General features: G+C 56.0%; 51 protein-coding genes and 6 pseudogenes (1 of these 57 cut by a window edge). 31 read left to right on the plus strand and 26 right to left on the minus strand.

Translation table 11 applies throughout. The features are described 5' to 3' along the window. The first annotated feature begins 587 nt into the window (after window positions 1-587). Window positions 588-1,561: pseudogene (locus V8J81_RS20510) on the plus strand (IS110 family RNA-guided transposase). Window positions 1,562-1,977: 416 nt separating this feature from the next. Here V8J81_RS20510 and V8J81_RS00015 read toward each other — a convergent pair. After that, entirely contained in the window at window positions 1,978-2,898 is a 921-nt protein-coding gene (locus tag V8J81_RS00015; RefSeq protein ID WP_368473710.1) for a LysR family transcriptional regulator, read from the minus strand. Between the two features lie 105 nt (window positions 2,899-3,003). Here V8J81_RS00015 and V8J81_RS00020 point away from each other — a divergent pair, with 105 nt between their 5' ends. Further along, complete coding sequence (locus tag V8J81_RS00020; RefSeq protein WP_368473711.1) at window positions 3,004-3,246, plus strand: DUF2798 domain-containing protein; 243 nt, start codon at window positions 3,004-3,006, stop codon at window positions 3,244-3,246. Window positions 3,247-3,259: 13 nt separating this feature from the next. Continuing rightward, window positions 3,260-4,042 carry an aldo/keto reductase gene (locus V8J81_RS00025; protein WP_368473712.1) on the plus strand — a complete coding sequence of 261 codons (783 nt, stop codon included), beginning with the start codon at window positions 3,260-3,262 and terminating at the stop codon, window positions 4,040-4,042. A gap of 170 nt (window positions 4,043-4,212) precedes the next feature. Here the strand turns inward: V8J81_RS00025 and V8J81_RS00030 are convergent, their stop codons facing one another. Beyond that, a complete protein-coding gene (locus V8J81_RS00030; RefSeq protein WP_368473713.1) occupies window positions 4,213-4,599 on the minus strand; it encodes a hypothetical protein in 387 nt (128 codons plus the stop codon). A gap of 49 nt (window positions 4,600-4,648) precedes the next feature. Here V8J81_RS00030 and V8J81_RS00035 point away from each other — a divergent pair, with 49 nt between their 5' ends. Beyond that, window positions 4,649-5,104 carry a hypothetical protein gene (locus V8J81_RS00035; RefSeq protein ID WP_368473714.1) on the plus strand — a complete coding sequence of 152 codons (456 nt, stop codon included), beginning with the start codon at window positions 4,649-4,651 and terminating at the stop codon, window positions 5,102-5,104. 189 nt (window positions 5,105-5,293) lie between these two features. Here the strand turns inward: V8J81_RS00035 and V8J81_RS00040 are convergent, their stop codons facing one another. Beyond that, window positions 5,294-5,755, minus strand: a complete 462-nt coding sequence (locus V8J81_RS00040) for an Lrp/AsnC family transcriptional regulator (protein WP_368473715.1) — start codon at window positions 5,753-5,755, stop codon at window positions 5,294-5,296. A gap of 94 nt (window positions 5,756-5,849) precedes the next feature. Between V8J81_RS00040 and V8J81_RS00045 the strand changes: the two genes are divergently transcribed. From V8J81_RS00045 to V8J81_RS00065, 5 genes and pseudogenes are all read left to right on the plus strand, one after another. Next, entirely contained in the window at window positions 5,850-6,188 is a 339-nt protein-coding gene (locus V8J81_RS00045; protein WP_368473716.1) for an NIPSNAP family protein, read from the plus strand. Window positions 6,189-6,191: 3 nt separating this feature from the next. After that, window positions 6,192-7,025, plus strand: coding sequence for a cyclase family protein (locus tag V8J81_RS00050; RefSeq protein WP_368473717.1), 834 nt, complete (start codon window positions 6,192-6,194; stop codon window positions 7,023-7,025). Next, the gene (locus tag V8J81_RS00055; protein WP_368473718.1) at window positions 6,937-8,127 is read left to right on the plus strand and encodes a pyridoxal phosphate-dependent aminotransferase; all 1,191 of its coding nucleotides are present in this window, start codon (window positions 6,937-6,939) and stop codon (window positions 8,125-8,127) included. Before V8J81_RS00050 ends, V8J81_RS00055 begins: the two co-directional genes overlap by 89 nt. A 14-nt stretch (window positions 8,128-8,141) precedes the next feature. Further along, window positions 8,142-8,888, plus strand: a complete 747-nt coding sequence (locus V8J81_RS00060; RefSeq protein ID WP_368473719.1) for an SDR family NAD(P)-dependent oxidoreductase — start codon at window positions 8,142-8,144, stop codon at window positions 8,886-8,888. Between the two features lie 14 nt (window positions 8,889-8,902). Further along, window positions 8,903-9,729: pseudogene (locus tag V8J81_RS00065) on the plus strand (fumarylacetoacetate hydrolase family protein). Window positions 9,730-9,934: 205 nt separating this feature from the next. Here the strand turns inward: V8J81_RS00065 and V8J81_RS00070 are convergent. Next, a complete protein-coding gene (locus tag V8J81_RS00070; RefSeq protein ID WP_368473720.1) occupies window positions 9,935-10,567 on the minus strand; it encodes a tyrosine-type recombinase/integrase in 633 nt (210 codons plus the stop codon). 276 nt (window positions 10,568-10,843) lie between these two features. Between V8J81_RS00070 and V8J81_RS00075 the strand changes: the two genes are divergently transcribed. Next, window positions 10,844-11,896 carry a sensor histidine kinase gene (locus V8J81_RS00075; protein WP_368473721.1) on the plus strand — a complete coding sequence of 351 codons (1,053 nt, stop codon included), beginning with the start codon at window positions 10,844-10,846 and terminating at the stop codon, window positions 11,894-11,896. A gap of 265 nt (window positions 11,897-12,161) precedes the next feature. On the opposite strand, the gene V8J81_RS00080 is transcribed toward V8J81_RS00075, so the two are convergent. The 4 genes and pseudogenes from V8J81_RS00080 to V8J81_RS00095 form a co-directional block, all read right to left on the minus strand. Then, window positions 12,162-13,340 (minus strand): glycine cleavage T C-terminal barrel domain-containing protein, encoded by a 1,179-nt coding sequence (locus V8J81_RS00080; protein WP_368473722.1) that lies wholly within the window; start codon window positions 13,338-13,340, stop codon window positions 12,162-12,164. A 352-nt stretch (window positions 13,341-13,692) separates the two neighbouring features. Continuing rightward, window positions 13,693-14,415, minus strand: a pseudogene (locus V8J81_RS00085) (creatininase family protein); the annotation flags it as partial. Window positions 14,416-14,759: 344 nt separating this feature from the next. Further along, entirely contained in the window at window positions 14,760-15,308 is a 549-nt protein-coding gene (locus V8J81_RS00090; RefSeq protein ID WP_368473723.1) for a GFA family protein, read from the minus strand. Between the two features lie 295 nt (window positions 15,309-15,603). Then, window positions 15,604-16,221: a TetR/AcrR family transcriptional regulator gene (locus V8J81_RS00095; protein WP_368473724.1), complete on the minus strand. Its 618-nt coding sequence runs from the start codon at window positions 16,219-16,221 to the stop codon at window positions 15,604-15,606. Window positions 16,222-16,306: 85 nt separating this feature from the next. Between V8J81_RS00095 and V8J81_RS00100 the strand changes: the two genes are divergently transcribed. Next, on the plus strand, window positions 16,307-17,143 hold the full coding sequence (locus V8J81_RS00100; RefSeq protein ID WP_368473725.1) for an alpha/beta fold hydrolase: 837 nt from the start codon (window positions 16,307-16,309) through the stop codon (window positions 17,141-17,143). Beyond that, window positions 17,140-17,994, plus strand: coding sequence for an NmrA/HSCARG family protein (locus V8J81_RS00105; protein WP_368473726.1), 855 nt, complete (start codon window positions 17,140-17,142; stop codon window positions 17,992-17,994). Before V8J81_RS00100 ends, V8J81_RS00105 begins: the two co-directional genes overlap by 4 nt. 575 nt (window positions 17,995-18,569) lie before the next feature. Here the strand turns inward: V8J81_RS00105 and V8J81_RS00110 are convergent. After that, window positions 18,570-19,627: pseudogene (locus tag V8J81_RS00110) on the minus strand (IS110 family RNA-guided transposase). Window positions 19,628-19,836: 209 nt separating this feature from the next. Here V8J81_RS00110 and V8J81_RS00115 point away from each other — a divergent pair. After that, a complete protein-coding gene (locus V8J81_RS00115) occupies window positions 19,837-20,898 on the plus strand; it encodes an IS110 family RNA-guided transposase (protein WP_368473727.1) in 1,062 nt (353 codons plus the stop codon). Window positions 20,899-21,209: 311 nt separating this feature from the next. Here the strand turns inward: V8J81_RS00115 and V8J81_RS00120 are convergent, their stop codons facing one another. Then, window positions 21,210-21,614 (minus strand): helix-turn-helix domain-containing protein, encoded by a 405-nt coding sequence (locus V8J81_RS00120; protein ID WP_368473728.1) that lies wholly within the window; start codon window positions 21,612-21,614, stop codon window positions 21,210-21,212. A 74-nt stretch (window positions 21,615-21,688) separates the two neighbouring features. Between V8J81_RS00120 and V8J81_RS00125 the strand changes: the two genes are divergently transcribed. The 4 genes from V8J81_RS00125 to V8J81_RS00140 all read left to right on the plus strand — a co-directional run bounded on the left by V8J81_RS00125 (window position 21,689) and on the right by V8J81_RS00140 (window position 26,525). Beyond that, the gene (locus tag V8J81_RS00125) at window positions 21,689-23,095 is read left to right on the plus strand and encodes an MFS transporter (protein ID WP_368473729.1); all 1,407 of its coding nucleotides are present in this window, start codon (window positions 21,689-21,691) and stop codon (window positions 23,093-23,095) included. A gap of 70 nt (window positions 23,096-23,165) precedes the next feature. After that, window positions 23,166-24,146, plus strand: a complete 981-nt coding sequence (gene add / locus V8J81_RS00130; RefSeq protein WP_368473730.1) for an adenosine deaminase — start codon at window positions 23,166-23,168, stop codon at window positions 24,144-24,146. Between the two features lie 1,155 nt (window positions 24,147-25,301). Further along, window positions 25,302-26,132 (plus strand): PRC-barrel domain-containing protein, encoded by an 831-nt coding sequence (locus V8J81_RS00135; RefSeq protein WP_368473731.1) that lies wholly within the window; start codon window positions 25,302-25,304, stop codon window positions 26,130-26,132. 138 nt (window positions 26,133-26,270) lie between these two features. Then, the gene (locus V8J81_RS00140) at window positions 26,271-26,525 is read left to right on the plus strand and encodes a GlsB/YeaQ/YmgE family stress response membrane protein (RefSeq protein ID WP_368473732.1); all 255 of its coding nucleotides are present in this window, start codon (window positions 26,271-26,273) and stop codon (window positions 26,523-26,525) included. A 30-nt stretch (window positions 26,526-26,555) separates the two neighbouring features. Here the strand turns inward: V8J81_RS00140 and V8J81_RS00145 are convergent, their stop codons facing one another. The 5 genes from V8J81_RS00145 to V8J81_RS00165 all read right to left on the minus strand — a co-directional run bounded on the left by V8J81_RS00145 (window position 26,556) and on the right by V8J81_RS00165 (window position 30,842). Next, window positions 26,556-27,707, minus strand: coding sequence for an AI-2E family transporter (locus V8J81_RS00145; protein WP_368473733.1), 1,152 nt, complete (start codon window positions 27,705-27,707; stop codon window positions 26,556-26,558). Window positions 27,708-27,837: 130 nt separating this feature from the next. Next, window positions 27,838-28,788, minus strand: a complete 951-nt coding sequence (locus tag V8J81_RS00150; RefSeq protein ID WP_368477567.1) for a YihY/virulence factor BrkB family protein — start codon at window positions 28,786-28,788, stop codon at window positions 27,838-27,840. A 65-nt stretch (window positions 28,789-28,853) separates the two neighbouring features. Then, on the minus strand, window positions 28,854-29,990 hold the full coding sequence (locus V8J81_RS00155; protein ID WP_368473734.1) for a DUF3618 domain-containing protein: 1,137 nt from the start codon (window positions 29,988-29,990) through the stop codon (window positions 28,854-28,856). After that, on the minus strand, window positions 29,980-30,381 hold the full coding sequence (locus V8J81_RS00160) for a phage holin family protein (protein ID WP_368473735.1): 402 nt from the start codon (window positions 30,379-30,381) through the stop codon (window positions 29,980-29,982). Before V8J81_RS00160 ends, V8J81_RS00155 begins: the two co-directional genes overlap by 11 nt. After that, a complete protein-coding gene (locus V8J81_RS00165; protein WP_368473736.1) occupies window positions 30,381-30,842 on the minus strand; it encodes a hypothetical protein in 462 nt (153 codons plus the stop codon). Before V8J81_RS00165 ends, V8J81_RS00160 begins: the two co-directional genes overlap by 1 nt. Window positions 30,843-31,129: 287 nt before the next feature. Between V8J81_RS00165 and V8J81_RS00170 the strand changes: the two genes are divergently transcribed. Next, window positions 31,130-31,627: a DUF892 family protein gene (locus V8J81_RS00170; RefSeq protein ID WP_368473737.1), complete on the plus strand. Its 498-nt coding sequence runs from the start codon at window positions 31,130-31,132 to the stop codon at window positions 31,625-31,627. Window positions 31,628-31,631: 4 nt separating this feature from the next. On the opposite strand, the gene V8J81_RS00175 is transcribed toward V8J81_RS00170, so the two are convergent. Then, complete coding sequence (locus tag V8J81_RS00175; RefSeq protein ID WP_368473738.1) at window positions 31,632-32,417, minus strand: Crp/Fnr family transcriptional regulator; 786 nt, start codon at window positions 32,415-32,417, stop codon at window positions 31,632-31,634. A gap of 144 nt (window positions 32,418-32,561) precedes the next feature. On the opposite strand from V8J81_RS00175, the gene V8J81_RS00180 reads away from it, so the two are divergent. The 6 genes from V8J81_RS00180 to V8J81_RS00205 all read left to right on the plus strand — a co-directional run bounded on the left by V8J81_RS00180 (window position 32,562) and on the right by V8J81_RS00205 (window position 41,049). Continuing rightward, a complete protein-coding gene (locus V8J81_RS00180) occupies window positions 32,562-33,341 on the plus strand; it encodes a transglutaminase-like domain-containing protein (protein ID WP_368473739.1) in 780 nt (259 codons plus the stop codon). A gap of 276 nt (window positions 33,342-33,617) precedes the next feature. Further along, window positions 33,618-33,815: a CsbD family protein gene (locus V8J81_RS00185; protein ID WP_368473740.1), complete on the plus strand. Its 198-nt coding sequence runs from the start codon at window positions 33,618-33,620 to the stop codon at window positions 33,813-33,815. Window positions 33,816-34,238: 423 nt separating this feature from the next. Next, window positions 34,239-37,271 carry an N-6 DNA methylase gene (locus tag V8J81_RS00190; protein WP_368473741.1) on the plus strand — a complete coding sequence of 1,011 codons (3,033 nt, stop codon included), beginning with the start codon at window positions 34,239-34,241 and terminating at the stop codon, window positions 37,269-37,271. Window positions 37,272-37,410: 139 nt separating this feature from the next. Next, on the plus strand, window positions 37,411-38,187 hold the full coding sequence (locus tag V8J81_RS00195; protein ID WP_368473742.1) for a DUF5131 family protein: 777 nt from the start codon (window positions 37,411-37,413) through the stop codon (window positions 38,185-38,187). Between the two features lie 24 nt (window positions 38,188-38,211). Next, entirely contained in the window at window positions 38,212-39,477 is a 1,266-nt protein-coding gene (locus V8J81_RS00200; protein WP_368473743.1) for a three-Cys-motif partner protein TcmP, read from the plus strand. Window positions 39,478-39,663: 186 nt separating this feature from the next. Further along, the gene (locus V8J81_RS00205; RefSeq protein WP_368473744.1) at window positions 39,664-41,049 is read left to right on the plus strand and encodes an IS1182 family transposase; all 1,386 of its coding nucleotides are present in this window, start codon (window positions 39,664-39,666) and stop codon (window positions 41,047-41,049) included. A gap of 211 nt (window positions 41,050-41,260) precedes the next feature. On the opposite strand, the pseudogene V8J81_RS00210 reads toward V8J81_RS00205, so the two are convergent. The 9 genes and pseudogenes from V8J81_RS00210 to V8J81_RS00250 all read right to left on the minus strand — a co-directional run bounded on the left by V8J81_RS00210 (window position 41,261) and on the right by V8J81_RS00250 (window position 51,300). After that, window positions 41,261-42,631, minus strand: a pseudogene (locus V8J81_RS00210) (IS1182 family transposase). 527 nt (window positions 42,632-43,158) lie between these two features. After that, window positions 43,159-43,797, minus strand: coding sequence for an HAD family hydrolase (locus V8J81_RS00215; RefSeq protein WP_368473745.1), 639 nt, complete (start codon window positions 43,795-43,797; stop codon window positions 43,159-43,161). Beyond that, on the minus strand, window positions 43,797-45,317 hold the full coding sequence (locus V8J81_RS00220) for a xylulokinase (RefSeq protein ID WP_368473746.1): 1,521 nt from the start codon (window positions 45,315-45,317) through the stop codon (window positions 43,797-43,799). Before V8J81_RS00220 ends, V8J81_RS00215 begins: the two co-directional genes overlap by 1 nt. Continuing rightward, complete coding sequence (locus V8J81_RS00225; protein ID WP_368473747.1) at window positions 45,317-45,562, minus strand: hypothetical protein; 246 nt, start codon at window positions 45,560-45,562, stop codon at window positions 45,317-45,319. The genes V8J81_RS00220 and V8J81_RS00225 overlap by 1 nt, the downstream gene beginning before the upstream one ends. Continuing rightward, window positions 45,559-46,680: an ABC transporter ATP-binding protein gene (locus V8J81_RS00230; protein ID WP_368473748.1), complete on the minus strand. Its 1,122-nt coding sequence runs from the start codon at window positions 46,678-46,680 to the stop codon at window positions 45,559-45,561. The genes V8J81_RS00225 and V8J81_RS00230 overlap by 4 nt, the downstream gene beginning before the upstream one ends. Before the next feature lies 1 nt (window position 46,681). Further along, the gene (locus tag V8J81_RS00235; RefSeq protein ID WP_368473749.1) at window positions 46,682-47,536 is read right to left on the minus strand and encodes a carbohydrate ABC transporter permease; all 855 of its coding nucleotides are present in this window, start codon (window positions 47,534-47,536) and stop codon (window positions 46,682-46,684) included. A gap of 10 nt (window positions 47,537-47,546) precedes the next feature. Continuing rightward, a complete protein-coding gene (locus tag V8J81_RS00240) occupies window positions 47,547-48,521 on the minus strand; it encodes a carbohydrate ABC transporter permease (RefSeq protein ID WP_368473750.1) in 975 nt (324 codons plus the stop codon). Window positions 48,522-48,604: 83 nt separating this feature from the next. Further along, window positions 48,605-50,026, minus strand: coding sequence for an ABC transporter substrate-binding protein (locus V8J81_RS00245; RefSeq protein WP_368473751.1), 1,422 nt, complete (start codon window positions 50,024-50,026; stop codon window positions 48,605-48,607). Window positions 50,027-50,076: 50 nt separating this feature from the next. Continuing rightward, on the minus strand, window positions 50,077-51,300 hold the full coding sequence (locus tag V8J81_RS00250) for an ABC transporter ATP-binding protein (protein WP_368473752.1): 1,224 nt from the start codon (window positions 51,298-51,300) through the stop codon (window positions 50,077-50,079). A gap of 55 nt (window positions 51,301-51,355) precedes the next feature. Between V8J81_RS00250 and V8J81_RS00255 the strand changes: the two genes are divergently transcribed. From V8J81_RS00255 to V8J81_RS00270, 4 genes are all read left to right on the plus strand, one after another. Continuing rightward, window positions 51,356-52,150, plus strand: coding sequence for an SDR family NAD(P)-dependent oxidoreductase (locus tag V8J81_RS00255; RefSeq protein ID WP_368473753.1), 795 nt, complete (start codon window positions 51,356-51,358; stop codon window positions 52,148-52,150). A gap of 84 nt (window positions 52,151-52,234) precedes the next feature. Continuing rightward, window positions 52,235-52,876: a bifunctional 4-hydroxy-2-oxoglutarate aldolase/2-dehydro-3-deoxy-phosphogluconate aldolase gene (locus V8J81_RS00260; RefSeq protein ID WP_368473754.1), complete on the plus strand. Its 642-nt coding sequence runs from the start codon at window positions 52,235-52,237 to the stop codon at window positions 52,874-52,876. Window positions 52,877-52,907: 31 nt separating this feature from the next. Next, complete coding sequence (locus V8J81_RS00265) at window positions 52,908-53,744, plus strand: SDR family oxidoreductase (RefSeq protein WP_368473755.1); 837 nt, start codon at window positions 52,908-52,910, stop codon at window positions 53,742-53,744. A 4-nt stretch (window positions 53,745-53,748) separates the two neighbouring features. Next, window positions 53,749-54,807 carry a zinc-dependent dehydrogenase gene (locus V8J81_RS00270; RefSeq protein WP_368473756.1) on the plus strand — a complete coding sequence of 353 codons (1,059 nt, stop codon included), beginning with the start codon at window positions 53,749-53,751 and terminating at the stop codon, window positions 54,805-54,807. 11 nt (window positions 54,808-54,818) lie between these two features. Here the strand turns inward: V8J81_RS00270 and V8J81_RS00275 are convergent, their stop codons facing one another. Continuing rightward, window positions 54,819-55,022: a hypothetical protein gene (locus V8J81_RS00275; RefSeq protein ID WP_368477694.1), complete on the minus strand. Its 204-nt coding sequence runs from the start codon at window positions 55,020-55,022 to the stop codon at window positions 54,819-54,821. Here V8J81_RS00275 and V8J81_RS00280 point away from each other — a divergent pair. The 3 genes and pseudogenes from V8J81_RS00280 to glpK form a co-directional block, all read left to right on the plus strand. Beyond that, window positions 54,936-55,142 (plus strand): annotated as a pseudogene (locus V8J81_RS00280) (alcohol dehydrogenase catalytic domain-containing protein); the annotation flags it as partial. The gene V8J81_RS00275 and the pseudogene V8J81_RS00280 overlap by 87 nt on opposite strands. A gap of 51 nt (window positions 55,143-55,193) precedes the next feature. Further along, on the plus strand, window positions 55,194-55,856 hold the full coding sequence (locus tag V8J81_RS00285) for a zinc-binding dehydrogenase (RefSeq protein WP_368477568.1): 663 nt from the start codon (window positions 55,194-55,196) through the stop codon (window positions 55,854-55,856). A gap of 22 nt (window positions 55,857-55,878) precedes the next feature. Beyond that, window positions 55,879-57,040, plus strand: partial view of a glycerol kinase GlpK gene (glpK, locus tag V8J81_RS00290; protein WP_368473757.1) — the 5' portion only. The gene runs 344 nt beyond the window's last position; the window shows 1,162 of its 1,506 coding nt (coding positions 1-1,162); its start codon is at window positions 55,879-55,881; its stop codon lies beyond the right edge, outside the window.

Genomic DNA, 57,040 nt, shown 5'->3' on the forward strand with positions numbered 1-57,040 from the left:
GCACCGGCGTTGGAAACACGTTGGCGTGTATCGCCAGTGTTAGACCCAATACGTCAGCGCTTCATTTGCAGTCGCCGATTGGTCCGTAAACAAACATCCATAGTGTGAAGATGGTAGCGGAGGGGCGCTACCGTCAATCCCCCCGAGGCAGTGAGCAGACATTTTGTCTTGCGTTGCGCAGTGGCTCAACCTAATCAGAGCGGGTCACCTTTTCGGACAAAATAGCATCTCGTGAGCGCTAGTTTCGTGTATTATCCAAAGGTGTTGTCCTGGATGAAGTGCGTGGCACACCAAGGTTGAGACGCATACAGCTCATGCAAAAAAGATCACCACAGTTCCGTTAGACGTTACGCCTTAGTCGGAGAGGTGGAGCGAAACTGACGGTATTGCGTCGACCCTTTTGATCTGAAATTCGGTATGACATGATTTGCAGCGGGTAGCTCCCACGACACCAGCGTGTTAGATCAGAGCCGAGGCCTACGCTGTTTCTTTCGGCCCTAAGCGGATGAGGTGGATGGCTCCTGCTACATCGGCATCGAACGTACCAATGCGCAGTTGTTATCGACTGTTAGGAATGGAGCCACCCAATGACAGTAAAGACTGTGGGCCTGGATTTAGCCAAAGACGTTTTTCAACTTCACTACGTTTCTGCCACGGGACGCAAGATCATCAGCAAGAAGTTAAAGCGCGCAAAGCTGATCTCCTTCTTCGAAACTTTCCGCGTTGTATGGTCGGGATGGAGGCTTGTGGATCGTCGCATCATTGGGGCCGTAGATTGCGTGAACTCGGGCATGACCTCCGACGCATGCCATTAGCCTATGTCAAACCATATGTGACGCGCGGCAACACGGATGCTGCTGATACGGAGGCGATCTGCGAAACGGTGCGCCGAACGACCATGCACTTCGTTGAGATCAAATCCGAAGACCAGCAAGCCGTACTTGCTATACACTGAGCCCGGGATCTGGTCGTCCGACAACGTACCCAGATCGTGAACATGATCCGAAGCGTCCTGCGAGAGTTCGGGCACATTCTGCCAACCGGCATTGAGGCGGTGTCCAGGTTCGCTCGAGAGTACGGCACTGTAGAGCAATCGGAAATGCCTGAGATTGCAGACGGCGTTCTCGGTGTGATGTGCCATCAGCCCAACGGCCTCAATGCTCGGATCGATGGACTGACGAAGCTGATCGAGCAGCACGCTTGGCTGGATGTCGATGCGAGGAGATTGTTACCCATGCATGGTGTCGGTCCGATCATTGCTTTGGCGATTCTCGCCGCCAATGGCGATGCGAAACAGTTCGAGACCGGGCGCGACCTGGGAGTTTGGCTGGGTCTCACTCCACTCGACAAATCCAGTGGCGGAAAGGAACGGCTGGGCCGGATCACAAAGAAGGGTGACCGCTACATGCGAAAACTGCTGATTGTCGGAAAGACGTCTTGCGCGCTCATGGCCAAGAACAGCTCAGAGAAAGCAGACACCTGGACTGCCAAGCTTTTAGACGAGAAGCCCTTCCGGCTGGCGACAGTCGCCATGGCCAACAAATCAGCCCGGATCATCTGAGCGCTACTGACGAAACAGGAAGAATACCGGCAGCCGATCGCCTGATCCTGCCATGACATGCAAGACGCTTGATGTGATGATGCGAAACGAAGTCAACCAAGGGTAAGGACACCCCGACGAATGTCGCGGCCCTAAGACGTCGTTTAGCCGAAAGGAACCTTGTGTGTGGAACTGATCAGGGCCAGTGGCAACCGCCACGTAACCAGGCCGGACACACGACTGTACTGACAGACCATCGTTATCGCAAAAGTCGCTTGCAAAACAGTAGCCATCTACACACACCTCTCATCATATTAGGTCCCCCCGCAGTGCGGCTTCACCGAACCAGCCATTCGCCGCATCCGCGAGATCTATGCGTTGCCCGAGATTCGCTTTGCGGACTTTCTTGCCTTACGGCATGTGGACTTGAAGGTCAGCTATTGGCTGAAAACCAAGTCAGACCGGTTCGCCAACCTCTCTGCGAGGTGTTCAATGAAACTTGTAAGTTTGATCGGGGCAAACCGTTTCGTCGGATAGACCGCATAGATACCGCGAGACTGCACTGTGCTTTCGGGGAACAAGTGAACGGCCTTCTTTTCACGGATCAGAGGGAGAGCCAGATTGCTTCCGAGTTGCGCGATACCTGCGCCATGAGCCACCGATAGGGCGAGAGCTTCGGGGTCGTTCACGATGACGCATGGCAGGATCTCGTGCCGGATAGGATCACGGCCTGTCTCGGGTTCGAATTCCCAGGCAAAGACCCGCTGCGACGGATTTGACCTCATCCCGATCAATCGGTGCTGTGACAATTCGTCCAGTATTTCTGGCTGGCCTGCGGTCTTCAGATAGTCAGGAGATGCACAGACCATTGGCGTTACAGGCAGAAGCAACCGCGCAATATAGTCGCTGTCGGGGAGGACACCAGCGCGGATTGCTAGATCGAACTCCTCTGCCACCAGGTCAACGAAACCATCGAAGAGGGAAAGCTCGACAATGAGATCCCGATGCATCGCCTGGAACTCGGTCAAAGCAGGCAAGACATGAGTGCGTCCAAATGAGGTGGTCGAGGTCACACGCAGTGTGCCCCGAAAGGCGGCATGATCTTCCTGAAGTGCCGTTGCCGCATCGCTGAGTGCCTCGACCGCAGGGGCGCAGCGCATAAGGAAACGCTGTCCCTCCGGCGTCAGCTTCACCTGTCGCGTGGTGCGCGCAAACAGCCGTGTCGAAAGTCGATCTTCCAGAGCCTTGATATTCTGGCTGACAGCACCCGGCGACACACCAAGCACCTTCGCCGCACCGCTAAAATTTTCACGGCGTGCCGCTTGGATAAAGGTCTCAATGAGCCGCAGGTCAATCATGATTGATTATTTAGCGTGACTAATAAGTAATATCAATCTGCGACATATTCTAAATTTTTCGGGCGCAGTCCATATCCAGTTCATCAAAACGAAAGGACTGAGCCCATGACAGTACTGACCCATCACAAACTGCCCAAGTCGGCATCGCCAGTGGTCTTCGCGTTCATCATGTCCGCCAGCCTTGGTGGCGTGATGTCCGCCATGATCACCGCAATCAACACCGGCCTCACACCGGGGTTTCTGGACCGTTGGTTGCAAGCTTACGCGTTGGCCTTCGCCCTCGCATTCCCGTCGGTCACCTTCCTTGCGCCCATCGTGCGGCGCTTGGTGGACCGGATCACCGATTAAAGTGGAGATAGAAATGTCCAAGACAAACAACACATCCGAAACCTTCGCCATTGGTGGTGACATGGCCGTTAATCGGATCGGCTATGGTGCAATGCGCCTGACCGGCCAGCCTGGCAACTTTGGCCCGTACGAAGAGTGGGATGCAGGTGTAGAACTTCTACGCAGCGCACACGCCCAAGGAGTGACCTTCTTTGATAGCGCCCGGTCCTATGGTCCGGAATGGTCTGACAAGATCCTCGGTGAGGCGCTTGGTGGCACCGATGCGGTTCTCGCAACGAAGGGTGGTGTCGATAAGCCAGCGCCAGATCGCATCACCGTAGATGGCTCGCCGGACACGTTGCGCCGCCAAGTCGAAGAGGCCCTTGTGAACTTGCGCCGGAGCAAGATCGATCTCTTCCAACTTCACCGTGTCGACCCGAACACGCGGATTGAAACCTCGATGGAAGCCTTGGCGCAGCTGCAGTCCGAAGGTTCGATCCGGCACATCGGGCTATCGAATGTGGATCAGTCCCAGCTTGATCGTGCGCTTTCTGTCACCGCAATCGCCTCTGTCCAGAACCGCTTCAATGCGGCGGAACGTGGCGCGGAACAGATGGTGGATTTCACGGCGCGGGAGGGCATCGCTTTCATCCCCTACGGCCCTCTTGGCGCACACCCCATGCAGGCCGGAGCGAAGCTTGATCCCAAGGATGCACTGACGTGGCTTCTGAAGCGGTCACCCAATATCGTTGTGATCCCCGGAACAACCAAAGTGGCGCATGTTGCCGAGAATTTCTCAACCTGGGCAGGGTTTTGAGTGCCCAGGCAATCCAAAGAAGGAGAAGACCCAGAGTGCGACGCGTAGAAACCTCTTCCGCCTCGCCATTGGCGGTGCAGTCCTTACTGCAATGCAGCGGCTGCAAGCCAGGCTTGGGCGCAGGTGGCTCTCCTCCTGCCAATGAACGAACACCGATATGCCCGCGCCAACTACATCCCCGACGCGCCGCTGCGTTCGGTTGTTGGCAATGGTAAAGTACTCAACGGTACTGTGGTCTCGACCACCGATGGATCGCCAGTCGCCGGAGCACGCGTAGAGTTCCGGCTCCATACCACACCCGATGGCGAGATCGCGGTGAGCAAAACCCGGCCAATCGCGGCACCACCTTCACCGACGCCGACGGTCAATTCCGCATCCAGTCGGACCCACCCTTGCCAGTCTACGACAATTCCGTTCCACATATCCACACCCGGATCACGGCCAATGGGCACACCGAGTTCTACCACCGCCATGTTCCCGACGATGCGGTGGTAGATGAGGGCGCCGAAGTGATCCTCGAAGCCACAACCTGAATTCGACGGTCCGTTCAGCCGCAAGGACAGGCCGCACCTCCTCAAAACTCAACACGTCGAAAGGATTGCAGCCATGTCTGCCATCGCTACCTCTTTGCCGCATGATGCTGTTTCATCGGACCAAATCTCCAACCGGTTCTGGCCCACACTTCTCACCCTTGCTTTTGGTGCCTTCGTCATCGGCACATCTGAATTCCTGATCATGGGCATCTTGCCCGATGTTGCAGCCTCCCTCGGCGTCTCCGTAGGCGCAGCCGGTCAACTTGTCACCGCATTCGCATTTGGCATCGCCTTACAGGAGTCAGCTTCGCGGGACATTTCCGACATTGGATTTTGGCGCTTCGCTGACGCAGCGTCCGTTCGCAGGTGCAACACCATTTCCGCCGCGCAACAGCATGTGTCGCTACAGCGGTCATTCAAACGGTGGCCCGATGGTCCGTTCCAACCGTACTTTCGCCGCACGACCTATGGAGAACTCAGACGCGGCCAAGACGGCCGTCTACAATCCGAGTGCCAATGTCCGCAGTGAGAGCAAGAGCCGCCCTTTCTGCCGCTAACTGGATTGGTAGCGTTCGAGTTATCGTCGGTGCCTGCTACAGATTTACCGCCCCGAGCCACCTGTCTCACACAGGTAAAGATGGCCTACTGCCTGCTTTCTTCGCCGAGCGACGTACTCTGCAATGAGTGGATGACACATCTTTTCTCTCCTAGGCGAGGGCTACTTTGCGTTTGGCTCCCTGCTGCTGACAGCGTTGGGTTGCCATGACGATAAAACGATTTCCGAGTGGGTCTTCTCGATACAGGGCAAAGATTGGAGCTCTTCCAACATGAACCGCTCAAAATCGACGATTGAGGCGGCCCTGACCTTTAGCAGGTAACTCCAAGCGCCTGTCACGTGATGGCACTCAAGGATATTAGGCAGTTCTACGAGTTTGGCATGAAAGGCACCCTGCCGGCCCTCGCGCGTCGAGAAGACATAAACCATGGCCATAACCGGTAGCCCGATCGCCTCGTAGTCCACGTCGACCGTCCAACGCCGAATCGTTCCGGACTGCACCATCTTCTTGATTCGCTCCGTTACAGAGGACGTCGCCAGACCCACATCTTGTGCGATCTTCGCATGTGAGCGTCGAGCATCGCTTTGTAGCAGGTCCACTATTTTTTTATCGATCTTGTCCATTCTTCACTCTGACTATTTGTCGGATATTTTATTATATTGACATTATTCAGACGGCCTATCAATAAATAGTCAGTCAAAATACTGGATAAATGCGATGATCACCTGCCATATCACTTATCAGATTGATCCGATGAAAACATCTGACTTTGAAGTTTATGCACAAGCCTGGATCCCTCTTGTCGAGCGCTTTGGCGGTACGCACCATGGCTATTTCCTGCCCCACGAAGGGCCAAACGACCTTGCGTTTGCGGCGTTCTCTTTTCCGTCACTAGCTGCTTATGAGGCCTACCGTAGCGACAGCATGAAAGACGAAGACTGCAAGGCAGCTTATGACTTTGCGGTTCGGACAAACTGCATTGTGCGTTATGACCGCCACTTCCTGCGCCCCGTTCTGTCGGGGGATCTTAGCGGCATCAAACCCAGCGAGGCGTAAGCTGTGGTTCACCCACTTTGGAAATTGCGCTTTGATCTAGAGCGGGGTCAGTTCGTTGACCTGACACACGCGTTTCATCCCGGAATTCCGCACGGCGCCGGTTTTGATGACGAAGTCAGAGAGACGTTGTTTGACCACACGCCTGGCGTCGGATCCATAGGTGACGGGTTCTTGGTGCACAAGCACACAATCGTCGGTCAATGGGGCACGCATGTTGATCCGCCGATCCACTTTGTAGATGGCGGGCGCGCCCTTGATGACATTCCAGTTTCCGATATGGTTTTGCCGCTCTGCGTGATCGACTGCACAACGCAGGCGCAACAAGATGCCGACTATACGTTGGCTGTTTCGGACATCCTGAACTGGGAGGCGGAGCACGGACCTCTCCCGGAAGGGGCCTTTGTTGCGATGCGTACAGGATGGTCCAAACGATGGCCTGACGCTGCGAGAATGCGGCCTCTGGATGCGTCTGGTTGCGCCAGGTTTCCTGGCTGGGGATGCCAGGCCCTCACGTTTCTCGCGCAAGAGCGGAACGTCACGGCGATTGGCCATGAGACAACCGACACGGACCCTGGCGTGAAGGCCGGTCGCGGTAACTTCGAAGCTGAGGCGCTTTGGCTGGCATATGACAAGTATCAGATTGAGCTTCTCGCAGGTCTCGATCTGGTTCCCAATGCCGGCGCTTTGATCTTGCGAGTTTTCCAAAGGTCAAAGGCGGGTCCGGATTTCCAGCGCGCGCCTTTGCCATTTGCCCAAAGGTATCAACAAAATGACGACGACAAATCTCGCTCAGCGGACAGGCAATTTGAGGCCAAGCCTGATCCGGGACATCGCTGAAGAAGGCATGACTATGGAGGGGGTCTTGCCTCTTTGGTTTGGCGAAGGTACCTGGCCCTCCCCAGACCACATTGTGTCTTCCGCCCAGAGTGCCCTCGCCACTGGCGCACATTTTTACCAACCGAATAGTGGGAATATGGCTCTTAGGGGCGCGGTCTGTGCGTACACGACCGCACTATATGGTGGACCATGCCCTCGTGAGCGTATCACTGTGACAGCATCTGGCATGCAAGGGATAGCATTAACCGCGCAAGCCTTGATTTCGCCTGGCGACCGCGTCGTCACTCTACAACCAGCCTGGCCCAATATTGCCGAAGCATTTCGGATTTCCGGTGCCGAACTGGATTTTGTAGCGCTGGAGGCAAAGGATGGACGGTGGTCCCTCGATATGGATCGCTTTTTGGCGGCGCTTACACCCCAAACCAAGGCGGTACTGATAAATTCGCCGCACAACCCAACGGGTTGGGCCATGCCGCAATCGGATCTGCAATTGCTGCTGGAGCATTGTCGGCTGCACGGCATTTGGATTGTTTCAGACGATGTTTATGCCCGGCTCTACCGTGCGGACACCGTTGCGCCATCGCTTGTCAGCATCGCTGCGCTTGAAGACCGTGTGGTCTCGATCAACAGTTTTTCGGAGGCATGGTCCATGACGGGATGGCGTTTGGGCTGGATCAATGCTCCGGCGGAATTGGGGCCCGTCTTCGCCATGCTCACAGAGTTCAATATCGCGGGTCCCGCTGGCTTTGTTCAGGCCGCCGGGGTGACGGCTCTGTCAGATGGTGAGCGCGATATCAATGATCTGAAAAGCAAATTGGCAAGCAGCTATGCCGTTATGGTCGCGGCATTGGAACGCATCGATGGGATCACGTTCCTCCAACCGGATGGCGCTTTCTATTGCTTCTTTCGAGTGGACGGGATGCAAGGCAGCCTGAGCACGGCGCGCCATCTCTTGCGCCACGCAAAGCTTGGTGTCGCGCCAGGTATCGCTTTTGGCGATGCAGGCGAAGGGTTTTTACGACTTTGCTACGCGCAGCCAGCAGATCGTATTGAAGATGCAGTCGACCGCCTTGCACGCGGATTACCGCGGGCCATTCAATAAGAAGAGATCGAAAAATGACACAACCAGAAAACAAACACGCCGTCGTCACAGGTGGTGCGCAAGGCCTTGGCCTTGCTTGCGCCGCCAAATTGGCAGACCAAGGATATGCCCTAAGCCTTTGGGACATCGACCCTGACGCGCTGCGATCCGCTCAGGAGCAGTTTTCTGCGACATCGAACGTGACAACCTATCAAGTCGACATTTGTGACGCCGAGAGCGTCGCGCGCGCAGTCTCTGAAGGGGAAACCACAGCTGGGCTCATTTCCGTGTTGGTTCACAGCGCCGGGATCGCAGGGCCGAATGCACCTGTTGCGGATTATGATTTGGCGGCATGGAAGTCTGTGATTGATATTGACCTGAACGGCAGCTTCATCGTGAACAAAGCGGTCGTACCCTCCATGCAGCAAGCGGGCTATGGTCGGATCGTCAATATTGCCTCTGTGGCTGGGAAAGAAGGCAACCCTAATGCGAGCGCTTATTCCGCAGCAAAAGCGGGGTTGATTGCCCTTACCAAATCTCTCGGCAAAGAGCTTGCGGATCGAAACATAGCTGTCAATTGCGAGACGCCTGCGGCGGCAAAAACACGGTTGTTCGATCAGATGAGCGAAGAGCACATTGCCTATATGCTGTCCAAGATTCCGCGCGGTCGGTTTCTAGATGTCCAAGAGGCCGCAGAAATGATCGCTTGGATGGCCTCCCCTGAAAACAGCTTCACAACTGGAGCGGTTTTTGACCTCTCTGGCGGGCGCGCACCCTACTAACACGAGGCTTCACAATGAAATTGATGAGAGTTGGTCCGATTGGATCTGAAAAACCTGGGATCCTCGATGAGGCAGGCAGCATCCGTGATCTGTCCAGCGTGGTCCAAGACATTTCCCCGAGCGCGATAGGTCTAGACACACTAGATCGCCTGCGCAGCATTGATCCAAGCACCCTCCCTACATTGAGTCCAGAAGATCGGATTGGCCCTTGCGTCGGCGATGTTAGGCGGTTCTTTTGTATCGGTCTGAATTACTCCGATCATGCGATTGAGTCAAACCTGCCGATCCCTGACTTTCCAATTGTATTCATGAAAGTTTGCGACCCCACGGGTCCGAATGATCCTGTTTCAAAGCCTCAAAATGCAACGAAGATGGACTGGGAGGTTGAACTCGGTGTTGTGATTGGCAAAGAAGCCAAACATGTTTCAGAAGACGATGCGCTGAACTGTGTCGCAGGTTACTGTGTTGTTAACGACCTTTCAGAACGCTCCTTTCAAAACGAGTTTGGCGGCCAATGGGTCAAGGGCAAGTCCAGCGATGGGTTCGGCCCTATCGCGTCACCGCAGACGAGGTAAGCGATCCACAGAACCTCGAACTGAAACTCAGCGTCAATGGTCGGGTTCGGCAGAATGGGTCGACCAAAACTATGATCTTCAAGGTCGCACAGATCATTTCCCATCTCAGCAGCTTCATTTCATTGAAACCCGGCGATGTGATCTCGACTGGCACGCCACCCGGTGTCGATATGGGAATGACACCTGCTGTCTACTTGGACGTTGGCGACACGATTGAAGTTAGTATTGCGGGACTGGGGCGGCAGAAGCATGTAGTGGCCGCTTGATGACGCCAAGTTCGCAACTGGTGCAAGCTAGGTACTTCAGAAACGGGTCAACTGTATCTGTCTTCGCAGAACCACTTAGCGATCATTGCAGACATTCGTGCAATTCACAGCATCCAGTAGTTTGGGCTCAGCACTGACCATCGCCGCGCAGCTGACGGGCAGCTGCTTCGAGATGGCGAACGGCCGGACCGTTCGCCAAGCTAGCTCAGATGTCGATACGCTCAGCGATGCTCAGGGCATCTTCAAGTTCGACGCCACGGTAGCGCACTGTGCTGTCGACCTTTGTGTGACCAAGCAGCAGTTGGATCGCGCGGAGGTTGCCGGTCTTTCGGTAGATCTTCACTGCCTTTGTCCGACGGAGCAAATGGGTGCCATATCCACTTGGCTCTAACCCAATCGCCATGACCCAATCACCAACAAGCCGTCCATACTGGCGAGTCGAGATATGCGGGCGGTCATGGAAGCGGCTCGGGAACATAAACCGACACGCAAGCATCTCAGGTGATTTTTCCCAGGCCAAGACGGTTTCACGCGTGTTTTCCGTCAGTTCAAACCGTACCGGCCGCTTGGTCTTGCTCTGGATCACTGACACGCGTTCACGAACGCGGTCATCTTTGACAAGGTCAGAAACAGCCAGTTTGACCAGATCACAGCCACGCAGCTTGCTGTCGATGGCGACGTTAAACAAAGCCAGATCGCGTAGATAACCCGCCAGTTCGAGCCGCGCTCGGATCGCCCAGACCTGTTTTGGCAACAGGGGCCGCTTCTGACCAATAATGCGTCCTTTGTTCCAGGCTTTGCGATTGGGGGTGACCGCAGGAAGTTGGCCTTTTGGCATGATATGCCCTCCGATCCTCCCTCCATACCCAATCATCAGCGCCGCGCTGACAGGACAACCTTACAATCTGAAGGAATGGCAGGTGTCAGAGGCGCACAACGTCGGACGTTGCCGCACAAGCATTGGGCCGCTCTGAGCCCAAACCTCCCCGAGGCAGCGCCCCGAATCAATGTTAAATTCTGTCTTGTCGTATCCAAGCTGGTGGGTAGTCTGTCGGCTGCACAACGCAACAACTAGTGTCGCCGCAAGACTATTTCCCAAAGGGTCCGTAGAGACATGAATTCGCCGGTAGAAATCCACAGTCTCACTTGGAATGTGACCCCTGATCTGTTGGGTATCTTGGACAATGACGGGGTCTTCATTGAAAGCAATCCATCGTGGCTACACACGCTCGGATGGGAGCCTGAAGAAATCCGAAGCCGAACATTTTTCGACTTTCTTCATCCCGATGATGTTGCGAACAATGCGGCTGCATTCGTTGAGATTAAGACAGGTAAGCCAATCCTGGACTTCGAGAACAGGTATCGGCACAAAGACGGTACCTATCGGTGGCTGTCATGGAATGCCGTTCCTGAAGGCGGAAATTACTTCTGCAGCGCAAGGGATATTTCCGCCGCAAAGAAGAACGCCGCCTCCTTGCAATCAAGGGAACAAGAAGCTGCTTTGAGAGAGCAGTTCATTGCTGTCTTGGGTCATGATCTTCGCAACCCGCTCACTGCAATTCGCTCAGCCGCGAACATCATGCAGCGTGAGGAACAATCCGAGCGGACGAGCGACATGATTGCCGCGATTGATGGGTCTGTGGATCGCATGGCCGCGATTATCGCAGATGTCATGGATTTCGCGAGATCGAAGCTTGGCAGCGGTCTTGATGTCACTGTATCGAACGATGTGCGCCTGGATGACATCGTAAACCAAACGGTTGGTGAAATCGCTTTGTCTAATCCAGCTAGGGAAATTCACCGCAGAATAGATTTTAGTGGACGTGTTCGGGGTGATAAAACCCGACTATCGCAGTTGATTTCGAACCTTTTGGGCAACGCAACTACACACGGAGACCCCGCCACACCGATCCGCGTCAGTCTTGGTTGTGAAGGTGAAGAAGTGAAGTTGTGCGTCTCGAACGAAGGCCCGTGCATCCCAGCGGACAAGTTACAGACGATCTTTGAGCCGTTTTATACAGCCGACCCGGAGGAGCATACGAAGGGTTTGGGTCTTGGCCTCTTTATCGTCTCGCAAATCGCGAAAGCACACGGCGGCAAAATGGCAGTCACTTCAAAAGACGGCGAAACGTCCTTCGAATTTTCGATGCCGACTATGACCAATTAAACCTTAGACGGCATTTAGCGGGCATTCCGATGGTAAGCGGACATTGGCATTCATGAGCCAAACTGCGGCTTTGTCCCGCGACCTGTGAGTTGCCCTGAAAAACCTCGCTGCGCGGTGAACGGATGGCAGCTATGCCCGCCGCCTCGCGGATCCTAGACCGAGCACACGCTATCAGGTCAAATGGAGACCAAAACCCGAACAGAGCTGACCGAAAAACGTGGAAGCTATGCGGAGCAGGACAATTCGAACGCCATTCGCCAGCCACTCAGACGAAGGGAATCTTGCGGATCCGGGCCGCTACGGTGCCGTAGGGCAGTTCAATCATCACATTCGTGCCCGTCCCGGTATGGGCCAAGGTGACGAGACCAACACCAATCGTCCGACCGACACGCTTTGAATAGGCAAATTCGCTGACATAGCCGATTTCATCCGACCCACGCAGGACAGGGCAGGGGTGCCCGGGAAAGGCGGGTGTGCCGTCCAGGACAAGCCCCACGCGCTGCCGCTTCGGGCCGGAATTGTGCGCAGCCTCAAGCGCAGCACGACCGATAAATTCATGCCCCGCCTCAAGGTTCACCAGACCGCCAAGCCCGATCTCATATGGAGTTGCAGGGTAGTGCTGCCAGCGGATGTCCGCCCCGTAGGAGATGAGCCCGCTTTCCAGCCGCTCGATATCATTGGGCGCGCCTGGCCCGATCCCGAAGGGCTGCCCGGCCTCCTTCACAACGCCCCACAGCGCGGCACCTTTGGCGCTGTCCCGCAGGTAAAATTCAAAGCCGCTCTGCTTGGACCATCCCGATTTTGCCAGTACGAGGGGAATGCCATTCAGAGTCGTTTCGATGAATCCGAAATTTTTGAGGTCGTACACCATGGTCCCGAAGAGCCGCTCTGCAACATCAATCGCTTTCGGCCCTTGGATGGCCATGGGTGAGACGTCTGGCTCAGTTACGCGAACATCCCACCCCCGCTCCTGCGCGATGGCCGCGGCCCAAAGGTGAATGTCGCTGTCGGCCACCGACAGCCAATACGTCTCCTCCGACAGCTTCAAGAGCACTGGGTCGTTGATCAGCCAGCCCTGATGATCGCAGAGCGGCACGTAGCGGCCTTGTCCCACCTTGGTTTTCGTCAGATCCCGCGGTGTCAGATATTGCGCCAGCTTGCCCGCGTCAGTGCCTTGCATCTGCACCTGTCGTTGCGCGGCAACATCCCATTGCGCGACGCTGTTCAATAAACGATCATATTCACCCTCGGGATCGCCGAAATGGCCCGGGATCAGCATGTGGTTGTAGACCGAAAAACTCTGCACCCCGTCGCGGAGGGTGGAGTCAAAATAGGCCGATTTGCGGATGTTCGGGCCGATACCGATGGTAAGTGACATAAGGTCCTTCGAGATATTGATCGTTTCGTTGCGCCTCAGACTGCCTTCGGGTTCTTGCAACTGCACCCGTGCGACACAGCAGCCGAGGGCCCTGTCCAGAGGCCGGTACTTGCGAATCCTTTACGCGCTTTACTCAACCAGATCGAGTGGTTGGGGCTTGAGCATCCGCAGGTGGCTTTCGAATTCCTCGCGGTTGAGACAGTAGCCTGCCATGTGGCGCTGGCCCTCAAACGCCTTTTGGCCGTGCATCAAACCTGCGCACGGTTACCGAAATGAGCCAGGATCAGTTGGATCTGCAACCGAAGCCGATTGCCAAATGTTAGGCGCCCGCGTCGGTCAATTCGTCCGATCTAAGGCCAACAGTGTTGAAATCGCGGCAAGGCCAAGCGCCCAAGGACGAATAGCACCGTGCTCAAACCTAAAGACCGAAGGTTTGCACCACAGTTTGCGAAACTGCGGTCGCGCCAGCTTCTAAAAGCAACTCCCCTTTCTGCGATGAGGCGTTCTTCGTAATCCCATTGACGCCCGTTTCGGAGAGTTGGTCGTAGGGTATGAATGAGTACACGTCACGGTTCTTTGCGGCACCGAACGCTTTGTTGGGGGCATTCAACATCGCATCTTTGTCGATGTGTTCTTCGGCAAGCACCAGCATCATCGAGGTTTCCGCTTCACCTGCATGCAAGACGCCTTGCTGATCTTCCAGAATCTCCGAATATTTTTCGGCGCTATCGGAAAGGGTGCAATAAGTAAGCGCTCGCACAGGGTGCATCAGATCGCGGGTCAGTTTGCCAACTATGATCCGCAGCGCATCAACGTTACCCCCATGACCGTTGACGATCATGATCCGTGTGAACCCATGTCGCTGGATCGCTTCACACACATCCCGCAAAAGCGCCAAAAAAGTCTCGAACCGAACCGAGATCTTTCCTGGATAGGCCATATGGTGTTCTGAAAGACCGCACCAGACTGTTGGTGCCACTACAACCGCATGCTGTGAAGCTAGTTTTCTGGCTGTACGTATACATATCTCTTCGGCGAGCCGACTGTCCGTTTCAACGGATAGGTGAGGCCCATGCTGTTCGGTTGAGCCAACCGGAAGCAACACAATAGCGTTCTTCTGGACAAGTTCTCCGAGTTGCGGTGATCGAAGATTGCGCTAGTGCAAAAAATGATATCTCCTCACAACACGCTCCCGTTCGGTACCGGCAATGTGCCATGCTCATATGCAGGTGTTCACTCTTTGTTCGTAGGCAAAAGTAATGCCCGAGTCAACAAAAGTGAACATTCAGATAAGGCTCAGCATCGGTCAACAAGGGCGCGAAGGGGACCGATGCGTACACAGAAGTGCAGTGCTTGGCTTTTGTTGCACAAACCAGCGGTTGCGCCGGGGCCTCCTCGGCAGCTGTGCGGGACAAGTTGGATGTTCGCAAATAGTCAGTGAATGGCCGCTTCGGCACATGGTCATAGGGCTTTGGAGTATGCTCTCTAGTCTTGGTTGCTCAGGAGATGTTGTCCTGCCTTGGCTGAGGCCTGTAGACCTTTCGCATGCTTGGGGAGCGCGTCTTGTCGTTCGATCCATGGTAATCGTTTTGACCAGAAAATATGTGCAGTCGGCTGATACACAGATGGGTCAACCAGAGTTGCAGCATATAGATGCGTTTCGCTGGGAAAGACTTTTGTCTCGAACGACAGTGGTGATCCGCAATCTCCGCAAAAGCTCCGTTCCACATTCGGCGATGAACGATAAGTTTTGCGAGGCCCTGTCCATATGACATGATCCCGCTCTACGCCAAACCAACTGACATAATCAGATGATGATGCTCTTCGACAGTCCTCACAGTGACAAAGAGCCGCCCACAGAATTGTATCAGCGGCCCTCCAAGAGACCGAGCCGCAAAGGCAGTGCCCCGATAAACTTTTCATGTTTTCGATCTCCCATAGCCGTGAAGCTTCCCGTCCTCGTTCTAGCGTGTCTTTGTTCGGTACATCCGACTCGTCAACGCGCGACAAAAACCATACCTGACCCGACCCCATTTTCGGAGATTGCAGTAGTTCACGGGTCTTGCACAATCCGGTAGAATGGGGTCGCTCAGGGTTTTAGCTGCAGGGCGCATCAGGAGCAGTTACGCGGGACGAAGCTGACTTTCGCTGCGACTGCACCATTGGCAGCTTTGGGCAAACGGGGCAGGTCAAAAACGGTCGTTTTCGCCGGTGACAGAAACGGTTGAGTTTTGGCATCCTTGGCCGTGCCAAGACGCCCGCTAAAGGTGTCCGCAGGAGCACTTTGAATTGCTAGACGAGCTAGTTTTCTGACGGAGAATCGAGCTTTCTAGTTTCCATGCACCTGCGCAAGAGCGGCGATTATCAAATCGCATTGCCGCTCGATGGAAGCTTCGGCTGTCTCTCCGACAATCGCAGGAGAGCTTTGCAGATCAGACAACCCGTGGATGGCCGACCAAGCGAAGAAATGATGCTCAGAACGTGATGATGCGATGACGTCGAACGCCGCCAACTCGTGGAGACATTTTTTCAGCCAATCGTAGGTTGAAGGTCTGCCCGAGATGGGTGCCGGTGCAAGCCCCTGGGGCCCAAACATCAGCCGCCACAACTCTGTCCGACAGCGTGCGAATGCGGCGTAGGCAACTGCTAGGCGGGTGAACCTCGCGCGCGCGTCCGCTGCACTTTTGGCGGTGCTTTCGAATGGCACTGCGGCCTCAAAAGTGTCTGCCAGGGCATCGAATCCCCGCGCTGCTACAGAGCGCATCAGTGCATCCTTGTCGGGAAAGTGGCGGTAGGCGGCTCCTGGAGAGACGCCAAGATCGCGCGCGGCCTTGCGTACGGATAAATCGGATAAGGTGCCGTCATCTGCCGCAGAAAGTGTATAGGTTACAAGCGCTTCCTTTAGATTTCCGTGGTGATGCGCGTTGCGGGGCTTGGTCTCTGTCATGACGCCATATATAATCAATGTTTACTTTTGCTGCAAGCCACCTTAAGTAATCAATGATTACTCTTGGAGGCGCACGATGAATGCCATGACACGAATTGAACCCGCTACGCGTATCTCTCACATGGTCGAGACGGAACTGGGGCGGTTGCACGTTCTGGAAACAGGGACCGGAGACAGAATGATCCTGCTCTGGCCGTCCATCTTCACTGATCATCGAATCTATGACGGGATCGTTGACCGTCTGGCCACTTCCTATCGGTTCCTACTGATCGATGGCCCCGCCCACGGACGGAGCGAGGGAGGCGAAACGGAGTTCTCGATGGAAGCCTGCGCCAATGCGTTGGGCCAGGTCATGGATCATTTCAGTCTTCAGAGCGCCATCATCGGCGGGACGTCCTGGGGCGGCATCACAGCCGCGCATCTCACTTTGGCGACACCTGAGCGTGTCGAGGCGCTTATTCTCATGAACACACCCATGGAGATCGACGCTGCAAAACCCGGTCTTAAGGCGCGCTTTATCGCAAGCGGTGCGCGGTGGATGCTGCCCATGGCCTTCTTTCGGGATGGTGTCGCAAATAGCTTCTTCACGCCAGAAGTCTTAAAGGCAAATCAGACCTACACGACGTCCTTTCATGCAATGCTAAGAGCCGCGCAACCGTCACATTTGGCCGCTGCAATTCGATCTGTCATTCTGCGTGGCAAGCCGTTGAAAGATCGCATGGCCGAGTTAAGCGTGCCGACATTCGTGATTGCCGGGAGGGAAGACGAGATGTACCCGATCTCGGTCCAAGCCGAGGCCGCTTTGCTCGCGCCAAAGGGCCACTTTGAACCGGTCGGAGGCAAACACATCTCGGTAGTCGAACGGCCCGAAGAGGTATCCGCCATTCTAAAAACCTTTATTGCGCGGGAGGTCGGCCAATGACCTATCTGATTCTCGGTGCAACAGGGCTTCAAGGCGGCGCTGTCGCTCGCGAGTTGCTGAAGCGGGGCCAACCGATCCGCGTGCTCACCCGCCGGGCCGGATCATCCAAGGCCAAGGCATTGGCGAAGCAGGGCGCGGACGTTGTCGAGGGCGACCTGTCGCGCCCGGCCACCCTGGAACCGGCGTTCGAAGGTGTTGCAGGGGTCTTTTCGGTTCAGGACTTCTATGCACCCGGCATCGGTCTGGTCGGAGAGTTGGAGCAGGGCCGGAACGTAATTGCGGCCGCCAAGGCAGCGGGTGTGCGCCACATCGTCCAGTCCAGCATGGGCGATGGTCACACGCCGGGCGGGCCTGAGCATTTCGTTTCCAAAGCTCTGTTAGAGCGCGATATCAAACGAAGTGGCCTGGCCTGGACGCTTCTCGGCACTGTTTGGTTCATGGATAATCTTCTGAACCCCGAGATGAAGCCTCATCTGCTGTTTCCCGTTCTTGCCGGATCGCTCAAGGCCGACACGAAATTTCAGATGCTGGCGATCAAAGACCTCGGCTGGATCGTTGCCGAAGCTCTCACTGATCTCGACGGGTGGAGTGGTCGCAAGATCAACCTGGCTGGCGACGTGATGACCGTGCCGGAAATGAAACGCGCCTATCGCGAGGTTACGGGAAAACGCCCCAAGAGTTGGCGGATTCCGGCGGCTATGTTCCGTAAGCTGGTGCCAGAGTTCGCACAGCAACTCGGCTGGCATAACCGGGTGAACTTTGCCTTCGGACCGGAAGAGCTTCGTGCCGCAAAGTCGGACACCGTGAGCTTTCGCGTTTTTCTAGAGAGCCATCGGATTGAAAGCATGTAGCCAGGCTAGTGCTCCCAAGACCAAATGGAAGGCTTATCTCTGATCTGATAACAACGGGTGCCTGTCTACCCACAGCTCGGACATAAACCCCATGCCAATACCTATGCGCCAAAAACGGTCGTTTTTGTTATGGGCGGCGATGCGCTTACAAACGTAAGAAAAATTCTGTGCTACAAACCTTTGGCAGAACTCGGATTGATTTTGGCGCGTTTTTGGTCGACTTCCGGTGGAGCGGACATTGGTGCACCGTGCAGCATCGATTACACTGAGCTCTGAGCCGACCTAGGATGCAGCGCAGCACCCACGCGGTTGAACGTCCCACGCACCGCATTAGCGGCCCAATGTATGTACCGGCTGTTGTTCGCAAATGATTTCTGGCATGTTCTCGGAAGTCGCTCATATGTATCCGGCCTGTTGGTCGGCACGCGGGCCGTGGCCTTGTTGGGGTTACGCACGCACCGTGATCTAATTGCCGGCAAGATCCATGATGACCGTTTGGGCCGTTAGACTCTGGGGGCGTAATTGTTCTGTTCCATGCTTTCTATCTATCGCGAACTCCTTTGGGTCGATCCGGCTTAGACGCCGATGGCGATCTCGTCCCTTGGCGCATCAAACGCCGTTCTGTGTCTTAAAATACTCCAGGCCATGCGCGCCAATTTGTTGGCCAAGGCAACGGCAGCTTGTTTCGGTTCATCCGCTCTGCGGCCTTGATCAACCAATCGCCAAAGCTGAAGTCCGGCCATCGATTGGTCCGCATCAAGATAACCTTGGCAGCTTGGACGAAGAGCATTCGCAAATATCGACTGCCGTGTTTGGTGATGCGTTCGAGGACCGTTCATCCTCCGGTGCTGTATTGCCTGGGCACCAATCCCACCCAGGCCGCAAAGTCGCGTCCTCGCCCGAAAGCTTCGCCTGTCCCGATGGCGGCGACCATCGCGGTTGAGATCATCGGGCCAACGCCAGGCAACGTCATGACATTGATGCAGTTCTCCTCTGTTCGACAGATCTGCTCGATCTCTTTGAAAACCGTATCAATCCGATCATCTAACCAAAGCCAATCTCCATACAGGCCGATCAAGATCGTGCGAATGCGCGGTGATATCTCGTCCTTGCGCTCATCCAAGATCGTTCCGAAGGAATTCTTCAAGGCGCGCAGACCTTTGCGCACCGTGATGCCTTGCTCGATCAAGAAAGCGCGGATCTGATTTATCGACGCAGTTCGGCGCAACACAAGGCGCGAGCGAACGCGATGTAACGCCTGCAGGTCGAGCTGCTCTTCGCTTTTCTCTGGAACGACTGGCAGATTGGGGCTTAACGCTGCCTCAGATATAGCCTCGGCGTCATTGTAATCGTTCTTCTGGCCCTTGATGAACGGCTTCACGTAGATCGCTGGAATGATCCGAGGCTCGAAGCCCATCTTGCGAAGCGTCCGGCTCACGAAATAGGCGCTCAGGCACGCCTCCATACCCACCACACAACGCGGCAACTTCTCGAAGGTCGCCACAAGAGCCAACCGCTTGATCCGCTTGCGCATGACCAGGTGACCATCAGGGTCAAATGCCACGATATGGAATGTGTCTTTGCCAATATCGATGCCTATCGACATCAGTTCGTCAATCTCACTCTTCGCCATGCTACTTCTCCTACCTGCAGGTGAAATAGGCCAAGCCTAACCTGCTGGGTGAAGCAGCCGGTACATCCCATTACCTGCCGTTCTGTTTCCTTGCTAGATGCTCCGGTGCGGCCCGCCAAAGCTGATGGGGTGGATGGCTCCTGCTCCACCTGGCGTTGAAATGCGCCATAGTGCAGATGTCGAAGTCTGCTTATGAGAGGAGCCACCCCATGCAAGTTATTACTATCGGCTTTGATCTGGCGAAGAACGTATTCCAAGTCCGCGGGATCGCCGCCACGGAGGAAGTGGTGTTCAACAAGCCCCTGAGGCGGGCGCAGTTTTTGCCCTTCTTTGCGAAGTTAGAACCCTGCTTGATTGGCATGGAATCTTGCTGCAGCGCCCATTGTTGGGTCCGCGAGTTGACCGCCTTGGGCCACGAGGTGCGTTTGATCCCGCCGATGTATGTGAAACCCTACGTCAAGCGAGGAAAGTCAGACGCAATCGACCCTGACGCAATCTGTGAAGCAGTGACCCGACCGACGATGCGCTTTGTGCCGATCAAGACCGTTGAGCAGCAGTCGCTGTTATCACTGCATCAGGCGCGTGATCTTCTTGTTCGCCAAAGGACGCGATTGATCAATGGCTTGCGTGGTCTGGTCACCGACTTTGGCATCTACATCCCCAGAGGGCTGGCGCGCGTGATTGGTCTTGCTGAGGATATCACCTTGGGCGAATTTCTTGACTCGCCAGACATTGCCAACGAGGTGATCCGCAATCTGTCCGAACAGCTCATGGCTCTACACGAGCGGGTTCGCCGGTACGAAAATCGCCTGAAGCAGGTCGCCAAAGAAGATGCGCGTGTCCGCTTGTTGCGCACGATCCCTGGCGTTGGCGAAGTGACGGCATCTGCCATATTCGCCAGCATCGGAGATGGTCATCAGTTCAGGAACGGTCGAGAATTTGCAGCTTGGCTGGGGCTGACACCGGCAAACAAGTCCAGCCGAGGGAAAGAGAAGCTTGGTCGGATCACCAACATGGGCGATCAGTATCTGCGATCGTTGCTTGTCGTCGGCATGACCTCACTGGTCCGGCAGACCCGATCCCATCCGGAACGCGCCAGCAAGTGGCTGACGTCTTTGCACGAACGCAAACCTGCTCGCGTCGCAACTGTCTCGATGGCCAACAAGACAGCCCGGATCGTCTGGGCCGTCCTCACCCGCAACGAACCTTACAACCCACGCGCTGTCGCCGGAGACGAAAGGAACATCGAGCTAGCAAGACCCGCGAGATGATGGTGCAAAAGTCAGCCGCCAAAACCAGAACACCCTACCGAATGTCTCGGGCATCACAGCCCGATAAGCTGTAAGGGGCCTGGTTTGCGGAACCCATCAGGGCCAGCGGTCAAAACCGCCCAAACAGGCCGAACACATGACTGCTTCTGACCAGCGCACAACTCAGCTCAAAAAAGTCTTGCTATAAAGGAGCCATCCACACAAGACTTTAGCTGTTACAGAATAATCAGCGACGCTGCTAACTCACCGGTTGCGGGACAAACTCCACTTTCGCACGAGGGCTATGATGCCGGGTATCAAACCCGAGAGCATCAGCGCTCCGAAACCCTTGTTGCGACTTTCAACAGTTTCTGGAAGCGAGTGCAGTCGAAGTGGTTCTCGAAAGGGCAGTTCGACACATGACGCAACATACGCGCAAGATTTACCAGTCGCTCCGCTTGCCTCTCCAAGCTGTCGGCCCTGTCTAGCAATGCCTGACGCGGAATGACCGTAGCGCCAGGTCGCTGTAGCACCGCGCCCACCTCATTGAGCGTGAAACCAGCAGATTTCGCAAGCGTGATCAGTGCAAGCTCTTGCAGAACATCCGGTTCGTATTGTCGGCGCAGCCCGTTTCGAGCAACAGACGCAATGAGTTTCCTCTTTTCGTAATATCGCAGACCCGACGCACTTAACCCGGAGCGGTCAGCAACTTCGGCTATGTCCAGAAGTTTTTCCAATCGTGGTGTCCTTGACTTGAACTGAACTTCAAGTCGTAGGCTCCTCGCTCGACTCATGCAACGGAGAAGTGCGCATGACCATCCGAACAGAAACAGACGAAGAAAAAGGTGGAAGGGCGACCCTGATTGGCCCCAGTTTATCAGTTGCTCTAGCGTCCTTGGGGACCAGCACTGCGGCAGTTACGTTGCCCGAGCTATCGTATGACTTCCGAGGGTCCAGCCTCGACACAACATTCGTTGTCTCGGCTTACATTCTCGCTACGACGGCGTTCATCGTGCCAGTTGGGCGGGCGGGCGATCTTTTCGGCAAACGGGTAACCCTTGTTTTTGGGTTGTGTCTATTCATGTTTGGTGCGGCACTGGCTTTCTACGCAGCCGCGCTTCCAGTTCTGGTTGCCAGCCGGTTGATCCAGGGGGCAGGTGCGGCCGCAATGATGGCGATGCCTCTGGCGCAGGTGCGCGATACCGTAGCGACGAGCCAAGTCGGAAGATGGATGGGGATGATGGGAACGTTGTCGGCCATCGGCACGGCGTCCGGTCCCGCTCTCGGGGGCGCGATAGTCGCCAGCTTTGGGTGGCGCGCCGTTTTCGTGTTGCAGATACCCGTCGCTGGGATCGCTCTCGCACTGTGCCTGATTTTTCTCAAGGACTGCAAACACGCCGATACCGGCACCAAAATCGATTTTGGTGGTGCGGGCACTTTGGCCGTGTTCATAGCTGCAATCACCTTCTTCATTTCTGATATGACCGGCGGCTTTGATGCGGTGACCTTCCTGCTTTTGGCAGTCACGCTCATCGCATACGCGGGGTTTTCGGCTGTCGAGCATCGCACCAGCACGCCAATCCTACCGCTTGAATTGCTGAAGTCGCCGCACCTGCGTCTCAGTCTCGTGATGAACGCTATCGTGTCTCTGGTCATGATGGGCATCCTTGTCGTCGGCCCGTTCTTCCTGACAGTCGGGCTTGGGTTGACGACCGACCAGATGGGGTTGGCCATGTCAGTTGGTCCAATCGCCTCCGCGCTGTGTGGCGTACCGGCCGGACGGCTGACCGAAAAAATTGGGTCTGGTCGGGCTGTCATGATTGGCGGGCTTGCGGTAACTATTGCAGCGGCTGCAATGGCGGGCCTGCCCTTCATGTTCGGGCTTGGTGGGTTCATCGCTGCCTTTATGCTTTTGTCGCCCAGTTATCAGGTTTTTCTAGCCGCGCTTAACACCTCTGTGATGGAAAACGCATTGGAAAAGGACCGAGGAGTGACCTCCGGTGTCCTCAACCTAAGTCGCAACTTCGGTTTCATCTTGGGAGCCAGCGCCATCAGCGGCGTTTTCTGGTCACTTGCAGGTTTGGACGCCGGCATCGCAGACGAAGCGCAGAGGATCAGACTCGCGATGGCCGGAACGTTCGCCCTTTGCTCTGGCCTGGCGTCTGGCGTTGCACTCCTCGCGATCCTCGCCGCGCGGCTCAAAGCTGACGAGGGTTAGCCGAGAAACGAGCAACACTCTTGATATTAGGAATGGGAAAAGTCGAATGGATAGAAGCGACATTGTTGCGATGCCAAAGGTTGAATTGCACGTGCATCTCGAAGGTGCAATCAGACCCGCCACGCTGATGCATCTCGCCGCCAAAAACCGAGTGAACCTACCGCCGAAGACCCTTGAAGAGTTCGACAAATGGTATGAATTCGTTGACTTCCCGCATTTCGCACAGGTGTTTCAGGCGTCCTCTAGATGCATCCAGTCAGCAGAAGATATTCACCGCATTACCGTTGATTTCCTCGACGGTCAGGCCGAGCAAAACATTATACATACCGAGGCGACATATACGGCCTTCACACACTACAAAACCGCCGGCATCCCCTTCGACGAACAGATTGGCGCGATCCGCGACGCGGCAAACGCTGCTTATTCGCGGCACGGCATAACGTTCGGTGTTATTGTTGATATTGCCCGCGGCATGGTCAGTGACGCGGAGGCTATGCAAACGGCACAGTGGGTCGCTGACGCTCACGGCGACGGCTTGGTCATCGCCTTGGGATTGGGAGGGTACGAGAAGCCGCACCCTGCAGAGAACTATGTCACTCCCTTTGAGTTTGTGCGGGACGCTGGTGTGCCTGCCGTAGTCCATGCTGGCGAAACAGGCGGTCCACAGAGTATTCGCGCAGCTGTCGAACAACTGAATGCCATACGTGTCGGGCACGGTGTCACGGCACTGGAAGATCCTTCCGTCGTGTCGCTGTTGAAAGAACGTGGCATCGTTCTGGAAGTCTGCCCTACGTCCAACCTATGCATCGGGGTCGCGGATCGGATCGAGAACCACGCGTTGCCGCACCTGATTGAGGCGGGCTTGAAGATCACAATCGGAACGGATGACCCTCCGATTTTCAATACAACACTTGTGGATGAGTATCAGAAGATCGCTGACGCTTTCGGATACGGGCGAGACCATCTCATTGAGTTCAACCGAGTTGCTGTCGAGGCTGCGCTGGTATCAGAGTCCCGTCGCGCTGAGCTTCAGGCTACGCTCGGCGACTGAAACATAGGCAGGTCCTTCCAGAGAGTTGAAAAAAACTACGTGCTAGCTCCATGATCCAGCCGGGGACTCTCCTATTCCATATGACCTTCAATGCCGTGTCGAAAGTCGGTTGTTGCGCGCCGAAAGAGCGTGAAACGAAGACCGCAAGGAAGTCACCAAAGTATGGCAACGCAGCAACGCATTTGACCGAGGAGCTATCCGAAGAAGGGGATCTTCTCTTCGCTGTTCACAGACTTGCCTGAAAGCTTGATCTGGCCCCGCAAGAACGACTGACTGCGGCATCGAACTAGTATCAAGCGCGGTAAATGCTCGACGGACATATCGGATCCGGAGCGATTTTGGGAAAGCGACCGTTCGGCGACTATGCACAATAGATCAAGTTTGGCTCGTTCCAGACATCGGATGCGGCACAGCATCCAGACAGCCAACTATCTTGGTGACGGTCACTCACGGCCCCAAGCCGACGTTGATGACTTAGTCATTACTGCGCTGCGGCATTCCCAAAGCAGACGTCGGAGCTGAATATCAGATCTAGGGGTCATTCGGCATCAACCGCCGGGCGGCAACAGGGTTAAGGAATGGAGCAAAGCCGCCTATCATCAGCCAGAACCACAAGCTGCGCGATAGCTAAAAGTTGAAGAATGTCGGTTCTGATCACGCTGGTCAGCTCGCCACTTCAGTCTCACAGAAGGCCGATTTTGGATCGGGCCTATAAATCTGCGGCACAACTAAGATGGAAGACACCTGCTCCTCGGGGCCGCTGACAGGATTAAGCATAGCATGCGATACTAGCAATTGATTTTTAAATGCGCATGATACGCATCGATCAGCATCCGCCGCTGGAATCTGACCTTGAATCGTGTCGCCGAACCTGCGCGGATCCAGCTTTCTACGTAGTGATGAGCCGACTTGTGCGAACCTTTCCCCAAACTTCCTGAAAAACCTTGTCCTAGATTAGTGCTCTTCGTCACATCTCCGCTCGGCGCGGCGGTAACGTGCAGGCATCGCCATCGTCCTGATGAAGGGACGATGGAACACTACGCTCAATCCCGGTGATGGAGCGGCGTGTAGGTTAACCCGCGCCAAGGGCCTTGAAGTTGTGGCGGCGGTCCTGCTGCCGTGCCTCGCCCCTGTTGCATAACTAAGGAATACCCAATGACAGTTTCGAACAATCGATTGGCACGGCTTTCGGCCATGGCCCTGCTTGCTAGCGCGGCCACCGCGCTAGCGCTTGCGACTACGGCTTATGCCGATGGTCACACCTCTGCGTTCTCTGACATGGAGTTCGATGCCGAGGTTAACCTCAACGCGTCGGAATTGATCGGAAGCCGCGTCTACGTATCCGAAATGGACATGAGCGATGGCATGCTGCCCCCGGAGAGCGAGCGTGAATGGGACGATATCGGAGAAATCCATGAGATCGTCCTGACCCGCGCTGGCGAAGTGGGGTCTGTTATCGTCGACGTGGGTGGTTTCCTGGGTATCGGCGAGCGTGAGGTCGCCATCGACATGTCGCAGCTTCAGTTCGTCTCCGACGGGGAAGATGCGGACGAGTATTTCATCGTTGTACGCGCAAGCGTGGCGGGCGTTGAAGATGCGCCCGAATACCGTGGTACCAACGTGGACATGGAGGCAGATGCGGATATGCGCGACGCCGACGACCGCATGAGGTTGACCGCGCCAGCCGTGACGCGCGAAGGCTATGAGCCCGCGGACATTGAGCAGTTGACCTCCGAGATGCTGACGGGTGCCCGCGTCTATGGTTCGGAAGATGAGGACATCGGCGAAATTGGCGAGCTGCTTCTGACGGATGACGGCATGATCGACCGAGCCGTGATCGATGTGGGTGGCTTTCTGGGTATAGGCGAACACCACGTGGCCGTGACGATGGAAGAACTGACGATCTTGCAAAGTGATGGCGATGTGCGGGTCTACATCGACGCCACGCAAGAGGCGCTGGAAGCACAGCCAGAATACGAAGGCTAAGCGCGCTCCCATCGAAACATGATGGGTATGTCACGAAGTGCTGTCGCCGGATGTCTGGCGGCAGCTTTTTTCATTCCGGCTCGACGTGCCGGATCTCAACTCGCCCAATGGCGGGGCATCTCAAAAGGAATTGCGACAATGACTGGAATAGGTTGGTTCGGAGCGTTGATCATCGGCGCGCTGGCAGGCTGGATCGCTGAGAAAATCATGAAATCCGACATGGGTTTGCTGATGAACATCGTGCTCGGGATATCGGGCGCCTTGGTATTGAACGGGATTTTGTTCATGGTCATCGGCAACACACTTGGCGGCTCGATCGGTCAGTTGGTTGTTGGCGCCGCCGGGGCGTGCTTGCTGATCTACGTGGTTCGTCTGATCCGCGGCAGAGCCTAGCTCGCGACCCGTTAAGCGCCAATCGTGCGCTTAACGGGCTTTCGCTTTTTCCAACGCGTCCGGATCGTCGTCGTCAAGGCCGCCCAGGAACCGCCCGACGGTACTCAACGACTCCGTCTCGTCGCAGGCTATCTTGACCACGATCAAGATGGGCAACGCCACCACCATCCCCATAACCGACCAGATCCAGGCGAAGAACGCCACCGTCAGGAACACGACGGTGGTGTTCAACCGCATCCGTCGAGAGATAAGCAGAGGCGTAACGAACTGCCCCTCGATTGAGGTCAGAATGACGTAGGTCGCAAAAACGCCCGCGGCGATCCACGTCCCGTCAAGGCTGACGAAGGCCACAGCCGCGGCGATGCTTGCGCCCAGAAGCCCGCCGAGGAACGGGACGAAGTTCAGGCAAAATGCCATGAAACCAAAGACGGGGGCGCCCGGCACGCCCCACAATGCCATCGCAATGGCAACGGCGATCCCAAGGCCGAAATTGATCACGGTTATCCCGCCGAGGTAGTAGCCAAGACGATCTTCCACCGAATGCAGCACTTCCACAGCGCGGCGCTTGTCGCGGAAGCGATCAAAGCTCTGCACAGTCTTAGTGAAAAACATGTCGCCAGATGCAATGAGGAAGAACAGCAGTAGAAGGGCGAACATGATGCGGCTCAGAAAGCCAGGTGCCATGCTGAATAACGTGGCAACCAGCCCTGTATCAGAGACGACCTCAACCGCGACCGTTGCCTGATCCTGATCTGCGATTATCTCTTCAGCGGCGACAGTCGCGTCATTGATCGCCTCAAGCGTGCCGCCGGATTCCCGCAACTTTTCCTGTATCTGTTCGATCAGCGACGGCAGATCTTCGATGAACTGGGCGGCGGGTGCGCTCAATTGAACAAGTAACAACGCGATCATGACGGTCAGGACCGTCGTGAACAAGATGGCCGAGACAAAGGGGGGAATGCCCAATTTCTCCAGCCAGCGTCTGGGACGGTTCAGGACAAAGTAGCCAAGACAGGCGGTTATGAGTGGGATCAGAAAGTCGCTGGCCCAGACCAGGCCTTGCAGCAGCAAGATGGCGAAAATGCCGATGATCGGGATCTCGAGCCTGCCCAGTGCCCTTGACGCTCGGTCCTCCGACGCGGCGGCGATCGGTTCCGGTGGAGTTGCCTTGCGGTCAATCATTTGGTTGTTCCTATTTTGGCCGACCGGCCGGCTTTGGTCGCATGATCGACTGAAGCCGATTTCGCGGAGCGACCTGCCAGACGCAATGAACCGGGTCTCGGGCCCAACTCGACGGTCGATTGTTCAAGAGTTAACCGCTATTTGCCGCCTCACCTAACGTATCGGCCTTGACGGCACCCCGTGCACCCATGGGTTCGTCCCGGCCCGTGGTTGTATCCCTGCGTGTCTGCGCCTCTAACTCCGCATTCAATTCGGCGCCCAGCAAGATGATGAAAGCCGAAATCCAGAACCACATCAGAAGCACGATGACGCCGGCCAGCGTCCCGAAGCTTTCGTTGTAAGAACCGAAGTTGCTAACATAGAACGCAAAGCCCGCTGACGCGATGATCCAGACCAGACAGGCCACAACAGCGCCCACAGAGGCCCATTTCCACTCGGCGTCTTCGCGTGAGGGCGCGTAGCGGTAGAGAACCGACAACCCGCAGATCGTGAGCGCGAGGAGGGCTGTCCAAAGCACGAGGGTGGCGAGGCCCTCCACAACCGGGCCCAGGTCCAGCAGTGCCAAGGCAGCCGGCAAGGCTAGCATCGCCATCAGGGCAATCAACAGACCTAACATCAGGAACAAGGTCAGCCCGAAAGTCACAAACTTGAGTTTGATGAAGCCACGGTCTTCGTCTTCATCGTAGGCCACATTGATCCCCTGCATCAGGCTCGCCATACCCTTGGATGCGGAATAGAGCGCAATCAGGATGCCCAGAATTGCCGCCAGGCCGAGCCCGCCCTCGCGCGAACCGGCCACCTCGGTCGCCTGTGCCGTCACGATATTGATGACTTCCTGCGGCAACAGGCCCGCCATGCTTTCAAGCCGCTCAACAATGGCGTTGGGTTCGATCAAAAGCCCGCCAATAGCCATGATCGCCGTGACAGCGGGGAACAGCGCCAACAGTCCATAAAAGGCCACACCCGCAGCGATCAATCCGATGCGATCTTCGGAGATTTCGTCCTTCAAACGAAAGGCTATGTCCTTCCATCCCTTTGCGGGGATGTCTCTGGGGGTATCGGCAGTGCGACCGCGTGCCATGGAGTAGACCTTCCGTTTCTGGTGTTCGGAGGGGCGCGCGATAGATGCGCCCCCTCCGATATCTTTCATGTGTTGGGCTTGCCCAACTTTTCGTCCTTCGCTGCGGTCTCAGCCGCATCTGCCACCCGGTGGACGGCTGACTTTGCCTTGTCACTCACCGCTTGCGCAGCAGATTTTTCGCCCGGCGCGCCGCTGTCGAGGTCGGATTTGGTTTCGGACGCAATGTCCTTAGCCTCCTCTTTCACCGATTGACCGACGGCCATGGCCTTCGCCTTCTCTTCCTCGAACACCCGCTCGGCCTCGCTGAAGAGTGCGTCGCTCTGGGTGCCCATCAGATCATCCTCAACCTTGCTGCGTGGCAACGCCCCACCCAACGCCGCTCCGATAGCGACGGCAAGTGCGCCCACGACCAGAGGCTGCCGGTCATAGAAATCCGCCGCGGCATCACTGCCTTGCTGGACAGAACGCGCTGTCTGGCGACGAAGTTCCATCGCCTTCTGTCGGGCGGTGATCACACGACGGCGGCCGTCCTCGGACAGCGCTTCCGTGCCTTCCGCGATCCGCTGACCTGCGGCTGACAGATTATCGCGGGCGGTACTGGCACTGTCGGCGAGGCTTGCCTTGGCCGATGCGGCCGCATCGCTCACTTTGCCCACCACGCTCGACGCCGTGTCGGATGCCGATTGCGCTGACGACTTTACGCCTGCTTTGGCCGCGGCGGCACCTTTCGCCGCTTGGTCCTGCGCGCCGGAGGCGGCATCCGCAACCCGTTCCTTAACCGAGGAGCTGTCGCCCTCATCGTCGCGTGCCCATGACGGTATGCTGTCGTACCCTACGCTGCCGCGTGTTGCGAGTGATGCGGGCCGTTCGCGTTGAACCGGGTAGTCAACCAACCGATGATTATCTTGGCCGTCATGCTCGACCCGCGCAGAGGACCCCACGGACGGACCCTTGCCGCTGCCGAACATCAACCACGCGAGGCCAATTCCCGTGAGCGCCAGTGGCACGGGGTTTGCCTTGACCTGTTCGCTGATCGACCGGCCCATATCGCCGCCATGTTCGCGGAACTGGTCGCCGATCTGGCGCACGATGGTGTCGATCGAGAACTTGTCTTGCAAATCTTCGATATTCGACGTCAGGTCCGAGCGCTGCTCTTCGATCTCGCGTTCGATCTCTTCGGGGGAGCGGGTCTCATTTGTCATCGTATGCCTCCTTCACGGCTGCGGCGTCGCGCTTCACGTTCTTCACGGTCCGCGTCGGGGCCAGGCTGGAGAGTTTCAGGTCATTAATGCCCTTGGTGATCAACGCGAACGCGATCCCGGCAAGCAGGACGCCGACGATCAATGCCGCCCAACCGCCATCGAGGCCCAGTTCCGTCAACGCGGCGACCAGAGCGGCGGCCAGCACGTTAAGCGAGACCAACGCGATGATTGCGGCACCGGCGATCAAGCCGATGGCGACACCCGCCTGGGTCAGGTTTTCGCTGATTTCCGCGCGGGCCAGATCAACCTCACTCCGGACCAGGCCGCTGATGTTGCCAAGCGCATCGGACAGAAGTCCCCCGGCACTCTTGTGTGTGGTATCATCGCTCATCAGACATCTCCGTGCATGTTGGAATACTGGTCAGGCGCGGGGAGGGAGGCCGTCTCAGGCTCACTCGACGCCTTGGCAAAGCGGGTCGCCGCGAAGCCGATCAACAATGCGCCGCCCAAAAACACCATTGGGTTGCGACGGGCGAAGGTCGTGACATCGCGCACCAGCTCACCCAGATCCTTTTCGCGCATCGCATCCGACGCGTCGGCCAGCCCCTCCGCGATCTGTCCGAACGTGCGCTCCTGCGGGGAGCCGCTGCGCAATTCGTCGGCAGCGGTGCGCAACGCAGAGGCGACGCCGGACACTTCGTCGGCCATGGATGATTTGGCCGCGTCCGCCTGGCCGCGCGCAGCGTCGGCGGCATCCTTTGCAACGGTACTGGCCGCGATCTTGGCCTGTTCGGCCACGTCAGCTGCGGCTTGTTTTACCTGCTCGGTGGCAGGCTTCTTGGGGGTCGACATAAGTGATCTCCAATTCAGGGTCAGAGGATGAAGCCGACAACGGCCAAAACGACGACGATCAATCCGATCAAGTAGAAAACGCTATTCATGAGGCACCTTTTCCAGAACCGGGGCACGACGGCGGCCGCCCCGCATGTTCCAACGTAACGGCTCGCTTGCGTCCTTGCGGGGCGCAGGCGCTAATCTGGTTTAGGGTTTGCCGAGTTATGGCGCCTACTTGCGCGATCAGGCCTATCGGCTGAGGAGTATGTGGGTAGCGTGGTGGCCTGGCCTTGAAGGGAAACACCATGACCATCGACACATTGGAAGACCTCTACGTCGATCAACTCAAGGACATCTACAGCGCCAACTCGCAAGCGCTGGATGTCGCCAAAGCGATGGCGGAGGCGGCCACCGATACTGGCCTGAAATACGCGCTGCAGGCGGGCGCAGACGGCATTCAAGCCGGCATTGACGCGCTGGAAGGGATTGCCGCGCGGCATGACGAACAATCAAGTGGCGAACATTGCAAAGGTATGGAGGGGCTTGTCAAAGAAGCCCGTGCCCACGCGCTGGACGAGAGTTTCGGCGAGGATGCGACCCGCGACGCCATGATCATCACGCAGTATCAGCGGCTCGTACACTACGCCATTGCGGGCTACGGATGCCTCGCGGCTTTTGCGGAGCGCCTGGATCTGGCCGAGGACGTGACCGCGCTGAAAGAGTGCCTGGATGCTTCATATGAGGGCGACCGGACGATGACCGATCTGGCCACCGGCGGCATCAATGAAAAGGCACAGGCATGAGTCTTCAGGTAGGCTCGGCAGTGTCGAGCTTGCCGATGGGCCCCGGCTCAAGCGCGGACGGGAACCAGGTTGTGTCCATGTCAACGAAGGCGTCCACGAACTCGACGTCCCTCTCCCACTTATCACGGGCCAATAGACGGACGTAAGGCCGCTCGATCTCGATCTCACCGGCATTGACGAAGGATCGGAGCAATTTATTAACGTAGATGGAGGTCAGGCCTACGGCCTGCCCGATCTCGACCTGACTGAACGGAACCTGGAACCGATTGCCTAAACCCACATTGGCCACCTCCAGGCGGGACCGTAACTGCAGCAAGAAGAACTTCAGCTTGTCAGTCGCGTCCATGGCACCAAGGCATCCTGCGTGGTGGCGAAGCGCAATCTGATCCAGGCTTCCCACTGCCAGCAGCAAGGCTGCCAGTCGGGGATAGTCGGAGAACATCGGGGCCAGGCCTTTGCGAGGGAATGGGCAGATAATGCCGTCGGTCTGCATTACGATGCGGTGGTTAGCATGGGAGGATCCAATCTCGGCCAGCCCCATCACTTCGCCCGGTAGGTATACCCGCAAGATCTGGCTGCGACCATCCGACGTATCGTACTTCACGACCGCCCATCCAGATTTCAGGACCATGATGCCATCGGTCGGATCACCGACACTCACGACGGAGCGGCCCTTTTGGCGAGGGTGCTCATCCTTTTCCAGCTCGGCAATGAACACACATTCGTGCTCGGTGAGATCAACAAACCGAGACAGGCGGCTGACTAGGCAGCTTTCATAGGATGACGACATGCTTGAAGGTAACATGAGGGCGTACTGACAGGCAATTCAAGCTCCTCCACTTTCGTTTCAGGGCGGCGTCTGCACTGTCATCGGCGTGCTGCTGGTCCTCGACGAGATAACCAAACCCCAATCGGTCAACCGAAAGTCACACTCATGCACCTCAACATCGAAGTTCAGCTCGATTATCAGATCGACACACCGATCGATCTCATCCTTCAGATTCAGGCGCCCAGCTTCGCGGATCAATCGGTGGTGCACGAAAACCTGGATCTTGGCGACTTGCAGCAGATCGCCCGGGTTGCCGCCGAGGCCGGAATGGGAGAGCGAAGCTTGCTCAAAACCAGTGGCGACCTGTCGTGCATTTACACCGCAAAGCTCGACGTGAAGCGACCGGAGCTGGATATCTCGACCTTGCCCGCCGTCGCGGTGCACCACCTTCCCGGCGATGCTGTGCGTTACCTGATGCCGTCCCGTTTCTGCCCTGCCGATCAGTTGCAGAGCTTCGTCGCGGCGGAGTTCAGTCGATATCATGGGGGCGCCCGGATTGCCGCGATGCGCGATTGGGTCTTTAAACGGTTTCGATACGTCGCCGGATCCAGCACCGCGCAGACCACCGCCATTTATACCTTCGTTCAGCGGCAGGGGGTATGCCGTGATTTCGCCCACGTGCTGATCACACTCGCCCGGGCATCGGCGATCCCGGCTCGTTTTGCCAGTGTTTACGCGCCGAGCGTCACGCCGCAGGATTTCCACGCCGTTGTCGAAGTGTTTCTGGACGGGACCTGGCATCTGGTGGATGCAACGGGCATGGCGCGGGCCGATGAAATCGTGCGGATCGGTGTCGGGCTGGATGCCGCAGAGGTTGCGTTTCTCAGCGGGTTCGGGCCGATGACTCTGCGGTCGCAGACCGTCAGTGTCGCTGTTGCCGGCTAACCAGGTAATCGGCCCGCGATTGGTCCTTTGACGCGCGATGATCAGGAGATAGTTATTCTAGTTTATTGAAACGCGATGCTGCAGGCGCCATGTCATGGTGAGATCATAGATCGCGTCTTACCTGTGATCATGCGGTTGAGATTGGCCAAGCCGCCAAAAGTGCACTGATGCGCGTGGGCAGTTCGCCGTCACATATCAACTCCTCTACGACCCGAAAGGCAGCGCCGCACGTAGACGGGTGACCGCACGCTGCCCGATATCAGAGAAGGAAATCAGATGAATTGGGACCAAGTCGAAGGCAAATGGAAAGAGATGACTGGCAATGTGAAGGCCAAGTGGGGCGATCTGACCGACGATGAGATTACCGAGATCGATGGCAACCGGCAGGTCCTGGAAGGAAAGATCCAGGCCAAGTACGGCAAGACCAAGGAAGAAGCTCAAAAGGAAGTCGACGACTTCCTGAATGAGCACTAACTGCATTGGAGCCGCCCGCGCGGCGGCTCCGACGTTCCGCATCCAGTGCGGCAAAAGCTCCTCGCTTACTGTGAACCACCCAGGTCAGAATGGTTAACACGCGTAGACTGATGTTGGGGAACGCCCGACCTACCGGCTTCAAATAGACACTCATCCGTTGTCGATGATTGGTAGCAGTTCTCGCGGCCTCGAAATTCAATAGTAGGTTGCATCGTGATCATCGTGACCGGCCCATTCCGGACCTTGGACACGCGGTCAAGGTGCTGCGGCTGCAGCCCGCTTAGCGGTCATTCGCTACAAGAATCTGAACCTGAGATCCAGAGGGCTCAACCGAAAACAAATTCAAATGCTTGCGCCAAACCGGTTCCCCATCTCCATCTGCTTCAGTAGGGTGGCCCCGAGGGGCCTAGAGCAGGGAAGAACGTGAGTGAACAGCAAGCTATCAAGAGTATCGTAGAACGACTAGCGGACAGATCGTTCGAGCGTTCGGAAGCAACCATACAGGCTGACATCCGCCAACTTTTGTTGACGGCTCCTTTTGATATCGAAGAAGACTTTTTGGACGCTCCGCTGGAAGTTCCCGTGGGTGACGGTCGAAGGATCGATATTGAGATTGGACTCAGCGTTATCGAAGTAAAGAAAGATCTGCGAAGGGAAAGCCTGCGCAAAGAGGCCGTTTCTCAGTTGGCTGGCTATGTGGCCACGAGAAGCAATGATCTTGGGCAGCGCTACACCGGTATTTTGACTGATGGCATCTTGTGGTCGGGGTTCCACCTGTCGGAAAATGCCCAGCTGATCGAAGTTTCCTCCGTTCGACTGGAGAGCAAGCCTGACAGCATAGACCAGTTTGTTTTTTGGCTTGAGGGCTTCTTGGCAACGGCCAAGAACATTACGCCAAGTCCAACCAACATTAAGTCAAGGCTCGGAGAAAAGAGCTCGGCCCACTCGTTGGATCGATCAAGCATCGCGGATCTTTATTCTCGTCACAAAGAGTTACCAACAGTCGCTTTGAAAAGAGAACTATGGGCAAAACTCTTAACGACTGCACTAGGAACGCAGTTTCCCGACACTGATGAGTTGTTTGTCGAACATACGCTTCTTGTGCTTTCCGCAGAAATCGTTGCACACGCCGTAGTTGGCTTTGATCTATCGAGTCAGAATCCGACATCTATGGTAACTGGAGCGCTTTTTTCGCAGGCTCAAATTTATGGGGTTGTTGAGGCTGATTTTTTCGACTGGATAATAGAAGTTCCTGGTGGTGACCGCTTTGTTCGATCCTTGGCCCGACGGCTGTCTAGGTTCAATTGGAGTGATGCCCAACATGATGTGATGAAGGTACTGTACGAGTCTGTAATCAGCCCCGAACAACGCAAAGCGCTTGGAGAATACTATACGCCTGACTGGCTTGCGGAACAGGTCGTATCAACTGCGATCGACAGCCCATTGGACCAATCAGTTCTAGACCCGGCCTGCGGGTCGGGAACATTTCTATTTCATGCTATTCGGTGTCACCTGCGCGCCGCCAAAGAAGCAGGAATCGGAGATGCTCAGCAAACTTCGAGTGTTGTTGAACACATATTTGGCATCGATATTCATCCAGTTGCCGTCACTCTCGCTCGCGTAACTTATTTGCTAGCTCTGGGCACAGAGCGACTAAGGCGTCCAGACAGACCAGCAATTACTATCCCTGTATTTCTTGGTGACAGTATGCAATGGGGCGCGTCGGAGGATATCTTCGGACACGACATGCTGACCATCCCTACATCTTCAGGGATGACGCTCATTCCCGAAGAACTCAAGTTTCCTGATAGGCTACTGGACGATGCTGGTGTGTTCGATCGACTTGTGGCGGAGATGTCCGAACGTGTGCATCAAAGATCGGCGGGTTCAGCGGTACCGTCGTTGGCTGCCACCTTTCGGCGATATGGTATATCCAGCGAAGATAAAAGTATTTTGTCTGAAACGTTTTCCCTTATGTGCTCACTGCATGATCAAGGGCGAGACCATATTTGGGGGTACTACGTCCGGAATGTCGCTAGACCCAGGTGGCTAAGCCGGTCAGGGAACAGAGTCGACGTGTTGGTTGGTAACCCACCTTGGCTTTCTTATCGTTTCATGCCGGAGGAGGTACAAAACGCATTCAAGGAAATGTCGAAAGCACGCGGTTTGTGGCATGGGGCATCAGTTGCGACCAACCAAGATCTATCATCACTCTTTGTTTGTCGAGTTGCACAACTCTATTTGAGGTCTGCTGGGCGGTTTGGTTTTGTTCTGCCCGAGGCCGCACTTACGCGAGCTCAGTTTAAAGGTTTTCGGACCGGCTCCTATCCCAGCCCTCGTGAACCAGTTGGATTAGCCTTTGAAAGGCCATGGTCGCTAAATGCTGTGAAACCAGCCTTCTTCCCGGTGCCCGCATGCGCGATCTTCGGGACAAGAAACGAAAATGCGCCGACCGGTCTGACAATGCCACCAGATAGGTGGGCTGGGCGCTTGCCATCAAGCGGGTCGAATTGGTCGGAGGCAGAGGACCACATCAGCGTGGAACCGGGGACCGAGACAAATACTAATGATGCACAACTCAGCCCTTATCATCCTCGCTTCAATCAAGGCGCATCGCTGGTACCTCGCATGCTGTTTTCGGTTCACGTTTCAAATACAAATCCATTGGGCTCTGGTGCTGGATGGGTTGCAGTTGAATCTGCAAGATCAAACCAAGAGAAAAAGCCTTGGAAGGAACTCCCCGATCTCGAAGGATCTGTTGAGTCCCAGTTCATCCGCGAGATGCTACTTGGAGAGTCGATTGCACCTTTTTTAGTTCGGAACTCGCAAACAGTAGTGGTTCCCTTAGAGAACAACACTCTGCTTTCTGCCGATGATGAACGACTGGATCATTTTCCCGGGATGGCTAAGTGGTGGCGATCTGCAGAGGAAGTTTGGTCTGAAAATCGCGCCAGCGCTCGCCTCAGCCTCAGCGAACAAGCTAACTACCGAAACAAGTTGACTGACCAAATCAGTACCGCAAGTACTCGTGTGGTCTACGGTGCCTCTGGCACGTATTTGTCAGCCGCTCGCATCGACGACTCCGCGATCCTAATTGACACCAAACTTTATTGGTGTGCGACGAATACAAGCAATGAAGCGGAATATCTGGTTACCGTCTTGAATGCCCCGATCACGACTGAACGGGTTCGACCACTCCAATCGAGGGGCGAACACAATCCCAGAGATTTTCACAAGCATGTTTGGAAACTACCGATCCCTGAATATGATGAGAGCAATAGTTTACATAGGGAACTTGTAGAAGTTGGAGGTGAGTGCGCGGTTTTCGTCGCTGGACTTGAACTCCCAAAATCAGTCCGCTTCGAGAGCGTACGTAGGTTTATTCGAGACGAACTTGAAGCTGCTGGATACTCGTTGAGACTTAATGATTTGGTTGGAAATCTGCTTGGACGATGAAGAGACAAAAGCTGGCTTGCACTCACTACGCGGTGAGACTGGATAGGACAGGTTCCACATGTTCATGATACGTTCTTTTCACTCAACGGCGTACTTGCTTGTTTTGAGCAATCGTTTGGAGGCCAGTTCGGACAGATAGATGGCAGAAACCCAGATCGAATGGACCGACGCGACTTGGAATCCTGTTGCGGGATGCAGCATCCAGTCCGCGGGATGCACCCATTGCTACGCGATGCAGATGGCCAAACGCCTCGAAGCTATGGGGATGGAGAAGTACGAGGGTCTGACCCGCCGGAGCGGGGATAGGACGGTCTGGACGGGTGTTGTCAGGCTCGATGAGAAATCTCTCGACGTTCCGCTCAGATGGAAGAAACCGCGGAAAATCTTCGTCAATTCAATGAGTGACCTTTTCCACGAGCAAGTGCCTGAAAACTTTGTCGGGAAGGTCTGGGATGTGATGCGGCGGACGCCCCAGCATCACTACCAAATTCTGACGAAGCGACCTGATCGCATGGCAGAAATTGTTGAACAGATTACGGATGTGCCTCTTTCCAATGTCTGGCTTGGGACCAGCGTAGAAGACCGGGAGGTTATCGGGCGCATTAGCGACCTCAGACGGGTGCCGGCCGCTATCAGGTTCATATCCTTTGAGCCCCTCATCGGCTCGGTTGGTGGTGTTGATCTAGAAGGCATTCACTGGGCGATTGTTGGCGGTGAAAGTGGCCGCCTGGCACGACCGATCAAGGAAGCTTGGATTGATGAAATTCACGAACAGTGCGTTGATCAGTCTGTAGCATTCTTCTTCAAGCAGTGGGGCACATGGGGAAAGGACAACAAAAAACGCTCGAAGAAAGCAAACGGTCGCGAATATCGCGGTCAGGTTTGGGATGAAATGCCGGTAACAGCCGCGCTGTGACCACTTGGGAAAACTGGGGCTCGTATGGCCAAGAAAGAATATGATTGGCTTAACGGGGCCGAGTTGCTGGATCACACCAAGCGCAAGCTAAAGATCCTCGACGACTATCTGTTCGACTACCTTACGATCAGATGCCAGCTGCCACAGCAACAGAAATTCCGTTTAGCGATTGTCGATGGCTTCGCGGGGGGCGGCCGCTATGACTGCGGTTCGGCGGGATCACCGATCGTCTTCATCCAGGGACTGGAGCGCGCGCTCACCAAGATCAATATTGATCGATTGGTACAAGGCCTCGGCGAGATCGAACTTGAATGCCTGCTGATCCTAAACGATCGGGACGGTGAAGTTGTCGAACTCCTGAAGAGAAACTGCGCACCGCTGTTGGCGGCGATCAAGACACAGACACCCAAGCTGCACGTGCAGCCGGTTTTCATGGTTGAGACCTTCGAGAAGGCTCACCCGGAGATCAAGGCCTTGATCCAACAGGGTCGGTACCGGAACGTGTTGTTCAATCTGGACCAGTGTGGCGTGTCACAGATCAATCTCGATACCGTGCTCGACATCATGAATGTTAGCTCGTCAGTCGAGATTTTCTACACGTTCATGGTCAAGTCACTCCTCGCCTATCTTTCGAAGAACAATCCCACGCGTCTGGCCTCTCAACTGAAAGCACTGGATGTGAGCGCCGGTGAGCAAACAAAACTGCATCAAGGGACAAGCAACGACGCGTGGATGGGGGCCGCGGAGCGCCTCGTCTTCGAGAATTTTCATCGCTTTGCCCGGTACGTAAGCCCATTCTCAATCAACAATCCTGATGGTTGGCGATACTGGCTGATCCATTTTTCCAATTCTTACCGTGCCCGACAGGCGTACAACATGGTGCTGCATGACAATGCTTCGGCCCAGGCCCATTTCGGTCGGTCTGGACTGAATATGCTGAGCTATGATCCAAGAGACGACGAAGGTCAGGCCTATCTGTTTGATACATCCGGCAGAAAGAAAGCCAGAGACCAACTGATGTATGACATCCCGCGTCTTGTAACAGATCAGGGTGACGCAATTAGTGTCGAGGCCTTCTATGAGGGCATCTACAACCTCACACCCGCTCACCGAGATGACATTCACTCTGCAATCGGCAACAACCCAGACCTTGAAGTTTTTACGCCATCAGGCGGCAAACGGCAAAAGTCGACGACAATATCCGCCGGCGATACGCTCAAAATGAAAAGCCAGAAGAGTTTTTTCCCTATGTTTCCTCCATTGCCGCCGAAACGAAAAAAGCGCGAGTAGCTCGTAATCTAATTCGTGACTTGCTAAAGAGTAGACAGATTCAACGTCTGCTTTTTGGGACAGCGAGTCTACTTTCTGCGTAGGCAGCGAAGGTCCGTTTCCCGCCCATGCTGTTGAAAAACTCTGTGTTGCAGTGCGGCAAGCCGTTTGATTCACTCGATTTATCGAGATTGGGAGGATCGGGCGATGATGGGCATGCAAAAGGTTGAAGCGCAGCTGTTTTATGAGTTCGATTTAGACGCTCACGTGCCGCCCAATCACGTACTGAGAGAGATTGACCGGTTCCTCGACATGGGCGACATGCGGGCGAAGCTGCAGCCGTTCTACAGCCATACGGGTCGCCCTTCGATTGATCCCGAGCTCATCGTCCGGATGCTTGTGATTGGTTATGTGATGGGCATTCGTTCTGAGCGTCGCCTTTGTCAGGAGGTGCATCTCAATTTGGCGTATCGTTGGTTTTGCCGCCTTGGACTGGACGACAAGGTCCCTGACCATTCGTCCTTCTCACGCTACCGCCATGGCAAGTTCCGTGACAGCGACTTACTGCGTCACATCTTCGAGGCAACTGTGGAGCGCTGCCTGAAGGAAGACCTCGTCTCCGGCGAGGGCTTCGCGGTTGACGCCAGCCTGATCCCTGCGGATGCCAACAAAGCCCGTTCCATTGCAGCTAAGGATTGGAACGAAGATGTCGCCCGCGACGCAGGCAACCGCGCGGCTCGAGAATACTTGGAAACACTTGATGACGCGGCTTTTGGCGCGGCGTCGCCTGTTCAGCCCAAGTTCGTGGCCAAGTCAGATCCGGCGGCCCAGTGGACGCGCGCTGAGGAAAGCCGCCCCTACTTCGCCTATGCTACGAACTACCTGATCGACACGAAGAGCTCTGTCATCATGGACGTTGAGGCGACGCGTGCGATCCGACAAGCAGAGGTGGGTGCCTCGCAAACAATGCTGGATCGCACGGAAAGACGCTTCGGTATCAGGCCGGACTGGCTTGCCGCGGACACGGCCTATGGCTCCAGCGATAACTTGGGACGGCTGGTCAAGAAGCGTGGCATCATTCCATTCATTCCGGTGATCGATCACTCAAACCGCAAAGACGGCGCATGGACACGGTTCGAGTTTGAATATGACGAAGCGAACGATCAGTACATCTGCCCGGGAGGCTTCGCGCTCAAGCAGTTCCGCCGGAATTACTCTGATCCCAATCGAGGCAAAGACATCCGGGGCACTCGAAAATACCGAGCACTCAAGTCCGATTGCGAGCGATGTCCTTCGAAAGAAAAATGCTGCCCTAATGCGAACTGCAGATCTATCAGCCGAGAAGAGCACGAGGACGCCAGGGACTTCGCACGCTCCAGCCGGAAAACGAAAGCGTACAGAGTCAGCCGCGACAAACGGAAGAAAGTTGAGATGCTCTTTGCGCATCTGAAGCGCATCCTGAACCTGACCAGGTTGCGACTACGCGGCTCCAAAGGTGCCAAGGATGAGTTCCTTCTCGCCGCAATCGCACAGAACCTCAGAAAGCTCGCAAAGCTCAGGCCCAAGAACGTCCAAACGGAGGTTGCGGCATGATCTGAACGATCAAATCTGTACATTTACGTCGCGGCCGGACCAGCGGCCGGGGCAAACAGCTCACGTAGAAACTCCAGCGGCGATCCCGTCGTCAAATGCGCCGGGTTCTTCAACAGAACCCACCCATTCTGTGGAAAAACAGCGTGTTGCTGGCGCAGAAAGTGAGCTGGTGAACGCGGCGCAAGCGCCTTTCTTGTCGGGCTTTGCTCGTTTACTGCGGTGCGGGAAAGATCTCGGCTAGTTTGCGGAGGTTTTGGGCGGTAGCGGCGAGGAGGAATTCGTCGTTCGCGCCGCATGGTCCTCGTAGTCGGAGCCGCCCCAGCCCGAGGATGCGTTTGAGGTGCGCAAAGAGCATTTCCACTTTCTTCCTGAGCTTCATTGAGATGTCGTATTGGCCGGTTTTGGCGATATCGCGTGCAATATGGCGAGCGTCTTCGTGTTCTTCGCGGGTTACCTTGCGCGCGTCTACGTTTGAACAGCACTTGGCTTTGGATGAGGAGGCCTGGGACACTTCCTTCAAGGTGCGATAGCGCGCAGTGCCCTTGCCGGTTGGGCCCCGGTTCGGATCGGAGTAGTTGCGGCGAAACTGCTTGAAGGCGTGTCCTTCGGGACAGATGTACTGGTCGTTCTTGGAATCCCATTCAAAGTCCGCATGCGTCCATTTCCCATCGCTGCGACCGGACTTGTCGAAGGCAGGTATTTCCGGTGCGATCTTGCGGTCGACCAGCCAGCCTAGCAGGGGCCCAGTTCTATACGCCGTGTCCGCAATCAAGCGCTCTGGATGCAAATCAAACTTCTGCTTCACCCGCTTCAGCATCGTCTTAGTCGATCCCACCTCGGCTTGCCGGATCGAACGGGTCGCTTCGACATCGGCGATCACGCCGTGGTCTGTGTCGATCAGATAATTGTCGGAATTGCTAAAGAATGCAGGACCCTTACGGGCCGCCGTTCATTGGCTTGCCCGATCAGAATGAGAGGTGAACTTGGGCTCGACCTCACTTGCCGCGCCGAACGCAGCTTAGTCCAGTGTGTCTAGATACTCGCGAACCGCGCGAGGTGCATCTTTTGGATCAATGCTTGATGCGTCCCACTCCTCCTTCGGCGTCGAGTTCTGTTTGTTTGCATCAGCCTCGATCAGGCTGGCCTCGATGGCCATACGCTGACCGCTGACGAGGCCTTCCTCAATGCAGCGTGCCAGGGTCATCTCGAACAGATGACGCAGCAGTTCGTTCTCGCGAAAGCGGCCTTGCCGGTTCTTCGAGAAGGTGGAGTGGTCGGGAACGCGGTCGGTCGGATCGAGACAGCAGAACCACCGATATGCCAGGTTCAGATGTACCTCTTCGCACAGCCGCCGCTCAGATCGGATGCCGAAGCGGTAGCCGACAATTAGCATACGGATCAGCAACTCAGGGTCTACCGACGGGCGGCCAGTGTGACTGTAGAACTTTGCGAGATGCGCGCGGATACTGGTCAAATCAACGAACCGATCAATCGACCGCAACAGGTGGTTTTGAGGCACGTGGTCTTCCAAGGAGAACTCGTAGAACGATGCCGCCTGCGCTTCCTGCCTCCGTCCCATCATCGCCAATCCCTCCCGACAGGACGAATTGAATCAGCGACTTACGCCCCGATCAAGGAAGAGTTTGTCAACGAGATACGCCCTTCCTTCCGTAACGTTCATTCACCTTCGTGGCCCAATTGTCGGTAATCGGCGGCGAATAGACCGAGGTTGAAATGCAACGGAACTGCGACACTCACGCAGCATTCTTTGGCTACTCCTGCCGCCAAACAGACCAGAGAGTAGCTGGCGAAATCTCGGTGCGCTTGACATGATGCGGACCATTAGCGCTGTGCCTTTCAAAATTGGCTGCAGAGAGGCTGTACCGCCATTCCCCGCGGCAGACTGGAGGGACTTTCTTTCTCGCGATGTAACTTGGGAAAGGGCACCGCTGAGCAATCCGTAGCGGGGGAGTGTTTTGCTTGTTATTGGACGCCTGCTCGATTTGAATTAAGGCAATAGAAATAGTGTTTTATCCTGAAACCGGACGGTTGTGCATTCGCCGTCGTCGTTGCTCAAAACACGTCCAATTCCATTATCCAGCGCGATTGTCACTGATCCTTTAACAGTAAATGGTACAGCTCAGAGTATTGTTCGAGCGCAACTGTCCCGTTTAATTCACGAGACCCTTGTGTTTGAATGAGGTATGTTTTCATCCCAGCTGCCAAGCCGGCGGACGCGCCCGTCACGCTGTCCTCAATGACAGCACACTCTGCTGGTTCTACATCCAATAAAGAAGCTGCGCGGAGATACGGCTCCGCATTTGGTTTCCCGAGGTGGACGTCATTTCTTGTGACGCTGATAAAGCCGGGTTTTGTGAGGCGGGTTCGGTCAAGATTGGCGTTTACGATCAGGCGATCCGAGTTGGACACAACCGCTTGTTTGACCCCAAGAGCAGCGGCAGCATTCCACAGTCTTAGCGCTTCTGTAACGGGAGCCACTGCGTCGATGTCGGCCATGTAGTGGTGAAGCTTCAAGGCTCCCCAATCTGCCATTGAGAGTGTCAAGGCGTGACAGGTGCACAACCATTGATAGACGGCGTCAGCGGATTTGCCGATGACCCGAGCGTGCATGTCTTCAGGCGGATCAAGTCCAACCTCCTGAAGCGCTGCGACCAACGCCCTTTCATGCACAGGCTCGCTATCCACTAGTGTGCCGTCGAGATCCCATAGCAGTGCCTTGATCGTCATCATCTTGTATCCGAAATCTTTTGTATGTTTGCCAAGCTCCGATTGATCGGCAACAAGGCTGTTTTGGCGGTTTCGAACAGGCCTATCTGATCGGCGTAGACTTGTTTCAGGGTCGCATCAGGCACCACATCAGGGCCAAAGGCTGCATAGGCGTTAGTTGCCTGTTGAACCGTGGCAAAGGTGCCGCTTCCGACCTGGGCAAGGGCGGCGCAGCCCAACAGGCCGCTTTCAGGTTCCGCCGTTGGCCGGATGGCCTGCCCCAGAACACTGGCCTTGATCCTAAGCCAGAGATCGGATTTGCGGCCCCCGGCTGCTGCGACTATCGGTCCGGTGGGACATCGCGATGCCCAGATGGGCTGGCTGGCAATGTGCATAGCGATGGCCACGCCTTCCATAACGGCTCTGGCCATGTGTCCTACATCATGTTTCGCACTCAGACCGATGAATGCACCTCGGGAGGCGGCTCCGTCCCCCAGCCGTTCACCGGTGAGGTAGGGGAGAAACAACAATCCCTCAGCTCCGGCAGATACGGCCTCGGCGCGCTGGTTGAGGTCTTCGAAGCCGATGCGCTTAGAGCTAATGATCTTGTGTAACCATCTCAGGGCATCACCGGCGGCATCTACGACCGCGAAGGCACCCCATTGGCCGTCGGCGGTCATCACATTCATAACCATTGGATCAATCACCGGTCTGGGGCCGATGGCTGTCAGCAAATACGACGTTCCTGTTATGTCGCTAAGGGCACCTTCGCCCACGGCTCCTGATCCTAAGATGGCACAGGGGTAGTCGCCCGCACCGGCAGAAACAGGCAAACTGACTGGCAGGCCGGAACGCTTACTTGCCTCGGTTCGAACGGACCCGATAATGTCCCACGGCGCCAGAATAGAAGGCAAAAGTGACATGTCGATTCCGAGAAGGCCGGCGTTTCCAACGGACCAGTGTCGAGTGTCCGGGTCCATCAGGAAACTTGATCCTGCCTCGGTCCAATCCATCGCGGCATTGCCCGTGAGACGCAGGTTGAGAAAGTCCTTCGGCATCAGGAGTGTTTTGGAGCGGTCCAGCAGCCGCGGGTTATGTTTGGCCAGCCACGCCAGCTTGACGCCCGGCCATGCTGACGTCGCCGGATTGGCAAATGGACCGTGGCCGCCTAGCCGCGTCAGTTGTTCGTTAAGCTTCTGGGCTGTCTGTTCGCTCCGTTTGTCGTTCCACAACATGGCGGTTCTTGCGGTCAGTTCTCCGGCCTTATCAACCAGAACTGGCGCGTGCATGTGACCGCAGCAGCACAGGGCGCTGACGGTTTGGTTTGTGTGTCGCGCGGCCAGTGATCGAGTGGCAGCACACAAAGCTGACCACCAATCCTCCGGGGCCTGCTCAACCCAGCCGTGCTGGGGATATGACGTCTGGAGCGGGATGCTCTCGCTGTCTCGGATCCGGCCGGTTGGATCAACCAACGCTGCCCGTAGGCTACCGGTTCCCAGGTCAATTGCGACGACATCCCCACCGCTAGATGCATATTGCATTAGAACGGCTTAAAATGAAGGTGGATGAGGTTGAAAAGGATTAAGATGACCGCTGACCAAAGGATGAATTCCATAGGCCATTTCACCAGTTTGAAACGGTCGTTCAGCACCTTTCCCACCAGCATGACTACGAGCGCGGGAAGAGACGCGGGATAGTGTTCAAGATTGCCTGCCATGGCAGTACAACTGCCCATCAGGACAATAACAATAAGGCCGAGGACAAGCCAGGATCGGGTTCCGGTCATGGGGCACCTCGTGTGGGGTCGGTCGCTGCGGCTTGGGCAGTGGTGTGTCCACTTTTGGCGTCGAAAAGGTAGATTCGTTCTTGATCTGCGCTTAGATGCACAACGCTGCCTGCGGAATTCGCGAAACGATCGGTGTCCTGTGTTGTCGCGCGCACCTTGAAATCCTGCCCGCCGATATCGAAAGAAAAAAGGTTTTCGGCCCCCATCGTTTCGACGGCTTTGATTTCGGACGGAAAGCTACCTGAAACAGCTTCCGCATGAATGCTAAGATGTTCGGGCCGTACGCCCAACCTTTGGGGGCCAGAGACCACCTTGTTGTGATCGAGCCAACTCGTATCGAGATTTGCAGCAAAGCCATCCCCTCGAGCCTTCGCTTGTTGGAGGTCGACACTAAGGATATTCATGTGCGGCTCGCCCACGAAGCCCGCGACAAATTCCGTTGCTGGCCGATCAAAAATTTCTTGCGGGGACGCGAATTGCAGAACCTGGCCCTCATTGATCACGGCAATGCGGTCGGCCATAGACATAGCCTCCAATTGGTCATGACTGACAAAAACCGTGGTGCGCGCCAGCTCTTTTTGGAGGTGTCGCAACTCCGTCCGCATATGGGCACGCAATTTGGCATCCAGATGGCTGATGGGCTCATCCATCAGAAAAACATCGGCATCGCGCACCAACATTCGCCCAATCGCTACCCTTTGGGCCTGCCCGGCTGACAGCTTGTCCGTGGAGCGGCGCAGTACGTCCTCGATTTGCAGGAGCGCGGCAACTTCATCGACCTTGGAACGGATCGTGGCTTTGCTCATGCCCCGTACTTTCAGCGGGTAAGCCAAGTTCTGAAAGACCGAGAGGTGGTGGTAGAGAACGTTGGCCTGAAAAACCATACCGACATTCCGATACCTTGGCTTGAGGTATGTGACATTGCGGTCACCGATTTCGATTCGTCCGGCGGACGGCATCAGCAGCCCGGCAATCATCCGGAGCGTCGTTGTTTTCCCGCAGCCTGATGGGCCCAGAAAGAAAATAAACTCTCCATCCTCGATATGGAAGTTGATGTCGTCGACAGCCACGAACTCTCCGAACGTGCGGCGTAATTGTTCGACCTTGATACCAGCCATCTTAGCGCACCAGTCCCATTGAAAGCCCGCTGATGAACTGTCGTTGCACTGCGATGACGAAGATCATGATCGGGGCTGTGATAATCAGACACGCAGCACCTAAGACATCCCATGACACCTCAGCATTGACGGCAAATGTCACGACAGCGGGCGGCAGTGTCTTGGCTTCGGATCCAGTGAGGAAGAACGCAAAGGCGTATTCATTCCAACTCAGAATGAGCACAAAGATTGCCGTCGCGGTGATTGCGGGAGTCATCATTGGCAAGACAACGCGCCGGAATGCGCCGAGCCAGGTATCCCCGTCGACGAGAGCGATTTCTTCCAGCTGTCTGGGCACTTCCTCGAAGTATCCTTTCAGCATCCAGACCACGAATGGAAGCTGCATGGCGGTATAGAGAATGATCAGACCGATACGGGTGTCGAGCAGGTTCACGGTTTGGAAGATAAGGAACATCGGCAGCACGATGGCGACCGCTGGCATCATCCGATTGGTTAGGATCCAGAAAGCGACATCATCTTTGCCAACGAAGTCGAAACGCGCCAAGGCATAGGCGCAGAACATTCCTAGCGTGACCGAAAGGATTGTGGATGCCACCGCTACGATGGCGGAATTCATCATGAAGTACAGCATGTCGCGCTCGATGATGAGTTCGCGGAACGCGTCGAGCGTTGGTTGAAAGATCCATTGCGGCGGCATGCTCTGCGCGGTCTCTCGGGACATGAACGCGGTCAGCACGATCCAGATCACCGGCAAGCTGGCAATCGCAGAGGCCAAGCCAAGGATCGCATGGACCCACCAGTTGCGTTCTTCTTCCGGGGCGTCGGGGGAAGTGATGGAGCTCAGGTCTTGTCTCATTGTGGCACCTTCATTCCCTTTCTTCGATGCTGGTGCGGCTGAGCACCTTCACGAACACGAAGCTCAGCACCACGATGATCACGAAGATCACCAGCGACAGGGCAGCCGCCTTCGAGACGTTGAAGAACCGAAACCCGAGGTTTGTCAGCCAGATATTCAAGGTTTCGGTGGAATTGCCCGGCCCACCCGCCGTCAGGACGGCGATTTGGTCATAGGTGCGGAAGGCATCCATGGTCCGAATTACTACAGCGATTAAAATAGCTGGGCGCAGCATCGGCAGGGTGATGGTCCAGAAAACCCGCCAGGAGGAGGCACCGTCGATTTCAGCCGCCTCGTAGGGTTCGGGTGGGATAGCCGCCAGACCGGCGGAAAGGATCAGGAACATGAAGGCCGTCCATTGCCAGACGTCGATGAAAATCAGTGTGCGAAGAGCTGATCCTGGCGCCGACAGAAAGGTCGGCGGCGCAATGTTAAGGAAAGTCGCAATCTCGTTGGAGTAAAACGAGATGAGGCCAGAGTTCGGGAACAGCATGTAGCGCCAGATCAAACCCACGACGAGCGGCGGGATGACCATCGGCAACAGAAGCAACAGGCGGTAGACTGCTTTTCCGCGGATGTTTCGCTTGAATAGAAGCGCCAGCCCGAGACCGGCCCAGAATTCGATGAAAACGGCCGTGATCGTGTAAATGAAAGTGATGCGCAATGCGTTGAAGAACTGCGGATCCTGCATCAAGTCCTGATACTGTTCAAGCCCGAGGAAAAACGTGTCGAGTTGCGGGCGAGACAGGATGATGTTCGTGCTGGCCAAATAGATCGAGTAGCCGAACGGAAAAATGCCGACCACAAGCAGGATGATCAGCGTGGGCGCCATCAGAAGCCAAGGGAAATAGGCACGGTTTTGGATGCTGACTTTGGGAGCAGGAGGAGTAGCCGCATCCCGCGGAGGAGAAGTATTAGATCGACCATCAAGGGAAGTGTCTGTCATCGTCTGCTCCTCTCTCAATTAAACTTCGGAATAGCGCGCCGCCCGAACGCAGGGCTGGGCGGCGGCGTGGTTGCGTAACGGGGTCAGCCCCAGTCAGACGGAGACCGATCATAGTAGCTCAGATCCCGCCACAGTTGTGGCGGATTGTTCGCGCCATCGCGGTAGTATCCCCCCCGGCGGAATGCCGCGCTCATGTCGCGCTCCATGCCGAGCAAGGCTTCTTCTGCCGAGATCTCGTTGCCCCAGGCACGGTTGCCGTAAAGCCCCATCACCTCAGAGATTTCAGCCCACTCGGGCACCCGGATCCGCTCATCGGGGTTGGCACGATTGACCATGTAGTCGTACAGATCAAAGCCCCAGGGCTGCGCTTCCTGAACCTCGGGGTTCTGGAAAGTGGAGTGGCGTACCGCAGGCGCTCCACCGACCGCTGCGCGCGTCAGGCGATCGGCGTGGGTGATCCATTGGATGAAGAACCACGCGGCCTCTTTTTGTTGAGAGTCGACAGAGATCGAGAGCCCCCAGGACCCAAAGAAGGGATCTGTGCGACCCGACGGCCCGATCGGTGTGTGAAGGGCTACATTTTTGCCAGCCACCGGCAGCGCAGGGTCCTCATAGTGCGATCCGATGAAGCCAGAATAGGTGATCGAGCCGCCGGCATTGCCTTGCTGATAAACGGCCAGCTGTTCGCCGTAGCCATAGTTTAGGTCGTCAGCAGGCGTGAAGTCACGCAGGCCGAGGTAGTACTGTAAGGCGGCAAGATTATTGTCGTTGGCGATGGTCACTTCCCAATCGGCGTTGACGAATTCATTGCCAACGTTCGAAGCGTCTTGCCAAGCATAGAGGTAGGGCGTGAACATCCAGCCCCAGAACCATCTCTGTGGCCCCGTAACATAGCCGGCAAGGCCGTCATTGTTCTCCATCAAAGTGCCGCAGATCTCGCGCATGGCTTCGGCAGTGAAGCTACCATCGAAGCGACCGGGGACAGTCAGCCCCGCGGACTCGATCAAGTCGGAGCGGAACATGTTACCGACGGTGCCACAATCGTAAGGCACATTGTACATGGTGTCGTCATAGACCCCGGTGCCGGAATAGACGCGCGAGATGAAGTCGTTCACGTCATAATCTTCGGCAGTCAAATCGGGGTTCGACAGATATTGCGAGACGGGCTCCAGGTAGCCTGCCGCTGCATATTCCGCGAGCCACATGATATCGACGGTGAACAGGTCATAGCGACCCGTGCGTGACGACATGTCCAGAAGCGTCCGCTCACGTGTGTTTTCGAACGGTGCGAATTCGATGTTCACCGAGATTCCGGTGAGCTCTTCGAATTCCGCGATCTGGTTCCACAGCGGGTCGTGATGCGCGAACTGCACCGCTAGCATGTTCAGCGTAGTCCCCTCAAACTGCCGCATACGATCGGATTGTGCGCGCACGATGGCGGGCGCAAAGATTGCGGTGCTTCCTAGCAGGGCCGAGAATTGCCGTCTGTTGAATTTGGTTTTCATGGTTTGCTCCTCCGTTGGTCGACATTTTGAATGGGTCGGGTCTGGCGCCTTTAGGCAGCCAGGTCGGTGTTGGTTGAAGCGGTGGCGAGGGTGCGACCGGTCTGTCCGTCGAAAAGGAACAAACCATTGGGATCGACGCGGAAATGGATTGGCCCTCCAATGTTTCCGCGCAGATTTTGGTGGGCCGCGCCGCGCGACCAGATGCGCACGATCTGACCATCGATTTCGGCATCATAGACGGTCTCAGAACCAAGGGTTTCAACGGCATAGACCTTGCCGGTTTCCACGTTCGGTTGGCCTGCCTCCTCTGGACTGGCCAGTGCAATCCGATGAGGGCGAATGCCCAAGATTAGAGCGTTGCCAACATGCGCAGCCAAATCATGTCGATTGATCCATGTCTCCGGGACAATTACTTCAAATTGCTCACCGCGAACGATCCAATTTCCACCGTCTTGCATCAAGCGACACGGAAGCGTGTTCATCGACGGTTCGCCCACAAAGGTAGCTACGAACAGGTTCATAGGCCGGTCAAAGATGTCTCGAGGGGTGCCGATCTGTTGCACGACTCCCTTGTCCAAAACAACAATTTTGTCACCCATAGTCATCGCTTCGAGTTGATCGTGTGAAACATACAAGATGGTCGCGGCTAACTCTTTTTGGAGGCGCTTGAATTCGACGCGCATGTGCGCCCGAAGTTTTGCATCCAACGCCGAAATCGGTTCATCCATGAGGTAAGCATTTGCGTCACGTACAAGGGCGCGACCGATGGCTACCCGTTGCTGCTGCCCGCCTGATAATTCGCGGGGGCGGCGGTCTAGAAGAGGTGTGATGTCCAGAATTTCAGCCGTCGTCCCAATCTTTTCGCGCATCGCGCTGTCTGAAAGGCCACGAAGGCGAAGTGGGTAGGCCATGTTCTCGAAAACGCTCAGGTGCGGATACATGGAGTGTTTGTCGTAGACCATGGCAACGTCTCGGTCCCGCGGCGCGAGTCCTGCCGCTGGACTTCCGCCAATCAAGATTTGCCCAGACGTCGGCTGATCCAACCCAGCAATTAAGCGCAAGGTAGTGGTTTTTCCGGCGCCAGACGGGCCCAGAAGGAACACAAATTCCCGGTTTTCGACATCAAATGTCACGTTGTCGAGCGCCGTCAAATCCGGCGCGAAGACCTTGGACAGCCCTTCGATACAAATCTGAGACATGGTTGCGATTCCCTCTGCAAGCATTTCCGCCCGATGCATCACATAAAGAAAAGAATTTTGTTGCAAGTCAATCATTATCGAAATAAATTTCCTACGAGGTCAATGTCTGGCCAGCGTGGAAGGAACTCGAATGGATCTTGGATTGTCAGGGCAACGCGTGCTGGTAACAGCCTCTTCTGCGGGCATTGGAGAAGCGATCGCCACGTCATTTGCACGAGAGGGCGCGACTGTCATTCTCAATGGTCGAAGCCAGGCGACTGCGGCTGCCGCAAAGGCGAGAATAGAGGACGCAATCGACGGCGCTAAGGTCGAATTCGTGGTTGCGGATCTGGGATCTGCGGAAGGCTGCGAAGCCGCGATCGACGGCCTTCCAGCCGGGTCCGTGGATGTACTTGTCAACAACCTAGGCGTTTACGAGCCCATTGATTTCTTCGACACCACGGATGCCCATTGGCAGCGCCTGTTTGAGATCAACGTCATGAGCGGTGTTCGGCTCTCGCGCCATTTCCTTGAAGGTATGCTAAAGAAAAAGGCGGGCCGGATCGTTTTCGTGTCGAGCGAAAGTGGTATCAACCCGGCCCCAGAGATGGCCCACTACTCCGCCACCAAAACCATGCAGATTTCGGTTTCCCGAAATCTGGCCGAGATGACGAAGGGCACGGATGTGACCGTAAACTCCGTCCTGCCTGGCCCGGTGAATACTCAGGGGGTTGGCGATTTCATTGCTGCGGTGTTCCCAGAGCTGCCTCGTGAAGAGGCACACGCCAAGTTTATGAGGGAAAACCGCCCGACGTCGCTGATTGAGCGCCTGTCTCGCCCTGAAGAGATCGCTGATTTCGTCTGCTTTATCGCAAGCGCGCGAGCGTCGGCAGTGAACGGCGCTGCGTTGAAGGTTGACGGCGGGATGATACGATCCGTTTTCTAGAAATTTATTCTTTCTGAATTGAATCATAAAGAAAGAAATTTTATGTTGAAGTTAGTGGGATGAAATTCGATTCGGTGAGGCGCTATGATCCAAAACGTTCTTGACCAAGTTGCCAATGCCCGCTTGTTGCCGGTTGTCGTGTTGGGGCGCGTTGAAGACGCAGTGCCCTTAGGGCGGGCATTGGTCGACGGCGGCTTGCCAGTGGCCGAAATCACATTTCGCTCGGACGCAGCCGAGGCGTCCATTCGAGCCATCGCAGCCGAAGTTCCTGAAATCCTGCTTGGGGCAGGGACTGTTCTGACTGAAGATCAGGTAAGAGCCGCGGCGGCAGCCGGGGCGCAGTTTCTTGTGACGCCGGGGTTCAACCCGGCAGTTGTTCGCGCCGCAAAGACCGCCAGCCTGCCGATTGTTCCAGGTGTAAACAACCCAACTGGCGTGGAAATGGCGATGGCAGAAGGGCTGAACGCAGTGAAGTTCTTTCCGGCCGAGGCCACCGGCGGCGTACCGTTCCTGAAGGCGCTCTCGGGTCCCTACAAGGCCGTCCGGTTCATCCCAACTGGCGGCGTGGGCCTGTCCAACTTGTCCCAATATCTGGCCCTACCGTCAGTCTTGGCATGTGGTGGTTCTTGGATGGTGGACTCTAAGCTGATCGAGGCTGGGCGTTTTGATGAAATAACGAAACTGACTGCTGCTGCTGTAGCTGCTGCAAAAGACGCTGCAAGTTGATTGCCCCTAAGGGCAGGAAAGGACCAATGCCATGAATGCAACGAGTGGAAACGATCGAGCGCCGATGACCCTCGAAGGGAAAGTAGCTATCATCACAGGTGCCGCGTCTGGCATTGGTGAAGAGGTCGCGCGCGTTTATGCGTCCCATGGGTGCAAGGTCGCTATGATCGACTTCGATTCAGAGCGCCTTGACAGGATCGGTGAAGAAGTGGCTGCTGATGGCGCCGAAATTCTGAAGATCCATGCAGATGTTACCGAAGAAGCCAGTGTTCGTGCCTTCTTCAAGCAGGTCCACAATACATGGGGTCGGATTGACGTACTCGTCAACTCGGCCGGCCGTGACAGCCTGTCGCCACCCTTGGATGAGGTCACGCTTGATGAATGGAACAAGACACTGGGGCCCAATCTTACGGCCGTGTTCCTGTGCTGTCGCGAAGCCTTCATCTACATGAAGCCGCAAGGTGGTGGTCGTATCATCAACATGGGCTCTTCGTCGACACGCGTCGCTTCTGGCCCGGGTCACAGTCCATATCGAGCCTCCAAGCACGGAATGATCGGTTTCTCAAAAAACATCCTTCTGGATGGCGAGAAAATGGGGATCGGTGTGACGGTGCTGAACCCCAGCCACGTGAAGACACCCATGACCGAGATCATCGACAAGGGACTCTATGATGGCAATCTGCAGGCCTACACCGACGGCTGGCTGGACGAGAAGGAACTGAAAGAAGGCATTCACGCCTCCTGCATTGATGTGGAGAACGTCGGTTGGCTGGCGCTGTACGTGGCCACACGGACGCCTGATGTGACAATCCCCACCATTTCTCTCTACCCTACTCACAAGGTCCACCGTTACGGGATGGAGGTTTAATCCCATGAAAGCGGTCGTCTTCAACGGACCTGGAACACTGACGCTTGAGGATCGCGCACGCCCTGAGATTGGACCAGACGAAATCCTGGTACGGGTTCAGGCAGCCGCGATCTGTGGCACGGATCTGAAAATCTACCGTGGCGGTCATTTCCGGGTTGGCGAAGGCGACACGCGGGTCTTGGGCCATGAATTGGCGGGCGATATCGTCGAGATTGGCGGCAACGTTTCGTATTGGCGCGTCGGTCAACGTGTGTCGGTTGTACCTAATATCGGCTGTGGTCACTGCGATATGTGTCGCAAAGGTCTGAACAACATGTGCCCAGACTACGATGCCTTTGGGATAAGCATCGACGGCGGCTTTGAAGAATACATGGTTGTCACGCCCTCTGCGATTTTTGGCGGCAACCTGTTCGAGGTTCCCGACAGTTTGGACTGGGAAGCTGCCGCTTTGGTTGAGCCGCTATCATGCTGCTTCAATGCATGGAAAAACCTGAGCGTCTCCCCAGAAGATCGCGTGTTGATTCTCGGAACTGGCCCGATTGCAGGTCTTTTTCTGATGCTGGCAAAAGCCTATGGCGCGCGGCAGGTCATCGTTGTCGGGCGTCGCGCCACGCGATTGGAAGAGATCGCGGGTCTTGGCGCGACCGATACGGTGGATAGTTCAGAAGTGGCTGTGGTCGACGAGGTTTTGCGCCTAACGGATGGCCACGGTGTTGATGTGGCGCTGACAGCCGCTCCGGCGCCCGAGCTTCAGGTCCAAGCCATGGCCACGCTGGCCCGCTACGGTCGGATGAACTTCTTCTCGGGCCTGAACAAGGGCACCAAGGTCGAGATCGACACCAACAAGGTGCACTATCGGGGGCTAAAGCTTCTGGGAAGTACCGGGTCTTCGATCGAAGATTACGCGCGCTCGCTCAGGCTGGTGGAAAGCGGCCAGATCGACGTGAAGGCCGTTATCACCCACCGGTTTGGAATGGATCAGGCGGTTTCCGCCTTCGATCACGCATTGGCGGGTAAGGGGATGAAAACTCTGATCCTGCCCCAAGAAAGGAATGTCGCATGAAGGCCGCAGTTCTACATGCACCAGGCGATCTGCGCGTCGAGGACGTGGCGATCCCGGCCGAAATCGCGGCCGATGAAGTTCTGGTAAAAGTAGCCGCGTGCGGGATCTGCGGTTCGGACATCGGGCGCGTGATGACCACGGGCACCTACAGCTTCCCGACCATCCCGGGCCATGAATTCGCGGGAGAAATCGAAGCCGTCGGGGAAGACGTGCATCATCTGGCAAAAGGTGACCGTGTGGCGGTTGCGCCGTTGATGCCTTGCTTTGACTGCCTAGAATGTAACCGGGGCCAGTATTCGCTTTGCGACGATTACAATTTCCTTGGTTCACGCACAGATGGCGCGTTTGCCGAATACCTCCGGGCGCCCGCCAAAAATGTCTTGAAGGTGCCGGATCGCGTCAGTCTGGAAGTGGCGGCAACGATCGAACCGGCCGCAATCATTCTGCACGGGATCCACAAGATTGACCTATCGCTCGGTGATGCTGTTGCGGTGGTCGGATGCGGCGCGCTTGGCTATTTCGCGTTGCAGTTTGCTAAGTTGTCCGGCGCGCACCCATTGATTGCAATCGATGTGGACGAAGACAAATTGGAACTGGCGCGTCAGGTTGGGGCGGACATCTGTATCAATCCCGCAAAGGCCGACGCTTTGGCCGCGATCAAGGCCGCAACGGGCGGACGCGGAGTTGCAGTCGCTTTGGAAGCAGCGGGAAGTGACAAGGGGCGGGATCTGTCAATTCTGGCCTGCGCAAAACAGGGCAAGGTCATTTTGTACGGGACTGCCTATGGTGATGTCACCTTTGGCGAAGCTGCCTTCGCTAAAATGGTCCGCGAGGAACTTGAGGTGATCGGATCGTGGAACAGTTACTCTGTCCCGTTTCCGGGCAAGGAATGGTTCGATATAATCGGCTTGCTGGAGGCTGGGCGATTGGCTGTAGAGTCGCTGATCACCCATCGCGCTACATTGGACGAAGCTCCAGAAATCTTTCAGAAATTGAAGGATCGGAGCTTCGGTCCCTATCACAAGATTCTGTTCAAGCCGAACGGCTAAGGCACCATTGGGAGGAGCCGTAATGTCCGAGAAAAAATACGTGCTGGCCCTTGATGAAGGAACATCAAGTGCGCGAGCGATCCTGTTTGACCGCAACGGCGAAATCGCCTCGATCGGGCAGCAGGAATTCCGGCAAATCTATCCCAATCCCGGTTGGGTAGAGCATGATCCGCAAGAGATATGGACGACCCAGCTTGGCGTCATTCGTGATGCGATGAAGGGTGCCAAAGCCAAGTTTGTTGAAGTCGCTGCCATCGGGATTACCAACCAGCGCGAAACCGTTGTCGTGTGGGATCGCAAGACTGGACGGCCAATTCACAATGCCCTCGTCTGGCAGGATCGTCGCACAGCTGAGATATGTGACGCGATGAAAGAACGGGGTTTGGAAGCGCTCATTCGGGAGAAGACAGGTCTTGTCATTGACGCCTACTTCTCCGGTACAAAGATCGCATGGATTCTCGACAATGTCGAAGGTGCACGAGCGCGGGCGGAAAAGGGTGAATTGGCCGTCGGCACTATCGACAGCTGGCTGATCTGGAATCTGACCGGCGGCAAGGTCCATGTGACGGACGTCTCTAACGCGTCACGCACCCAGCTGATGGACATTCGCAGCTGTAAATGGGACCAGCAGCTGATGGATGAAATCCGGGTGCCCTGTGCGGTGCTGCCTAAGATCAAGGACACTTCTGAGGTCTACGGCACCACCGACCCTGCGATCTTCGATGGCGAAGAGATACCGGTTGCCTCCGCAGTTGGCGATCAACAAGGAGCGCTGTTCGGGCAAGCTTGCTTTGAGGCCGGCATGGTCAAAGCGACCTACGGCACCGGCGGCTCGCTGATGATGAACGTGGGCGACAAACCAAAGTATTCCGACAACGGGCTGCTGACTACGGTCGCCTGCCGGGTGAACGGCAAGGTCGACTACGCCGTTGAAGGGCTGCTATTCACAGTCGGTTCGGTCATCCAATGGCTGCGCGATGAGCTTCAGATCATTCATAATGCCGCCGAAAGCGAGTTGTCGGCGAAGGCCGTTCCGGACACCAACGGGGTCTACATCGTGCCTGCGTTTACCGGCCTTTCTGCCCCACATTGGGATCAGTACGCGCGCGGCACTATCGTAGGGATCACCCGTGGCACAAATCGCGACCATATTGTGCGCGCGGCGCTTGAATCTATGGCCTACC

Origin of the sequence: Gymnodinialimonas sp. 202GB13-11, from assembly GCF_040932485.1 — a bacterium.
Taxonomy (GTDB): domain Bacteria; phylum Pseudomonadota; class Alphaproteobacteria; order Rhodobacterales; family Rhodobacteraceae; genus Gymnodinialimonas; species Gymnodinialimonas hymeniacidonis.

What these genes read in the sequence shown, in the direction of transcription:
- V8J81_RS00015 (WP_368473710.1), bottom strand. Translation starts at nt 2,898, where the DNA reads ATGATTGACCTGCGGCTCATTGAGACCTTTATCCAAGCGGCACGCCGT.
- V8J81_RS00020 (WP_368473711.1), top strand. Translation starts at nt 3,004, where the DNA reads ATGACAGTACTGACCCATCACAAACTGCCCAAGTCGGCATCGCCAGTG.
- V8J81_RS00025 (WP_368473712.1), top strand. Translation starts at nt 3,260, where the DNA reads ATGTCCAAGACAAACAACACATCCGAAACCTTCGCCATTGGTGGTGAC.
- V8J81_RS00035 (WP_368473714.1), top strand. Translation starts at nt 4,649, where the DNA reads ATGTCTGCCATCGCTACCTCTTTGCCGCATGATGCTGTTTCATCGGAC.
- V8J81_RS00040 (WP_368473715.1), bottom strand. Translation starts at nt 5,755, where the DNA reads ATGGACAAGATCGATAAAAAAATAGTGGACCTGCTACAAAGCGATGCT.
- V8J81_RS00045 (WP_368473716.1), top strand. Translation starts at nt 5,850, where the DNA reads ATGATCACCTGCCATATCACTTATCAGATTGATCCGATGAAAACATCT.
- V8J81_RS00060 (WP_368473719.1), top strand. Translation starts at nt 8,142, where the DNA reads ATGACACAACCAGAAAACAAACACGCCGTCGTCACAGGTGGTGCGCAA.
- V8J81_RS00070 (WP_368473720.1), bottom strand. Translation starts at nt 10,567, where the DNA reads ATGCCAAAAGGCCAACTTCCTGCGGTCACCCCCAATCGCAAAGCCTGG.
- V8J81_RS00075 (WP_368473721.1), top strand. Translation starts at nt 10,844, where the DNA reads ATGAATTCGCCGGTAGAAATCCACAGTCTCACTTGGAATGTGACCCCT.
- V8J81_RS00090 (WP_368473723.1), bottom strand. Translation starts at nt 15,308, where the DNA reads ATGGGGTCGGGTCAGGTATGGTTTTTGTCGCGCGTTGACGAGTCGGAT.
- V8J81_RS00095 (WP_368473724.1), bottom strand. Translation starts at nt 16,221, where the DNA reads ATGACAGAGACCAAGCCCCGCAACGCGCATCACCACGGAAATCTAAAG.
- V8J81_RS00100 (WP_368473725.1), top strand. Translation starts at nt 16,307, where the DNA reads ATGACACGAATTGAACCCGCTACGCGTATCTCTCACATGGTCGAGACG.
- V8J81_RS00105 (WP_368473726.1), top strand. Translation starts at nt 17,140, where the DNA reads ATGACCTATCTGATTCTCGGTGCAACAGGGCTTCAAGGCGGCGCTGTC.
- V8J81_RS00115 (WP_368473727.1), top strand. Translation starts at nt 19,837, where the DNA reads ATGCAAGTTATTACTATCGGCTTTGATCTGGCGAAGAACGTATTCCAA.
- V8J81_RS00125 (WP_368473729.1), top strand. Translation starts at nt 21,689, where the DNA reads ATGACCATCCGAACAGAAACAGACGAAGAAAAAGGTGGAAGGGCGACC.
- add (WP_368473730.1), top strand. Translation starts at nt 23,166, where the DNA reads ATGCCAAAGGTTGAATTGCACGTGCATCTCGAAGGTGCAATCAGACCC.
- V8J81_RS00135 (WP_368473731.1), top strand. Translation starts at nt 25,302, where the DNA reads ATGACAGTTTCGAACAATCGATTGGCACGGCTTTCGGCCATGGCCCTG.
- V8J81_RS00140 (WP_368473732.1), top strand. Translation starts at nt 26,271, where the DNA reads ATGACTGGAATAGGTTGGTTCGGAGCGTTGATCATCGGCGCGCTGGCA.
- V8J81_RS00145 (WP_368473733.1), bottom strand. Translation starts at nt 27,707, where the DNA reads ATGATTGACCGCAAGGCAACTCCACCGGAACCGATCGCCGCCGCGTCG.
- V8J81_RS00150 (WP_368477567.1), bottom strand. Translation starts at nt 28,788, where the DNA reads ATGGCACGCGGTCGCACTGCCGATACCCCCAGAGACATCCCCGCAAAG.
- V8J81_RS00155 (WP_368473734.1), bottom strand. Translation starts at nt 29,990, where the DNA reads ATGACAAATGAGACCCGCTCCCCCGAAGAGATCGAACGCGAGATCGAA.
- V8J81_RS00160 (WP_368473735.1), bottom strand. Translation starts at nt 30,381, where the DNA reads ATGAGCGATGATACCACACACAAGAGTGCCGGGGGACTTCTGTCCGAT.
- V8J81_RS00165 (WP_368473736.1), bottom strand. Translation starts at nt 30,842, where the DNA reads ATGTCGACCCCCAAGAAGCCTGCCACCGAGCAGGTAAAACAAGCCGCA.
- V8J81_RS00170 (WP_368473737.1), top strand. Translation starts at nt 31,130, where the DNA reads ATGACCATCGACACATTGGAAGACCTCTACGTCGATCAACTCAAGGAC.
- V8J81_RS00175 (WP_368473738.1), bottom strand. Translation starts at nt 32,417, where the DNA reads ATGTCGTCATCCTATGAAAGCTGCCTAGTCAGCCGCCTGTCTCGGTTT.
- V8J81_RS00180 (WP_368473739.1), top strand. Translation starts at nt 32,562, where the DNA reads ATGCACCTCAACATCGAAGTTCAGCTCGATTATCAGATCGACACACCG.
- V8J81_RS00185 (WP_368473740.1), top strand. Translation starts at nt 33,618, where the DNA reads ATGAATTGGGACCAAGTCGAAGGCAAATGGAAAGAGATGACTGGCAAT.
- V8J81_RS00195 (WP_368473742.1), top strand. Translation starts at nt 37,411, where the DNA reads ATGGCAGAAACCCAGATCGAATGGACCGACGCGACTTGGAATCCTGTT.
- V8J81_RS00200 (WP_368473743.1), top strand. Translation starts at nt 38,212, where the DNA reads ATGGCCAAGAAAGAATATGATTGGCTTAACGGGGCCGAGTTGCTGGAT.
- V8J81_RS00205 (WP_368473744.1), top strand. Translation starts at nt 39,664, where the DNA reads ATGATGGGCATGCAAAAGGTTGAAGCGCAGCTGTTTTATGAGTTCGAT.
- V8J81_RS00215 (WP_368473745.1), bottom strand. Translation starts at nt 43,797, where the DNA reads ATGACGATCAAGGCACTGCTATGGGATCTCGACGGCACACTAGTGGAT.
- V8J81_RS00220 (WP_368473746.1), bottom strand. Translation starts at nt 45,317, where the DNA reads ATGCAATATGCATCTAGCGGTGGGGATGTCGTCGCAATTGACCTGGGA.
- V8J81_RS00225 (WP_368473747.1), bottom strand. Translation starts at nt 45,562, where the DNA reads ATGACCGGAACCCGATCCTGGCTTGTCCTCGGCCTTATTGTTATTGTC.
- V8J81_RS00230 (WP_368473748.1), bottom strand. Translation starts at nt 46,680, where the DNA reads ATGGCTGGTATCAAGGTCGAACAATTACGCCGCACGTTCGGAGAGTTC.
- V8J81_RS00235 (WP_368473749.1), bottom strand. Translation starts at nt 47,536, where the DNA reads ATGAGACAAGACCTGAGCTCCATCACTTCCCCCGACGCCCCGGAAGAA.
- V8J81_RS00240 (WP_368473750.1), bottom strand. Translation starts at nt 48,521, where the DNA reads ATGACAGACACTTCCCTTGATGGTCGATCTAATACTTCTCCTCCGCGG.
- V8J81_RS00245 (WP_368473751.1), bottom strand. Translation starts at nt 50,026, where the DNA reads ATGAAAACCAAATTCAACAGACGGCAATTCTCGGCCCTGCTAGGAAGC.
- V8J81_RS00250 (WP_368473752.1), bottom strand. Translation starts at nt 51,300, where the DNA reads ATGATTGACTTGCAACAAAATTCTTTTCTTTATGTGATGCATCGGGCG.
- V8J81_RS00255 (WP_368473753.1), top strand. Translation starts at nt 51,356, where the DNA reads ATGGATCTTGGATTGTCAGGGCAACGCGTGCTGGTAACAGCCTCTTCT.
- V8J81_RS00260 (WP_368473754.1), top strand. Translation starts at nt 52,235, where the DNA reads ATGATCCAAAACGTTCTTGACCAAGTTGCCAATGCCCGCTTGTTGCCG.
- V8J81_RS00265 (WP_368473755.1), top strand. Translation starts at nt 52,908, where the DNA reads ATGAATGCAACGAGTGGAAACGATCGAGCGCCGATGACCCTCGAAGGG.
- V8J81_RS00270 (WP_368473756.1), top strand. Translation starts at nt 53,749, where the DNA reads ATGAAAGCGGTCGTCTTCAACGGACCTGGAACACTGACGCTTGAGGAT.
- V8J81_RS00275 (WP_368477694.1), bottom strand. Translation starts at nt 55,022, where the DNA reads ATGCACGTCTTCCCCGACGGCTTCGATTTCTCCCGCGAATTCATGGCC.